The 57,504-nt window shown below is 62.7% G+C and carries 52 protein-coding genes, 1 tRNA gene and 2 pseudogenes (1 of these 55 only partly in view); 23 read left to right on the top strand and 32 right to left on the bottom strand.

From position 1 onward, the window contains the following. A protein-coding gene (gene ku / locus LG661_RS12495; protein WP_230532230.1) for a non-homologous end joining protein Ku crosses the window boundary here: on the bottom strand, positions 1-27 show its 5' end (the start). The gene continues 867 nt to the left of window position 1, outside the view; only the first 27 of its 894 coding nucleotides appear in the window; the start codon lies at positions 25-27; its stop codon lies beyond the left edge, outside the window. A gap of 209 nt (positions 28-236) precedes the next feature. After that, positions 237-542, bottom strand: a complete 306-nt coding sequence (locus LG661_RS12490) for a hypothetical protein (RefSeq protein WP_230532229.1) — start codon at positions 540-542, stop codon at positions 237-239. A gap of 120 nt (positions 543-662) precedes the next feature. Between LG661_RS12490 and galE the strand changes: the two genes are divergently transcribed. From galE to LG661_RS12475, 3 genes and pseudogenes are all read left to right on the top strand, one after another. Next, positions 663-1,655 (top strand): UDP-glucose 4-epimerase GalE, encoded by a 993-nt coding sequence (gene galE, locus LG661_RS12485; RefSeq protein ID WP_230532228.1) that lies wholly within the window; start codon positions 663-665, stop codon positions 1,653-1,655. Positions 1,656-1,917: 262 nt separating this feature from the next. Next, positions 1,918-2,655 (top strand): annotated as a pseudogene (locus tag LG661_RS12480) (cache domain-containing protein); the annotation flags it as partial. 322 nt (positions 2,656-2,977) lie between these two features. After that, positions 2,978-3,736, top strand: a pseudogene (locus LG661_RS12475) (methyl-accepting chemotaxis protein); the annotation flags it as partial. A gap of 89 nt (positions 3,737-3,825) precedes the next feature. Here LG661_RS12475 and LG661_RS12470 read toward each other — a convergent pair. From LG661_RS12470 to LG661_RS12420, 11 genes are all read right to left on the bottom strand, one after another. Then, complete coding sequence (locus LG661_RS12470; protein ID WP_230532227.1) at positions 3,826-4,941, bottom strand: hypothetical protein; 1,116 nt, start codon at positions 4,939-4,941, stop codon at positions 3,826-3,828. Next, the gene (ccoS, locus tag LG661_RS12465; RefSeq protein ID WP_230532226.1) at positions 4,938-5,087 is read right to left on the bottom strand and encodes a cbb3-type cytochrome oxidase assembly protein CcoS; all 150 of its coding nucleotides are present in this window, start codon (positions 5,085-5,087) and stop codon (positions 4,938-4,940) included. Before ccoS ends, LG661_RS12470 begins: the two co-directional genes overlap by 4 nt. A 4-nt stretch (positions 5,088-5,091) precedes the next feature. After that, positions 5,092-7,323: a heavy metal translocating P-type ATPase gene (locus LG661_RS12460; RefSeq protein ID WP_230532225.1), complete on the bottom strand. Its 2,232-nt coding sequence runs from the start codon at positions 7,321-7,323 to the stop codon at positions 5,092-5,094. 13 nt (positions 7,324-7,336) lie between these two features. Continuing rightward, a complete protein-coding gene (locus LG661_RS12455) occupies positions 7,337-7,834 on the bottom strand; it encodes a FixH family protein (protein ID WP_230532224.1) in 498 nt (165 codons plus the stop codon). A gap of 14 nt (positions 7,835-7,848) precedes the next feature. Continuing rightward, the gene (ccoG, locus tag LG661_RS12450; RefSeq protein ID WP_230532223.1) at positions 7,849-9,318 is read right to left on the bottom strand and encodes a cytochrome c oxidase accessory protein CcoG; all 1,470 of its coding nucleotides are present in this window, start codon (positions 9,316-9,318) and stop codon (positions 7,849-7,851) included. A gap of 142 nt (positions 9,319-9,460) precedes the next feature. Next, a complete protein-coding gene (ccoP, locus tag LG661_RS12445; RefSeq protein WP_230532222.1) occupies positions 9,461-10,345 on the bottom strand; it encodes a cytochrome-c oxidase, cbb3-type subunit III in 885 nt (294 codons plus the stop codon). Positions 10,346-10,349: 4 nt separating this feature from the next. After that, the gene (locus LG661_RS12440) at positions 10,350-10,505 is read right to left on the bottom strand and encodes a cbb3-type cytochrome c oxidase subunit 3 (protein WP_230532221.1); all 156 of its coding nucleotides are present in this window, start codon (positions 10,503-10,505) and stop codon (positions 10,350-10,352) included. 12 nt (positions 10,506-10,517) lie between these two features. Beyond that, positions 10,518-11,252, bottom strand: coding sequence for a cytochrome-c oxidase, cbb3-type subunit II (ccoO, locus tag LG661_RS12435; RefSeq protein ID WP_230532220.1), 735 nt, complete (start codon positions 11,250-11,252; stop codon positions 10,518-10,520). 11 nt (positions 11,253-11,263) lie between these two features. Then, positions 11,264-12,901, bottom strand: coding sequence for a cytochrome-c oxidase, cbb3-type subunit I (ccoN, locus tag LG661_RS12430; RefSeq protein ID WP_230532244.1), 1,638 nt, complete (start codon positions 12,899-12,901; stop codon positions 11,264-11,266). Between the two features lie 175 nt (positions 12,902-13,076). Beyond that, on the bottom strand, positions 13,077-13,661 hold the full coding sequence (locus LG661_RS12425) for a helix-turn-helix domain-containing protein (RefSeq protein WP_268995456.1): 585 nt from the start codon (positions 13,659-13,661) through the stop codon (positions 13,077-13,079). A 3-nt stretch (positions 13,662-13,664) separates the two neighbouring features. Further along, complete coding sequence (locus tag LG661_RS12420; RefSeq protein WP_230532219.1) at positions 13,665-13,841, bottom strand: hypothetical protein; 177 nt, start codon at positions 13,839-13,841, stop codon at positions 13,665-13,667. Positions 13,842-14,538: 697 nt separating this feature from the next. Between LG661_RS12420 and LG661_RS12415 the strand changes: the two genes are divergently transcribed. From LG661_RS12415 to LG661_RS12395, 5 genes are all read left to right on the top strand, one after another. Next, positions 14,539-15,087, top strand: a complete 549-nt coding sequence (locus tag LG661_RS12415) for a DoxX family protein (RefSeq protein ID WP_230532218.1) — start codon at positions 14,539-14,541, stop codon at positions 15,085-15,087. 156 nt (positions 15,088-15,243) lie between these two features. Then, a complete protein-coding gene (locus tag LG661_RS12410; protein WP_230532217.1) occupies positions 15,244-16,446 on the top strand; it encodes a LolA family protein in 1,203 nt (400 codons plus the stop codon). 88 nt (positions 16,447-16,534) lie between these two features. After that, positions 16,535-17,509: a phosphoribosylaminoimidazolesuccinocarboxamide synthase gene (locus LG661_RS12405; protein ID WP_230532216.1), complete on the top strand. Its 975-nt coding sequence runs from the start codon at positions 16,535-16,537 to the stop codon at positions 17,507-17,509. A 646-nt stretch (positions 17,510-18,155) separates the two neighbouring features. Next, complete coding sequence (gene tyrS, locus LG661_RS12400; RefSeq protein WP_230532215.1) at positions 18,156-19,406, top strand: tyrosine--tRNA ligase; 1,251 nt, start codon at positions 18,156-18,158, stop codon at positions 19,404-19,406. A 243-nt stretch (positions 19,407-19,649) separates the two neighbouring features. Beyond that, positions 19,650-20,588, top strand: a complete 939-nt coding sequence (locus LG661_RS12395; RefSeq protein WP_230532214.1) for a homocysteine S-methyltransferase family protein — start codon at positions 19,650-19,652, stop codon at positions 20,586-20,588. A 10-nt stretch (positions 20,589-20,598) separates the two neighbouring features. Here the strand turns inward: LG661_RS12395 and LG661_RS12390 are convergent, their stop codons facing one another. From LG661_RS12390 to LG661_RS12375, 4 genes are all read right to left on the bottom strand, one after another. Further along, positions 20,599-21,348: an EAL domain-containing protein gene (locus tag LG661_RS12390; protein ID WP_456085513.1), complete on the bottom strand. Its 750-nt coding sequence runs from the start codon at positions 21,346-21,348 to the stop codon at positions 20,599-20,601. A 98-nt stretch (positions 21,349-21,446) separates the two neighbouring features. After that, positions 21,447-21,833 (bottom strand): DUF1622 domain-containing protein, encoded by a 387-nt coding sequence (locus LG661_RS12385; protein ID WP_230532213.1) that lies wholly within the window; start codon positions 21,831-21,833, stop codon positions 21,447-21,449. Positions 21,834-21,984: 151 nt separating this feature from the next. Beyond that, on the bottom strand, positions 21,985-22,188 hold the full coding sequence (locus tag LG661_RS12380) for a YgaP family membrane protein (protein WP_230532212.1): 204 nt from the start codon (positions 22,186-22,188) through the stop codon (positions 21,985-21,987). A gap of 134 nt (positions 22,189-22,322) precedes the next feature. Beyond that, the gene (locus LG661_RS12375) at positions 22,323-23,060 is read right to left on the bottom strand and encodes a L,D-transpeptidase (protein WP_230532211.1); all 738 of its coding nucleotides are present in this window, start codon (positions 23,058-23,060) and stop codon (positions 22,323-22,325) included. A gap of 268 nt (positions 23,061-23,328) precedes the next feature. On the opposite strand from LG661_RS12375, the gene LG661_RS12370 reads away from it, so the two are divergent. Continuing rightward, positions 23,329-23,907 (top strand): tyrosine phosphatase family protein, encoded by a 579-nt coding sequence (locus LG661_RS12370; protein ID WP_230532210.1) that lies wholly within the window; start codon positions 23,329-23,331, stop codon positions 23,905-23,907. 23 nt (positions 23,908-23,930) lie between these two features. On the opposite strand, the gene cueR is transcribed toward LG661_RS12370, so the two are convergent. Next, positions 23,931-24,386 carry a Cu(I)-responsive transcriptional regulator gene (gene cueR, locus LG661_RS12365; protein WP_230532209.1) on the bottom strand — a complete coding sequence of 152 codons (456 nt, stop codon included), beginning with the start codon at positions 24,384-24,386 and terminating at the stop codon, positions 23,931-23,933. Continuing rightward, the gene (locus LG661_RS12360; RefSeq protein WP_230532208.1) at positions 24,383-26,914 is read right to left on the bottom strand and encodes a heavy metal translocating P-type ATPase; all 2,532 of its coding nucleotides are present in this window, start codon (positions 26,912-26,914) and stop codon (positions 24,383-24,385) included. The genes cueR and LG661_RS12360 overlap by 4 nt, the downstream gene beginning before the upstream one ends. Before the next feature lie 236 nt (positions 26,915-27,150). Between LG661_RS12360 and LG661_RS12355 the strand changes: the two genes are divergently transcribed. From LG661_RS12355 to LG661_RS12345, 3 genes are all read left to right on the top strand, one after another. Next, positions 27,151-27,966 (top strand): endonuclease/exonuclease/phosphatase family protein, encoded by an 816-nt coding sequence (locus LG661_RS12355; protein WP_230532207.1) that lies wholly within the window; start codon positions 27,151-27,153, stop codon positions 27,964-27,966. 126 nt (positions 27,967-28,092) lie between these two features. Continuing rightward, on the top strand, positions 28,093-28,713 hold the full coding sequence (locus tag LG661_RS12350; RefSeq protein ID WP_230532206.1) for a glutathione binding-like protein: 621 nt from the start codon (positions 28,093-28,095) through the stop codon (positions 28,711-28,713). 105 nt (positions 28,714-28,818) lie between these two features. Continuing rightward, positions 28,819-29,601, top strand: coding sequence for a glycosyltransferase family 2 protein (locus LG661_RS12345; protein ID WP_230532205.1), 783 nt, complete (start codon positions 28,819-28,821; stop codon positions 29,599-29,601). Between the two features lie 25 nt (positions 29,602-29,626). Here LG661_RS12345 and LG661_RS12340 read toward each other — a convergent pair whose 3' ends face one another. Together LG661_RS12340 and LG661_RS12335 are read right to left on the bottom strand one after the other, a co-directional pair. Then, on the bottom strand, positions 29,627-31,033 hold the full coding sequence (locus LG661_RS12340; protein ID WP_230532204.1) for a GGDEF domain-containing protein: 1,407 nt from the start codon (positions 31,031-31,033) through the stop codon (positions 29,627-29,629). Between the two features lie 12 nt (positions 31,034-31,045). After that, on the bottom strand, positions 31,046-31,399 hold the full coding sequence (locus tag LG661_RS12335; protein WP_230532203.1) for a RidA family protein: 354 nt from the start codon (positions 31,397-31,399) through the stop codon (positions 31,046-31,048). Between the two features lie 326 nt (positions 31,400-31,725). Between LG661_RS12335 and LG661_RS12330 the strand changes: the two genes are divergently transcribed. The 6 genes from LG661_RS12330 (at position 31,726) to LG661_RS12305 (ending at position 38,688) form a co-directional block, all read left to right on the top strand. Then, positions 31,726-31,816, top strand: a tRNA-Ser gene (locus LG661_RS12330). A gap of 249 nt (positions 31,817-32,065) precedes the next feature. Continuing rightward, on the top strand, positions 32,066-33,481 hold the full coding sequence (locus tag LG661_RS12325) for a site-specific integrase (protein ID WP_230532202.1): 1,416 nt from the start codon (positions 32,066-32,068) through the stop codon (positions 33,479-33,481). A 493-nt stretch (positions 33,482-33,974) separates the two neighbouring features. Further along, entirely contained in the window at positions 33,975-35,336 is a 1,362-nt protein-coding gene (locus LG661_RS12320) for a winged helix-turn-helix domain-containing protein (protein ID WP_230532201.1), read from the top strand. An 832-nt stretch (positions 35,337-36,168) separates the two neighbouring features. Further along, positions 36,169-36,483, top strand: a complete 315-nt coding sequence (locus tag LG661_RS12315; RefSeq protein ID WP_230532200.1) for a hypothetical protein — start codon at positions 36,169-36,171, stop codon at positions 36,481-36,483. Continuing rightward, positions 36,441-38,042, top strand: a complete 1,602-nt coding sequence (locus tag LG661_RS12310; protein WP_230532199.1) for a DNA cytosine methyltransferase — start codon at positions 36,441-36,443, stop codon at positions 38,040-38,042. The genes LG661_RS12315 and LG661_RS12310 overlap by 43 nt, the downstream gene beginning before the upstream one ends. A gap of 238 nt (positions 38,043-38,280) precedes the next feature. Then, positions 38,281-38,688 (top strand): very short patch repair endonuclease, encoded by a 408-nt coding sequence (locus LG661_RS12305; RefSeq protein WP_230532198.1) that lies wholly within the window; start codon positions 38,281-38,283, stop codon positions 38,686-38,688. A gap of 75 nt (positions 38,689-38,763) precedes the next feature. Here LG661_RS12305 and LG661_RS12300 read toward each other — a convergent pair whose 3' ends face one another. From LG661_RS12300 to LG661_RS12280, 5 genes are all read right to left on the bottom strand, one after another. Beyond that, positions 38,764-40,464 carry a response regulator receiver domain gene (locus LG661_RS12300; RefSeq protein ID WP_230532197.1) on the bottom strand — a complete coding sequence of 567 codons (1,701 nt, stop codon included), beginning with the start codon at positions 40,462-40,464 and terminating at the stop codon, positions 38,764-38,766. Then, entirely contained in the window at positions 40,461-41,720 is a 1,260-nt protein-coding gene (locus tag LG661_RS12295; protein ID WP_230532196.1) for an ATP-binding protein, read from the bottom strand. The genes LG661_RS12300 and LG661_RS12295 overlap by 4 nt, the downstream gene beginning before the upstream one ends. Further along, a complete protein-coding gene (locus LG661_RS12290) occupies positions 41,683-43,458 on the bottom strand; it encodes an ATP-binding protein (RefSeq protein WP_230532195.1) in 1,776 nt (591 codons plus the stop codon). The genes LG661_RS12295 and LG661_RS12290 overlap by 38 nt, the downstream gene beginning before the upstream one ends. Continuing rightward, the gene (locus LG661_RS12285; RefSeq protein ID WP_230532194.1) at positions 43,451-44,602 is read right to left on the bottom strand and encodes a DNA cytosine methyltransferase; all 1,152 of its coding nucleotides are present in this window, start codon (positions 44,600-44,602) and stop codon (positions 43,451-43,453) included. The genes LG661_RS12290 and LG661_RS12285 overlap by 8 nt, the downstream gene beginning before the upstream one ends. 284 nt (positions 44,603-44,886) lie before the next feature. After that, the gene (locus LG661_RS12280; protein WP_230532193.1) at positions 44,887-45,798 is read right to left on the bottom strand and encodes a LysR family transcriptional regulator ArgP; all 912 of its coding nucleotides are present in this window, start codon (positions 45,796-45,798) and stop codon (positions 44,887-44,889) included. A gap of 156 nt (positions 45,799-45,954) precedes the next feature. Here LG661_RS12280 and LG661_RS12275 point away from each other — a divergent pair, with 156 nt between their 5' ends. Together LG661_RS12275 and LG661_RS12270 are read left to right on the top strand one after the other, a co-directional pair. Continuing rightward, entirely contained in the window at positions 45,955-46,605 is a 651-nt protein-coding gene (locus LG661_RS12275; RefSeq protein ID WP_230532192.1) for a LysE family translocator, read from the top strand. Positions 46,606-46,648: 43 nt separating this feature from the next. Continuing rightward, positions 46,649-47,578 carry a dihydrodipicolinate synthase family protein gene (locus LG661_RS12270; RefSeq protein WP_230532191.1) on the top strand — a complete coding sequence of 310 codons (930 nt, stop codon included), beginning with the start codon at positions 46,649-46,651 and terminating at the stop codon, positions 47,576-47,578. Between the two features lie 205 nt (positions 47,579-47,783). Here the strand turns inward: LG661_RS12270 and LG661_RS12265 are convergent, their stop codons facing one another. From LG661_RS12265 to LG661_RS12250, 4 genes are all read right to left on the bottom strand, one after another. After that, the gene (locus tag LG661_RS12265) at positions 47,784-48,812 is read right to left on the bottom strand and encodes a MerR family transcriptional regulator (protein ID WP_230532190.1); all 1,029 of its coding nucleotides are present in this window, start codon (positions 48,810-48,812) and stop codon (positions 47,784-47,786) included. A gap of 131 nt (positions 48,813-48,943) precedes the next feature. Beyond that, positions 48,944-49,471, bottom strand: coding sequence for an AAA family ATPase (locus tag LG661_RS12260; protein ID WP_230532189.1), 528 nt, complete (start codon positions 49,469-49,471; stop codon positions 48,944-48,946). Positions 49,472-49,670: 199 nt separating this feature from the next. Beyond that, complete coding sequence (locus LG661_RS12255; protein ID WP_230532188.1) at positions 49,671-50,903, bottom strand: MFS transporter; 1,233 nt, start codon at positions 50,901-50,903, stop codon at positions 49,671-49,673. Between the two features lie 1,057 nt (positions 50,904-51,960). Then, entirely contained in the window at positions 51,961-52,257 is a 297-nt protein-coding gene (locus LG661_RS12250) for a hypothetical protein (protein WP_230532187.1), read from the bottom strand. 189 nt (positions 52,258-52,446) lie between these two features. Here LG661_RS12250 and LG661_RS12245 point away from each other — a divergent pair, with 189 nt between their 5' ends. Continuing rightward, positions 52,447-53,877, top strand: coding sequence for a MobA/MobL family protein (locus LG661_RS12245; protein ID WP_230532186.1), 1,431 nt, complete (start codon positions 52,447-52,449; stop codon positions 53,875-53,877). Positions 53,878-54,803: 926 nt separating this feature from the next. On the opposite strand, the gene LG661_RS12240 is transcribed toward LG661_RS12245, so the two are convergent. Further along, positions 54,804-55,100 (bottom strand): hypothetical protein, encoded by a 297-nt coding sequence (locus LG661_RS12240; RefSeq protein WP_230532185.1) that lies wholly within the window; start codon positions 55,098-55,100, stop codon positions 54,804-54,806. After that, positions 55,097-55,255 carry a hypothetical protein gene (locus LG661_RS12235; RefSeq protein WP_230532184.1) on the bottom strand — a complete coding sequence of 53 codons (159 nt, stop codon included), beginning with the start codon at positions 55,253-55,255 and terminating at the stop codon, positions 55,097-55,099. Before LG661_RS12235 ends, LG661_RS12240 begins: the two co-directional genes overlap by 4 nt. Positions 55,256-56,072: 817 nt before the next feature. Between LG661_RS12235 and LG661_RS12230 the strand changes: the two genes are divergently transcribed. Then, positions 56,073-56,411, top strand: a complete 339-nt coding sequence (locus tag LG661_RS12230) for a hypothetical protein (RefSeq protein WP_230532183.1) — start codon at positions 56,073-56,075, stop codon at positions 56,409-56,411. 8 nt (positions 56,412-56,419) lie between these two features. Then, positions 56,420-57,052 (top strand): LicD family protein, encoded by a 633-nt coding sequence (locus LG661_RS12225; RefSeq protein ID WP_230532182.1) that lies wholly within the window; start codon positions 56,420-56,422, stop codon positions 57,050-57,052. The last annotated feature ends 452 nt before the right edge of the window (positions 57,053-57,504 follow it).

The following is a 57,504-nucleotide window of genomic DNA, read 5'->3' as shown; positions in this document are numbered from 1 at the left end:
TCCCTTCCAATTTGCACGCGGCGCCATAGTAAACTCCTGCAAAACTACTCGACCAGCGGAGTCAATTCGATTCTTTTCTGAGTCGAACTGATTCGCGTTCGACTCAAACGCGACTCTGAGACGAGTCGTTCCGAATCAATTTCGGCTCTGGGAAGGGCTGGAATACTTGACGAAGGCTCGCGCGTGCGGCCCCTCGGTTCGGCGAGCGGCCTGAATCGGTCAGGGCCAGGCTTGCGTCACTTGATCGCGTCGAAGATCGGACCCGAGCATTGGACGACGAAGATCAGCAGCAGGATGCCGATAAACCACAGGAGGGAGCCGGAGCGCTGCGGCGGCGGAGCGACCGATTGCGGCTCGGCCGGCTTGAAGATCGGAGTCGGTGGGGCAGGCAGGCGCTCAAGGAGTTCGGCAGCCGCAGCGGGAATGCTGTCGGTGGCTCCGATCACCCAGATCCGCGAGGGAATGCCGCCGACGAAGCCCACCTCGGCCGGCCTGATCTCGGCATTGTAGAGGACCCACCAGAATTCAGTGCGCTGGCCCATCCTTGCTCCTTCTTCCGCCTCTTGGAAACTCTAGCTAGTACTGCCGGCTGGTCGTTGCGGTAATCTAGCGGCAGCCGGGCGATCTCTGATAATGGGATTGCGTCTTTCGAAAGGAATACCGTGAACGTTCTAGTTACCGGAGGGGCCGGCTATATCGGCGGCCATATGGTTCTGGCCCTGCTCGATGCAGGGTTCAAGCCGGTCGTGCTCGACAATCTGTCGACCGGGTTCCGCTGGTCGGTGCCGGATGGCGTTCCGGTCGTCGTGGGCGATGTGGGCGATTACGAACTCGTTCTCCAGACCCTCAGGAAACACGATATCGAGGCCATCGTCCATTTCGCTGCGAAGCTGATCGTGCCGGAATCGGTGACCGATCCTCTCGGTTACTACCTCAACAACACCGTCAAAAGCCGCTCCCTCATGGCCGCGGCGGTCGCGGCGGGCGTCCAGAAGTTCATCTTCTCCTCGACTGCGGCGGTGTACGGCAACGCGTCCGACAAGCCGCTCGCCGAGGACGCGCATTTGGATCCCCTGTCGCCTTATGGCACCTCGAAGCTACTGACCGAGATGATGCTGCGCGATGTCGCAGCGGCCCATGACATGCGCTACGTGGTGCTGCGCTATTTCAACGTTGCGGGCGCCGATCCGGCCATGCGCCACGGCCAGTCGACCGCCAATGCGACCCACCTCATCAAGGTGGCGGTCCAGACGGCGCTCGGCATGCGGCCCCACATGGAAATCTACGGATCGGATTATCAGACCCAGGACGGGACCTGCATCCGTGACTACATCCACGTGACGGACCTGATCTCCGCACACATGCAGGCGCTGAAATATCTGAACGAGGGCAACGAGAGCACGGTCGTGAACTGCGGCTACGGCCACGGCTATTCGGTTTCCGAGGTCATCGAGACCGTGCGCAAGGTCTCGGGACGCCCTGTCGATGCGCGGCAGGCTCCACGCCGGGCAGGCGATCCGGCGACCATCGTGGCGGATTCGAGCCGAATCCGCGCCCGGATGGGTTGGGAGCCGCGCTATGACGATCTCTCGACCATCGTCGATCACACGCTCCGCTGGGAAAGCCACCTGCGGGAGCGGAACCTCAAGCTCTGAAAGGCCAGACGGTCGCGCAATGACGGCCGGGCGAGGCAGCCCTGAGATCGGCATGCCTCGCCGGACACGGGGCGTTCGGAGCAGATCGGCATATTCTCTTGTCACGCGACTACCTGAGCAGACTGCGCTGCCCGAGCGATAGTATGAATATATGCTCAATGTAGCTATAGTCTAATGCCGTTGGTTGCAGCGACTTTAAAGCGGAATTTGCGAAATTCTTTAACTTTGAAGTGTTTAATTGCCCCGTCTATGGGGGAAAACAATGTTTCGACTTAAATTTCTGCGAAATATGCAACTCTGGAACGTAACCGGGCGTTTCTATACTGCTGTTCTGGCGGGAATCGTGGCTCTGGCCGCCCTTGCGATCTACGGCTCTTTCACGATCTCGAGCTTGCTGACCGAGCGCAAACAGGCGGAACTCAGGAGCCTGACGGAAGCTGCAATCAGCATCGTCGCAGATTTCGAAGCTCGAGCCAGAAAAGGCGAAATGACCGAAGAAGAAGCGAAGAAACAAGCCTCGAACGTAATCCGAGCCGTGCGATACAATGGGTCGGAGTACTTCTTCATCTTTGACTACAATGTCGTCAACTTGATGCACCCCTTCGACAGGTCGCTGGAAGGGAAGGATCTGTCGGCCCTCAAGGACCCGAACGGCACATTGTTCACCAGGGGCATGGTTGAGGCCGGAAAGCGCGGCGGCGGTTTCGTGGCTTATCTCTGGCCAAGACCGAACCAGAAGCAGCCGTCTCCCAAGCTGACCTATTCGGCTCCGTTCGAGAAGTGGGGCTGGGTCCTCTCGACCGGCGTCTACGTGGACGATCTGGCCGTCATCGCTGCCGAGGAACGCAACCTCTTCCTCATCATCGTCATGGCTTCCGCCGTGGTGCTCCTGTTCGTTGCCTTCTTCCTCGGGCGCAGCATCTCCAAGCCTATCGGCAAGCTGGCGGACAGCATGGGGGCGCTGGCGGATGGTCGCCTCGAAGTCGCTGTGGACGGAACGTCGCGCCGGGACGAGATCGGCGCCATGGCGCGAACCGTCCAGGTCTTCAAGGATGCGCTGATCGCAAAGAAGCAGGCGGATGAGGAAGCGGCTCTCGAGGCCGACGCCAAGATGCGCCGGGCGCAAAGGCTCGACGAGCTGACCAAGCGCTTCGAGATGAACGTCTCGGCTCTGACGCAAGGCCTCTCCAGCGCGGCCACCGAGATGGAAGCCACCGCCCAGTCGATGACGGGGATTGCCGACCAGACCAACCATCAGTCGGTGCAGGTGGCCTCCGCCGCCGAGCAGACCTCGGCCAACGTGCAGACGGTGGCCGCGGCANGAAGCCACCGCCCAGTCGATGACGGGGATTGCCGACCAGACCAACCATCAGTCGGTGCAGGTGGCCTCCGCCGCCGAGCAGACCTCGGCCAACGTGCAGACGGTGGCCGCGGCAACGGAAGAGATGTCGATCTCGATCCAGGAGATCGCTTCTCAGGTGACGCAGTCGTCCCAGATCGCCAACCAGGCGGTTGAGGGCGCCCAGCGCACCAATGCCACCGTTCAGGCGCTGGCCGAGACGGCCGAGCGGATCGGCAACGTGATTGCGCTCATCAACACCATCGCCGGCCAGACAAACCTGCTCGCGCTCAACGCCACCATCGAGGCGGCGCGTGCGGGCGAGGCCGGCAAGGGCTTCGCCGTTGTCGCGAGCGAGGTCAAGGAGCTGGCCAACCAGACCGCCAAGGCGACCGAGGAGATCGGAACCCAGATCGCCTCCGTGCAGCAGGCGACACAGGACGTGGTCGGAGCCATTCAGGAGATCGCGCAGACCATCGGCGCGATGGCGCAGATTTCGACCGGCATCGCGGCCGCCATCGAGGAGCAGGGCGCGGCGACGCGGGAGATCTCGCGCAATGTGCAGGAGGCGGCGCGCGGCACGGAAGCGGTGACCGGCAGCATCGGCGAGGTCCGCCGCGGCGCCGGCGAGACCGGATCCGCCGCAGCCCAGGTTCTGGGCGCGGCCCAGGAGCTGGCGCGCCACTCCGAGGATCTCGGCCGCGAGGTCGCGGACTTCCTCTCCGGCGTCAAGGCTGCCTGAGCCGTCGGCATGCGGGGTTGAAGAGCGGCCTCGGTTCCACCCGAGGCCGTTTTCATCAGAGAGCGATATGGGCTGGCATTTCCAGGGGCTTAAACGAAGGCGCTTGCCGCCAATGCTCCGAAGAGAGCCGCAAGGAGCAGAGCGGCGTCATGGAAACCGAGGAGCCATCGGGAGGGCGTACCGTCCCGGTGGACCCACAGGGTCGTACCGATGGTGGTGAGCGACCAGCCGATCCCAAGGAAAGCCGCCGCGGCCGAGAAGCCCTCGACCTGACTCGACAAGGCGAAGATCACGATGCCTGCAGCCAGGAGAAGGCTGCCGACGGAGACCATCGGGAAGGGACGGGCCGCGTTGGGCAGGAGCGCGAGGCCGAGCGAGGGGGCGTACATCGACACCACGTGCCAGGCGACAGTGCCGGCGACCGCGCCTGAGAGGCCGCAGCCGACCATGGCGACGGGGGTTGCGCCCATGAGGCCGGTCATGGCGAACCAGGCCAGTGCGCCGATAGCGGTGGGGAGGAGGACCTTTCGCCAGCCCTTCAAGCTCCTGGCCGCGTCCAGGTTCTCGCGGAAGCGGCGGGAGGGCAGGGCGGCGGTGGCGGCAAGGGACAGGACATAGGCGAGAGATGTCACAACCGCCATGCCGACGAAGGCATGCGGCGCGGCCAGGAGTTCAGCCTTGTCGGCCAGGGTCGGAGCGATGATGGCGGCGAGGGTGCCTGCGCCGAAGACGGCGAGAACGGCGCTCCTGGAGCCGCCGCCCATGGGCACGGCGGCATGACGATAGAACAGGCTGAAGCCGCTGGCGATGCCGAGCCAGAAGGCCCCGAGGGCAAGCGCTCCGAAATGCATCCGCATGAGCGCCCAGACGAGGACCATTCCGCCCGCGGTCCCGAGGCTTGCGCCGAGCGAGAAGGCAGCTCGGCGGCCGAAGGAATCGAGGAGGAGGGAGGCCGGAAGGCTTGCCAGCGCCGCGCCCGCATAGAAGGCGGCGAAGGGGAGCATCGCGAGGCTCTTGCTCGGGGCGAACGAGAGGCCCGCGAGCGGCAGGATGCTCAAGGTCAGCACCTGCGAGAGGATCGACAGGGCAAAGGCGATGGCGAGGAGCGCAACTCCGCCGCGGTCGGCCGCGCCTTCCCCGAGCGCGCCCGGCTCGCAGACGCAGTCGAGCCGCCCGGCCCGGGGCATGGCGGAGGAGGCGGTCATTTCCGCAGATCGTCGTCGGAGAGGACGCGTACCGCTGCCCCCTGCACATCGTCATACTGGCCGTTCTTGATCGACCACATGAAGGCGGCGAGCCCCGTGAGGCCCAGCATCAGGGCGATGGGAACGAGATAGATCAGCACTTCCATGGGATCAGGCTCCTTGCACGGCGGGCGCGCCTTGAGCGGCTTCCGCTTCCTTGGCGGGAGCCCGGCCCCGTGCGCGCAGGGCGTTGAGGGTGACGATGGTCGAGGAGCCCGACATGGCGAGCGCCGCAACGAGGGGCGTGACATAGCCGAAGAAGGCCAGCGGCACCGCGAACAGGTTATAGACCAGCGCGATCCCGAGGTTCTGCCGCATCAGCCTATGCGCGCGGCGGGCGATGGCGATGGTCTCGCGCACGGGCTCCAGCCTGTCGCCGAGGAACACCGCATCGGCCTGGGCCTGGGTGAGGTCGGCGGCGCTGATGGGCGAGAGGGAGACATGAGCCGCGGCGAGAGCGGGAGCGTCGTTGAGCCCGTCGCCGACCATGAGCACCTTGCGGCCTTCGGCCTTCAGGGCATCGAGCATCGCGATCTTGTGGGCTGGCTTGCAGCCGCCGCGCCACATCTCGATCCCGAGAGCCTGGGCGATGGGTGCCACGGCCTCCGCCCGGTCGCCGGAGAGAATGCGGCAGTCGAAGCCGCTCTCGCGCAGGTTCCTGACCACCGCGACCGCATCGGGGCGCAGGGCCTGCCGGACGAGAAGGACGGCGCGCCTCTCGCCCCAGGCGAAGGCGATGGCCGAGGAGGTCGGGTCGCCCTTCACCGCATCGCGGGCCATCTCCTCCGCGCCGCAGAAGGCTGGGCTGCCGAGGCGCATCTCGATGCCGTCCATGATGGTGCGCACGCCCTGGCCCGGCTCCTCGACTGCGCCGTCGTAGGGACGGCGGTCGCGGGCCTTGTCCGCCACGGCGGCCGCCAGGGGATGGTGGCTCGAAAGCGCGAGGCGGGCGGCCGCTTCCAGCAGGTCCGGCGCGATCTCGCCCGCATTGACCACGCTCATGGTGGGCAGGGTCAGGGTGCCGGTCTTGTCGAAGACGACCGTGTCCACTTCGGCCAGGCGCTCCAGCGCATCGCCGGAATTGAGGAAGACATTGGCGCGGAAGAGCGCGCCCGAGGCCACCACCTGCACGACGGGAACCGCCAGCGCCAGCGCGCAGGGGCAGGTGATGATGAGGACCGCAATCGCCGTGATGATCGCACCGTGCACGGAGGCGCCGGAGGCGATCCAGGCGATGGCGGTGAGCGCCGCTGCCGTGTGCACCACCGGCGCATAGCCCCTCGCCACCCGGTCCGCGAGCTGCACATAGCGGGATTTCGCAGTGGCGGCGCTTTCCAGCAGGCGCTCCACCTCGTCGAGCAGGGTGCCCTTGCCGGCGGCGGTGACGTTCAGGGTCAGGGTGCCGTTGTAGTTGAGGCTGCCCGCATAGACCTGGGCTCCGGCATCCACCGCCCGGTGAGTGGTTTCGCCCGTCACAAGGCTCTCGTCCACTTCCGATGCGCCGGAGAGCACCGTGCCGTCGATGGCGATGCGCTCGCCCGGACGCACGAGAATCCGGTCGCCCGCCTTGATCGCGGCGGTCGGCACGAGCGCGAGTTCCCCGTTCTCCTCGATCCGGTGCGCCACCTCGGCCTTGAGCGAGGCGAGGTTGCTCGCCACCGCCCGCGTCTTGCGGCGCATGGCCTGGTCGATAAAGCGGCCGCAGAGCAGGAAGAAGAGCAGCATCACGACGGAGTCGAAATAGGTGTGCTCGGCGGAGTTGATGGTCTCGACCACAGACATGGTGAGCGCCAGCAGGATGCCGATGACGATGGGCACGTCCATGTTGGTGCGCCCGTTGCGGAGCGCACCCATGGCGCTCTGGAAGAAAGGCTGGCCCGCATAGGCGACCGACGGCAGGGCGATGAGGGCGGCGAGCCAGTGGAAGAAGTCGCGGGTCTCCGGCGTGATGTCGGTCACGTTGCCGGACCAGACGGAGACCGCGAGCAGCATGATGTTCATGGAGGCGAAGCCCGCGACCGCAAGGCATTTCAGGAGCCATTGCGCGCGGCGGGCCTCCTCCTCCTCGACCAGGCGCGACTGGAAGGGATGCGCCCGGTAGCCGAGGCGCTGCAGCTCCTCGATCACTTTGGCGGGCGAGACCTGCCCGTCCCTCCATTCCACCGCGAGGCGATGATTGGTATAGTTGAGCCGCGCATCCACGACGCCCGGCAGGCGGCACAGGCCGCCCTCGATCTCGTCGATGCAGGCGGCGCAGTCGATCCCCTCGATGGCGAGGTCGAGATGCGCCGTGCCGTCGTCCTGGCGCTTCACGAAAACGGAGAGGTCGAGGGTCTCGGCCATTACAAGGAAATCCTTAGAGCAAAACACGGCTCTTGGAGCGGAAGACGGTCTCCGCCTCCCGCTTCAGGCCGATCACGAGGTCCCACCGGCCTTCCGGCAGGGGCGTAAGGCTCCGGTACTGGCCGGAGGTCAGTTCGACGAATTCGAGCGCGACACCGCGGCGCTTGTCGGTGGGGTGGGCGAGGCGCACCTCGGGCGTGAGGCCGGCCAGCGGGCGGGCTTGCGCGTCGCGGGCCGTAATGGTGACGCTGGCGTTGTCGCCGCGCTGGACGAGCGCCTCGACGGCCCAGTGGCGGGCATCCTGCGCCTGGGCTGCCGCTACGTCGTTCTTGAAGGACAGGCCTGCCTTGTAGGCGCTCTCCGTCTCGACGCCGCTGAAGCTCGAAAGGGCCATGCGGACCATGAAGAAGTTCATGGCGAAGACGGTGCCGAAGAAGGCGATGAAGCAGAACAGGACCGCACGTCCGGTGATCTGGCGGGGGGCGCGGCCCGAAGCGGTGGTGGTTTGCATCGACGTCATCCTTGTCAGGGTGCCTTGAAGTGGTCGTTCGCACCGGCGGTCTCGCCGCTTTCAAGGTCGGTGATGGTGAAATGGAGGTCCGTGGAGGCGGGCGGGGTCGTCTCGCCTCCGGTCACGAGGATGCGGGCCTCCAGGGTCTGGTCCGGTCCGACGGTGACGACCGCGCGGCCCTGCTGGTCGATCTCGCCGCCCACGATGTCGAGCTTCGCCTCGGGCAGACCTTCGACGGTGAGGGCGTAGCGGCGCTCGTCCAGGGTCTTGTTCGCCACACGGATGGTGAAGCCGTTGCGGATCGAGCCGTCCGACAGGCGCACGAAGAGCGGGTTGCGGTCGTGCATGACGCTGAGGCCGACATTGGTGCGCATGGCGAGCGCGGTGAGCATGATGGCGCCGGCGAGCACGATGAGACCGGCGTAGAGGACGGTGCGCGGGCGGACGACGCGGCGCACCTCCGGCTTGCCTTCCATGCGCACCTGGACGTTCATGTCCGTGTCGTAGGCGATGAGGCCTTCCGGGCGGCCGATCTTGGTCATCACCGTATTGCAGGCGTCGATGCACAGGCCGCACTGGATGCAGTCCAGCTGCAGGCCCTTGCGGATGTCGACGCCGGTGGGGCACACGGCCACGCACTGGTCGCAGTCGATGCAGTCGCCCGCCGGAAGCCCTTGCTTCTTAAGGACCTCGTTCTTCTTCATCGAGCCGCGCGGCTCGCCCCGGTCGTAGCGATAGGTGACGTTGAGGGCGTACTCGTCCGTAAGCGCCGCCTGGATGCGCGGCCAGGGGCACATATAGGTGCAGACCTGCTCGCGCATGAAGCCGGCGAGCACATAGGTCGTGAAGGTGAGAATGCCGATCCAGATATAGGCCAGGGGCGGACCCTGAAAGGTCGCCAGCTCGTAGACGAGGGTCGGAGCATCGGCGAAGTAGAGAACCCAGGCGCCGCCGGTCCACCAGGCGATCATCAGCCGGATGGAGTGCTTGAGCGTCCTCTGTGCGATAGTCTCAAGGCTCCATTTCTCCTTGGCCTTGCGCATCCGCTCGCGCCGGTCGCCCTCGATGAGGCGCTCGACGGCGTAGAAGAGATCGGTCCAGACGGTCTGCGGGCAGAGATAGCCGCACCAGACGCGGCCCGCGACCGCATTCATGAGGAAGAGAACGAGTGAGGCAAGCACCAGAAGGCCCGTGAGGTAGTAGACCTCCTGCGGCCAGATCTCGATGAAGAAGAAATAGAAACGGCCATTGGCGAGATCTAGCAGAATGGCCTGGTCCGGGGCGTTCGGACCGCGGTCCCAGCGCAGGAAGGGGAGGAAATAATAGAGCCCGAGGGTGACGGCGAGGACGATCCATTTGGTCGTGCGGAAACGTCCCTTCACTGCCTGCGGGTAGATCTTCTTGCGCGGGACGTACAGGGGAGTGTCGTCGGCTTGAGCCGGCGCAGGTGCCGAAGCAGGGTGGGAGAGGGGGGCGTCAGCCATCGAATCCGTCGCGATCATCTCGAACAGGGATGATGCCGGAATAGAGGAAGGGCTGAGCTTTTGCCTTGATTTGGGTCAACCTGCGGCCGGAGGGAGACTCCGGCCGCAGGTTGATCGGTGTATCGGGCGTTCGGTCGCAGTCCTACTGCTGCTGACCGCCGCCGAGGGAGTGCACGTAGAGGGTCAGTGCCTTGATCGTGGTGTCATCGAGGCGTCCATGCCAGGCCGGCATCACGCCGCCGCGGCCGTTCGTCAGGCCCTCCACGATGGCGGCTTTGTCGGAGCCGAAGAGCCAGATCTTATCCGACAGGTTCGGTGCGCCCGTCTCCATGTTGCCCAGGCCGGTATCGCCGTGGCAGGCGGCGCAGTTCTCGGCATAGACCTTGGCGCCCTCATCGAGCTTGGCGGCCTTGTCCACGGGCAGGCCCGAAAGGGAGCGCACGTAGTCCGCCACATGCGAGATCTGCTCGCGCTGGAGGAGGCCGTCGCGACCGAAAGCCGGCATCGAGCCCTGATGGCCCTCGTCGCTCGTCGAGCGGGCGCCATGACGGATCGTCTGCTCGACCTGGGCGAGCGAGCCGCCCCAGAGCCAGTCGTCGTCGTTCAGGTTGGGATAGCCCTTGGCTCCGCCGCCGCCAGCACCGTGGCAGGGGGCGCAGTTGTCGCCGAAGGCGGCCTTGCCCTGGGCCAGTGCGAAGGAGAACACCTCCGGGTTCTGCCGGATGTCCTCGAGCGAGGCCTCGGCGAGCTTCGCCGTCATGCCGGAGCGCTGGGTCTTCAGCGCCGCGAGATCGACCTCGACGGCCTCGCGTGACTGCCAGCCGAGAACGCCCTTGGTGTAGGACGAGACCAGCGGCCAGGCGGGATAGGCCACGAAATAGGCGACCGCCCAGATGATTGTGGCGTAGAAGGTCCGCAGCCACCAGCGCGGCAGCGGATTGTTGAGCTCCTGGATGTCGTCCCAGCTGTGCCCGGTCATGGTGACTCCGGTGACGGAGTCGACGGGGCCTTGTGTCTCGTGGGCCATGGGATCAATCCTCCTGGAGAGGCATGCGGGCTGCCGCGTCGAAGCGGTTCTTCCGCGAGGGAGCGAGGGCATAGATCAGCACCGCCAGGAAGACGGCGACGAAGTAGAGAAGCCCCCAGGTCTGGGCGAATTCGGCGAAGAACTTGTAGGTGGCTGGCATGGCTTGTCGTCCTCAGCGCACGTTGGCCTTGTTGTCGTAGAGCTTGAAGTCGACCTGAGTGCCGAGCATCTGCAGATAGGCGATCAGGGCGTCGGCTTCGGTCACCTTCCGCGGGTTGCCGCCGAAGGTGCGCGATTGAGCCTTCGGATAGCGCTTGGCGAGGTCGACGCTGTTCGGATCGTCCGCGCTCGCCTGGGTGAGCACGTCGCTTGCGGCCTTCTCGATCATGTCGGGGGTGTAGGGCACGCCGAGGGTGGCCTGCACCTTCATGTCCTGCGTGATCTTGGTAAGGTCGAGCTCGTTCTGCTCGAGCCAGGGGTAGCTCGGCATGATGGAGCCGGGCACCAGGGCGCGGGGATCCTTCAGGTGATCGCGATGCCAGTCGTCGGAATACTTGTTGCCGAGACGGGCGAGATCGGGACCGGTGCGCTTGGAGCCCCACTGGAAGGGCCGGTCGTACATGCTCTCGGCCGCCAGGGAGTAGTGGCCGTAGCGCTCGACCTCGTCGCGCAGCGGACGCACCATCTGGCTGTGGCAGTTGTAGCAGCCCTCGCGCACGTAGATGTTGCGGCCGGCGAGCTCGAGGGGGGTGTAGGGCCTGATGCCCTCCACCTTCTCAATGGTGCTCTTCAGGTAGAAGAGCGGAACGATCTCCACGAGACCGCCGATGGCGATGACGATCAGCACGCCGATGACGAGGACGATCGAGTTCGTCTCGAAGATCTTGTGACGGGACCAGAGTGACATGGTCGTTTCCTTTATTCCGCAGCCACGAGGACCGGCTGCGTGGCTTGCGGGAGCTGTTCCCGGACGTCCTCACCGGCGGTGATCGTCTTCCAGACGTTCCACGCCATGATCAGGCTGCCGGCCACGAAGAGGGCGCCGCCGAGCGCACGGATGACATAGAAGGGGTGCATCGCCTCGACCGTCTCGATGAACGAGTACTCAAGGAAGCCGAGGGCGGTGTAGGCGCGCCACATGAGGCCCTGCAGGATGCCCGCGACCCACATCGACGAGATGTACAGGACGATGCCGAGGGTCGAGATCCAGAAGTGCCAGGAGACGGCCTTCATCGAGTAGAGGCGCTCCTTGTTCCACAGCCACGGAACGAGGCAGTAGAGCGCGCCGAAGGAGATGTAGGCGACCCAGCCGAGCGCGCCGGAATGGACGTGTCCGATGGTCCAGTCGGTGTAGTGCGACAGGGAGTTCACGGCCTTCACGGACATGAGCGGGCCTTCGAAGGTCGACATGCCGTAGAAGGCGACCGACACGACCATCATGCGCAGCACCGGATCCGTGCGGAGCTTGTCCCAGGCGCCCGAGAGCGTCATCAGGCCGTTGATCATGCCGCCCCAGGAGGGCATCCACAGCATGATCGAGAAGGTCATGCCCAGCGTCTGCGCCCAGTCGGGCAGGGCGGTGTAGTGCAGGTGGTGGGGACCGGCCCAGATGTAGAGGAAGATCAGCGCCCAGAAGTGGATGATCGAGAGGCGGTAGGAATAGACCGGCCGCTCGGCCCGCTTCGGGATGAAGTAGTACATGATGGCGAGGAAGCCGGCGGTGAGGAAGAAGCCGACCGCGTTGTGGCCGTACCACCACTGCACCAGCGCATCCTGCACGCCCGACCACACGATGTAGCTCTTCGGCGAGAAGATCGAGACGGGGATCGTCGCGTTGTTGCCGAGGTGCAGGACCGCGATGGTCAGGATGAAGGCGATGTAGAACCAGTTGGCCACATAGATGTGCTGCTCCTTGCGGCGCATGATGGTGCCGAGGAACACGAGAAAGTAGGCGACCCAGACCACGGTCAGCCACAGGTCGGCGTACCACTCGGGCTCGGCGTATTCCTTGCCCTGGGTGATGCCGAGCAGATAGCCCGTGCCCGCGATCACGATGAAGAAGTTGTAGCCCAGCACCACGAACCATGGCGTGAGATCGCCCACGAGGCGGGCGCGGCAGGTGCGCTGCACGACATAGAACGAGGACGCGATCAGCACGTTGCCGCCGAAGGCGAAGATCACCGCGGAGGTGTGCAGCGGCCGCATGCGCCCGAAGGAGAGCCACGCCGTGTCGAAGTTCAGCGCCGGGAAGGCCAGCTGCAGAGCGATCAGAAGCCCGATGGTGAAGCCTGCAATGCCCCAGAACACGGAGGCGATGGTGCCGAACTTCACCGGCCCCATATTGTAGTTGGGCTTGCCGTCGATGGTCAGCGGCGGAAGCTCGGCGGGGCGCTCGTAATAGCGGTTCACGATCGCGAACACGGCCGCGACGCTGCCGGCGGCAAAGAGATAGGCGTGAAACGCATATTCCGGCGTGTAGGCTTTCGCCGCGATGATGATGCTCAGGAGAGCAAGGGCTGCAAAGGCGATGGCGGAGCCCGCCTCGCCGAGTGTCATAGATTTATGTGGGGCTGCTGCCGCGTAAGCCATGGGCCTTAACCTTCTCAAGAGGGGCAAGGCATTGAGCTTTGCCCTCGACAGACGGCTCTACGGCCCGGTCAAGGCAGGGGCATTGATGCAAATCAATCGGGAGCGGCGGAGCCCTTGCCCTTTAGGGGAAAGCAAAGGCAAATCACCCGGCCGCAAGCGCCTCCAGGCGCGCCCGGTCGACCAGGCGCACGCCGTCCGGCACCACGATGATGGTGCGATTCTTGGCAAGCTTCGTGAAGGTGCGGCTGACGGTCTCGATGGTCAGACCCAGGAAGTCGGCGATATCCTGGCGACTCATGGGAAGGGGCAGGGTAATCGAACCCTGGCCGAGCCGGGTGAAGCGCTTGAGCAGGCTCATGAGGAACACGGCGAGCCGCTCCTCCGCCGAGCGGCGTCCCAGCACCACCATCTGCTCCTGGGCGAGGCTCAGCTCGTGGCTGGTGAGCTCATGCAGGCGGCGCAGGAGATGCGGCCTTCCATCCATATAGCCGGTGAAGACCCGTCGGTCGAAGCGGCAGACCTTGGCGTCCGTCACCGTATCCGCCGAGACGCCGTAGCGGTCGAGGAGGGCAAGGCCCAGAAAGTCGCCCGCGAGCGCGAAGCCGACGATCTGCCGCCGTCCGTCGGGCAGGAGCTTATAGAGGCGTACCACGCCCTCGCCGATGTTGAAGACGGAACCGGCCGGCTCCTCCTGGGTGAAGAGCGTCGTCTTGGCCGGGACCTTGATGGACTATCTCAAGGAGGCGAGCTCGGTCAGCTCCTCCTGGTCGAGCACGGCGCAGATGCTGAACTGGCGCGCCTTGCATTCCACGCAGCTGTGGTTCGGGTCGAGAGCGTGAACGAAGCACAGATCCGGCAGGCTCTGGGCCGGCCGTGCCTGGGATTCTGAAGCTGTAACAGGCCCCACGGGATCGTCTCGCCTTTGGTTCCGCTGCCGCGCTTATAGCAGGAATCGGCGGGCGAGCCCCTCATGCGGATGCAAAGTTGACCTGCATCAATGTCGCAGCTCGAGGCCTCGTGGCAGGCTTTCGACGTCTGAACGAGCCTCCCATGCAGAGCCTGTTTCACGCCGCTCCCCTGTCGCCGAAGGAAGCGCCTCTCGCCTATCCCCTGGTGCGCATGATTCATCCCGAAATCAGCCTCCGGGAATGGCTTGCGATCGCCCGCCGCTGGGCGCGGCGCAAGCCGGAGCAGGGCGGGATCGTGGCCGTGCGGGACGCCCGCGGGGTCATGCACGCCCTGTTCTCCTACGCGGTCGACCGGGATTTCCGGATGGCGTCCTGCCTGAGGATCAGCGACCTCATCGTCGGACGCCTGCCCGGGGCGGTGGTGGACAGAGCCGTCCTGAACGCCGCCCAGGACCTGGCCCGGCGGCTCGGCTGCGATGGGCCTGGTGGAGATGCCGGTTCCCGCAAGCCGTGCGCCGGCCATCGCACGCCTCGGAGGTTTGGGCGATCCCGGCTTTTCCCCAGCCGCCGTGACCTTCCGGAGACGATCCCCAGGAATGAGCCGGACGCTAAGAACGGGTTAAGAACCTCCATCCCAAATGCTCCCCGGACGGCCGGGCGATTCCCCCGGCCGAGGCGACAGGAGGGGAGAGCGGCATGGACAGGAACACGAACGCGAGCAACGGAATCCTGCTGGCGAGCCGTCTCCTGCTGGCGGCCGCCTTCCTGCCGACCGGGATCGGGCGGCTCTCCAATATCTCCGGCTTTGCGGCGGCCATGACCATGAAGGGCATGCCCTATGCCGACGTGGTGGCGACCCTGGTGATCCTGGCCGAGATCTTCGGGCCGCTTGCGCTCGTCCTCGGGCTCGCACCCCGGCTCAGCGCCTCGGCCCTCATCGCGGCCCTCGTGATCACCACCGGCATCCTGCACCGCTTCTGGGATTATGGCGGGCTGACCCGCGCCACCGAGCAGGTGGTCTTCGTGTCCCAGCTCGGCGTGCTCGCGGGGCTGATGCTCTATTTCATCACCGGCCCCGGCGCCTGGAGCTGGCAGGCCTGGTGGCGCGGCTTCGGCGAGAAGTCCAAGCCCGCGGCCAAAAAGAAGAAGCCGTCCCGTCCCCGCGCTCCGCGGCCGAAGCCCGCGCCAAAATCCGCGCCGGTGCGTTCGGATATGGACGAGGACGATTTCGCGGACGCCGCCTGAGGAGACGGCTTGCGCGCCCGTGCAGACCGCTCTGGACACGACTCGTTTTCACAGCCAAGCTCCGCCTTCATTAAGCCCTTAATGATTTTCATAAGGCGCGGCCGCCGGGCCCTTTTGGGCCCTTGCTTGTTTGTGTTTTCATCCCCTCGTGGAGCCATGCTCAACACGTCCCTGCGTTGCATCCTGGGTCTTGCCGTCGTGCTCGCCTGCGCCGCGCCCGCGGCAGCCCAGCAGCCATCCGATCCGCTGACCCGTTTCCTCGACAGCATCTTCAAGCCGGGCGCCCAGGGCCGCGCGGGGCAGCCGCACCAGGTCGCCCCTGCGCAGCAGGTTGCGCCGGCTCCGGCCCGGCCTGCGCCGCAGACGCGCGCCAAAGCCCAGCCCCGGCGCAAGGTGGCGACGCCGCCACCGCGCCCGGTCCCGCCGCCGCAGGTGGCCGAACCCCAGCCGGACATCGAGACGGAACCGACCCAGGCCGTTGCGAGCCCGCAGCCGCAGGTCGCTCCGCCCGAGTCCGCCCAGCCCACAGAGACCACGGCGGCAAAACCCGCCGCACCCGAGCCGACCCTCGAGGAGCTGTCCCGGCAGGCCGCAGAGGAGGGAGCCTCCGCCACGGCCAAGGCTGAGGAGGCGCAGCCCGAACCGGCTCCGTCGGAAGAGAAGGCGGCCGCTGCACCCGAGTCGGTCGAGCCCGATGCGGCTGTGGCCGAGGAGGCAAAGCCCGAAGAGGCCGCGCCCCCGGTCAAGGTTGCCGAACCGCCCAAGCCCGCAAGCCCGCCTCCAGCCTCCGTGAAGGCGGCTGAGGCACCGGCACCGGCGCCGGCAAAGGTTGCTGCGAAGGCTCCGGCCGCGCCGGCCCTTCCGAGCTCGCCCGAGGCTGCGCTCGACCAGGTCAATGCCTATTTCAACGGCATCGACCAGCTCACCGCCACTTTCGTTCAGAAGAATCCCAGCGGCCAGCAGGCACAGGGAACGCTGGCGATCAAGCGCCCGGGCATCCTCCACTTCGCCTATGCGCCGCCAAGCGCCCTGGAGATCGTGTCCGACGGGCGCAACGTGGCGATCCGCGACAAGAGCCTCGGCACCAACGACGTCTATCCCGTCGGGCAGACGCCCCTGAAGTTCCTCCTGCAGGAGCATGTGGACCTCTCCCGCGACACCAAGGTGCGCGACGTGCAGGTCGCACGGGACGGCATGGTGACGGTGCGTTTCGACGACAGCGCGACGCTGGGCGGCACCTCGCGGATCACGCTTCGCTTCGATGCCAGGGCGAACGCCCTGAAGCAGTGGACCATCGTGGACGGCCAGGGCTACGAGACGACCGTGACCCTCTCGAACCTCAACGTGGTGCAGAAGTAAAAACCGGTTTCCACTTTCGCCGAAAAGGTCTTAGAAGGGGCCGCGCCCGGTGGGGCGCGGCAACTCAGGACTTCTCGGCAGGTTAAGCATGGTGGATCGGGCGGCTCTTGCGGCATATGCCGGTTACGTTCTCGAGGATGCGACGATCCCCGAACTGCCCAACCACTACCGGGGCAAGGTGCGGGACAATTACGACCTGCCCGACGGGCGGCGCATCATCATCGCCTCGGACCGCCTGAGCGCCTTCGACCGCAACCTCGCCGCCATCCCGCTCAAGGGACAGGTGCTGACGCAGGTGGCCCGGTTCTGGTTCGAGGCCACCGCCGGCATCTGCCCCAACCACGTGATCGAATATCCCGACCCGAACGTGGTGATCGCCAAGAAGCTCACGATCCTGCCCGTCGAGATCGTAGTGCGCGACTATCTCGCCGGCACCACGGGAACCTCGATCCTCTCGCTCTACAAGAAGGGCCAGCGGGAGATGTACGGCGTGCGCCTGCCCGACGGTCTGCGCGACAACGAGAAGCTCCCTGAGACCATCATCACGCCGACCAGCAAGGCCTTTCATGGCGGCCACGACGAACCTCTGACGCCCGCCGAGATCGTGGGGCAGGGGCTTTTGACGGACGAGCAGTGGAAGACCGTCTCCGGCTATGCCCTCGCGCTTTTCGCCAAGGGGCGCGAGATGGCGAGGGAGCGCGGCCTCATCCTCGTCGATACGAAATACGAATTCGGCATCGACGAGGCCGGCCGCATAATGATCGCCGACGAGATCCACACGCCGGACAGCAGCCGCTACTGGTTTGCGGGCAGCTACCGCGAGCGCTTCGAGGCGGGCGAGCGCCCCGAGAGCTTCGACAAGGATTTTGTGCGCAACTGGGTGGTCGCCCGCTGCGATCCTTACAAGGACGACGTCCCGGAAATCCCCGCCGACGTGGTTCTGGAAACCTCCCGCGTCTATATCGACGCCTTCGAGCGCATCACGGGCCAGCCCTTCACGCTGCCGGACCCGAACGTGCCGGTGCTGGAGCGGGTTCGAAAGAATCTCGCGGGATATTTCTAATCGGGCGGGTTTCGCCGATCCTAGCGCTGGAATGGATAGCACATTCGATCGCGCGGATTTTTTCTGCGCTCAAATCAGCCAAGAGATTTCTGGGATCGGAGGCACGCAGCTCGATCACGGCCTCTTTGATCTCTTTCAGATCGGGAAGGGAGAACGCCTCTCCCATTCGCTCCTCATAGGTATCATCCGAACTCACGCCTTGTCCTCCTTGCACTAACGGGCCTAAACAGGTCCGTGCGACAACAAAGGTCACCGTAGGCTTGGCAGGCTACCTTCCGCATTGCCGAGGAATTACGTGTCTGTAATGGAGCACAGCCGATCCGCTCAGGTAGGACTCGGTCTGTGGTTGGGGCGAGAGTTTCCGCTCCTCGTCGCGGACCAGATGCTGCTCCTCCTAGAGCGAAATGGATCTGAGGCAGATGCCAGCCTGCCTCCAACGAGCAAATTGACGATGCATCCGGTCTGCCGTAAGAACATGCCCATGATCACCGGTCGCACCTCTTCCGTGAATTATTTTACGCCGTCCCCATAGGGCGGCTCCGTTCGGTTGCGACCAGACGTTCGATGCCGCCGCTCTCCGGCGGCATCTTCATTTGGTGATCAGGTCTCCGGGCAGCGGCTCCCGCAAGCTCCCAGGAGACTTCTCATGACGACACTCCAATCCGCCTTCCTGAAGACGCTAACCGAGCGCGGCTTCATCCATCAATGCACCGATCTCGCCGCGTTGGACGAGAGGCTTTCGGCCGGGTGCATCCCAGCCTATGTCGGCTTCGATGCGACGGCAGACAGCCTCCATACGGGTCACCTCCTGCCGATCATGACCCTGCGCTGGCTCCAGAAGACCGGCCACAGGCCTGTTATCCTGATCGGCGGGGGCACCACGCAGATCGGCGATCCGAGCTTCCGCGACACGAGTCGTCCGCTGCTCGACGATGGGCAGATCGCAAAGAACATCGCAGGCCTGAAAACGGTCTTCTCCCGCTACATGACCTTCGGCGACGGGCCGACCGACGCCGTGATGGTGGACAATGCGGACTGGCTCGATCCCTTGCGCTACCTGCCTTTCCTGCGCGACTTCGGCACTCATTTCACCATCAACCGGATGCTGAGCTTCGACAGCGTGCGCCAGCGGCTCGAGCGCGAGCAGCCTCTGACGCTGCTCGAGTTCAACTACATGGTGCTCCAGGCCTTCGACTTTCTCGAGCTGTCGCGCCATCACGGCTGCCTGCTGCAGATGGGCGGGTCGGACCAGTGGGGCAACATCGTCAACGGCATCGAGCTCGCGCGCCGCATCGACCAGCGCCAGCTCTTCGGCCTGACGACGCCTCTGCTCACCACGTCCTCCGGCGCCAAGATGGGCAAGACCGCCTCCGGCGCGGTCTGGCTCAATGCGGAGCGCCTGGGCCCTTACGAGTTCTGGCAGTTCTGGCGCAACGTGGAAGACGATGACGTTCCCCGTTTCCTGCGTCTCTTCACGGAGCTGCCGCTCGACGAGGTCCAGCGCCTGTCGAGGCTGCAGGGATCAGAGATCAACGCCGCCAAGGAGGTCCTTGCAAACGAGGCGACCCGGCTCGCCCATGGCGAGGAGGCTTCGCGGAACGCAGCCGGGACGGCAAAGCAGGCTTTCGAGGGCGCGAACGCCGCCGGGCTTCCGACGATCACGCTTCCCGAGGCCGAAATCGCCGCCGGCGTGGAGGTGGCCCGGCTTCTCGTCCTGGCAGGCCTCACGGCCTCCAAGGGCGAGGCCCGCCGTCTGATCCTGAACGACGGTGCGCGCCTGAACGGAGCGACGGTAAAGGAGGTGGACGCCAGGGCGACATCCTCCGACCTCAGCGAGGGCGTCCTGATGCTGACCGCCGGGCGCAAGCGGCACGTCCTCATCCGCGCCGAAGGATGAGCCCGAAAGGGAGCGGCAGCACAACCGGCTGCCGCTCCCCCTCAGATGAATGTCGCGGCTGCCTTCGTCACATCACGGGCGCTCGGTCGGGAGCATTTCCGGTCCCGTCAATCCAGGTGCGGAGGCGCACGTTGCGCAGATCCTGGACCGGGGAGTTCCGTTGACAGGGCTGAGCATGAGGCCGATTCTTCCGGGCCAGGGAGCTGACGGCGTGGCGTTTTTCGCTCGATGCGGGAGGCTCTCATGACCAGCGGTTCATTTGCCCTGCCTTCGTCCGACGGAACGGTTTTTCTCTCCGACGATGGATTGGAGACGACGCTCGTGTTCCACGAGGGGGTCGATCTTCCGTGCTTCGCCGCCTTTCCCCTGATGCGCAGCGAGGAAGGACGGAGCCTGCTCGAACGCTACTTCGAGCCTTATCTCCACACCGCCCGCCAGCGCGGGGCGGGCTTCATTCTCGACACTCCCACCTGGCGCGCGAACAGGGATTGGGGCGCCAAGCTCGGGGTCTCGGCGCAGGACGTGGCGGAGATCAATCGGGAATCCGCCCGCTGGGCGCACAGCCTGCGGAAGCGAATGTCGGGGGACGGAGCGCAGATCCTCGTCAACGGCGTGGTCGGACCGCGCGGCGACGGCTACCGGCCCGATGCGCAGATGAGCGCCGCGGAGGCCCAGGCCTATCATGCTCCGGAGGTCGAAGCCTTCCGCGAAGCGGGAGCCGATCTCGTGAGCGCCATCACCATGAACTATGCGGAGGAAGCCATCGGCATCGCCCGCGCGGCGAAGGCGCAGGGACTACCGGTGGCGGTGTCCTTCACGGTCGAGACCGACGGCAGGCTCGCCACCGGCGAGACGCTCCGTTCCGCCATCGAGGGGACGGACCGGGAGACCGGCGACGCGCCTGTCTACTACATGATCAACTGCGCCCATCCGAGCCACTTCGATGGTGCTCTTGCCGATGGGGAGCCCTGGATGCAGCGCATCCGCGGCCTGCGGGCGAATGCCTCCGCCAAGAGCCATGCGGAACTGGACGAGGCGACGGAGCTCGATCCCGGCGATCCGCAGGACCTTGCCCGGCGATACAGGGATCTGCGCCAGAGGCTGAACCTGTCCGTCTTCGGAGGCTGCTGCGGCACCGATCACCGCCACATCGTAGCGATCTGCGACGCCTGCCTGACGTGAGGATCCTGCATCAGGCGGCGAGTGTAACCTCAGGCAAACGCGCGACGGCGGGCCTCGCGAAGAGATAGCCTTGGAAGAGTTCGATGCCGGCCTCGCGCAGGACGGAGAGCTCTTCGGGCGTCTCGATGCCTTCTGCGATCACCGTCACGTCGAGGGCGCGCGCCATCACCATGATCCCTGAGACGATGGCCCTGCGCGCCGCCGATCCGGCGATGCCGCGGATCAACTCCATGTCGATCTTGATGATGTCGGGCTGGAAACCGGCGAGCAGGTTGAGACCTGCATGGCCTGCGCCGAAATCGTCGATGGCGGTCACGAAGCCGAGCCGGCGGTACTCCGCCACGATCCGCGCCACGTGGCCCGTATCGGTCATGCGCTCGTTCTCGGCGAACTCGAACATGATGCGCCTGGTGTCGAAGCCGACACACCGGGCCGTCTCCAGCGAGGTCCGGATGCAGGCGGAGGGTTCATAGACGGCGTTGGGCATGAAGTTGATGGAGAGCCGCGTGTCGCCGTCCCGCGGAAAGAGGCGGCCCGCCATCTCGATCGCCTTGACCCGGCAGGCCTGGTCGAAGCGGTACTGCCTGTCATCGTCCACCTGGTCCAGGATGAAACCGGCCGACTGGCCTTCGAGCCCGCGCACGAGTGCCTCGTAGCCCCAGACGGCGCCGCGTCCGATATCGACGATGGGGTGGAAAGCCATGGTGAAGTCGAAGGGAAGGGGCCCGCCGGTCTGGCAGCCCCGGCATCTGTTTTTCACATCCGCCACGGGGCGATCCTGCGCTTGAAACTGTCGGTCCAAGGCATCATGGCGGCCAAACGTTACGCCCGACCTAATGCAACGGAAGTATGCGGGAGCTACTGGTCGGGCTGGGCTCTGCTTCCCCGCTGCTCGCCCTTGTGCCGCTCCCAAGGCCAGCGCCCCTCGATCTCGACTTCGAGGGAGAAGCTCAGGAAGGTTCGGATCAGGACCACGCCGCCGAGAATGATGACGCTCTGGAGCGTCGGCTCGATGGCGACCGTGTTGATGATGTCAGCGGCGACCAGGAATTCGAGGCCCAGGAGGATCGCCCGTCCCACATTCGACCGGTAGAGATGGAACGCATCCTCGCGCGACGTTCCCTGAAGGATCTGCCGCAGGACGAAGATGGTTGCGGCGATGGTGCCGAGGACGATCACGGCGGTGCCTGCGACCTCGATGGCGCGCGTCGTGAATTCCAGTGCCGGGGAGAGCCATCCGTCCATGAGCGATCCTGCCTGAGAGCCAAGGACCAGGAATCATAGGACGGAATGCCGAGCCTTCCAGGGCAGGCACAGGTCGTGGCGCTACCCCGTCCGTCCGCTGCCGGACAGACGGCCTCCCGGCCGATGCCGGAACGGGTCAGACTGAAAGCGCTCAGGCAAAGCCCGGCTTGCTCGGGAGCCCCATTCTTTTCAGCATTATCACCACCGGGCAGAGGCCCGTGAAGGAGGCCTGGATCAGGTGAGCGCCGAGGATGCCGGTCAGCCAGAGCCAGTTGAGATTGACGTAAACGGCGAGAAGGACGCTGACGATGATAAGCCCGCCGACAGTCAGAAGGATTGCGCGTTCAACGGTCATGGTGGTGCTCCTTGCAGACACCCGATCATAATCCAAGCCGGCAACGCGACAAATTGCGGTCCTGCATTACCCCGAAAGGAAAAGGACCGGCAGGGCCGGTCCTTCGCGATCCTCCATCGCTTCCGTGAAGCGCGTCACTCGGCGGATGAGATGCGCATCTCGTCAGCCGGCTCGGTCCGGCGCGGGCCGTTCATGACGACCACGGGCGAGCCGACGGGAACGCGGTTGTAGAGATCGATGACATCCTGGTTGAACATGCGGATGCAGCCGCTCGACACCGACTGGCCGATGGACCAGGGCTCGGTGGTGCCGTGGATGCGGTACATGGTGTCCCGGCCGTCGTCGTAGAGATAGAGCGCACGTGCGCCGAGGGGGTTCTCGAGTCCGCCCTCCATGCCGCTCGCCCATTGCGCATTGCGCTCGGGATCGCGCTTGATCATCGAGGCGGTAGGGGTCCAGCGCGGCCACTCGGCCTTGCGGCCGACCCGGGCGCGGCCGCTCCAGGCAAGGCCTTCCTTGCCGACGCCGATGCCGTAGCGGATCGCCCGGCCGTTCTCGCGCACGAGGTAGAGATAGCGGGCATTCGTATCGACGACGATGGTGCCCGGCTCCTCGCTGCCGCGATAGTTGACCTCGCGGCGCAGGAAGCGCGGATCGACCTCGGAGATGTCGGTGGCCGGGAGCGGGTGCTCCTCGTCGAGCTTGGGCCCGTACATCGCCATGTAGGTCGGGTCGATGTAGCGGGTGACCCGCTGCGGAGGAGGAGGCTCGGTGGCGACGCAGGCCGCCAGCGCCAGCGGCGCGAGCAGGAGCACACCGAAACGGATCGTTCTTCTCAACAGGGAAAGGGCCAGGACCGGAGCAGCAGACATCGGAAAATCGGGACTCGCAGGTTGCTGTTGTTCTAGAGCTTCCTTCGGCAACGCTTGAAAGAAGCAGCGGTTTCTTTGCTTCAGGCTTCAATAAGCCCGGTGGTGACCGCAAGGTGGTTTGCACATGGCGGAAATGTGGCCGAGCCCTCCTGTGCTTTGCATGACACACTTGCTTCAGGCTGTTGAACAATATCCCCGCAGGCGAGTAGAAGTGCTGTGTAATCCAGAATGAACGATTGATCCGATTTTTCCTAAACACGAGTGTTTGATGAAGCCCCTGTCCATCTCAATGCTAACGATCTGCGGCATTTCCGAACTGCCCGATCAGAGCACCCGCTCCGTAAGCCACGTGCTTTCCATCCTCGACCCGGATCACCCGGACCCGGACGCTTTCCAGGCCTACGATCCGCACCACAGGACGGTGCTGCGCTTCCATGACGTGATCGAGCCCGCGCCCGGCATGATCCTGCCGGAGCCCGAGCATGTCGAGGCGATCCTGCGATTCGGCGACGATCTGGCGCGAAGCGGGCAGGAGAGGGCGGACGGACACCTGCTCGTTCACTGCCATATGGGCGTGTCGCGCTCGACGGCGGCGATGCTGATCCTGCTGGTCCAGACCTATCCGGAGGAGAGCGACGAGGCCCTGATGCAGCGCCTCGCGGAGATCCGTCCGCAGGCCTGGCCGAACTCCCTCATGGTCCAGTTCGCAGACGACATGCTCTCGCGCAAGGGAGAGCTCACCGAGGCCCTCAGGCGGCATTACGGCCGTCAGATGCAGCGCTTCCCGAACTATGGCAGGGTGATGCGCGACCTCGGACGGGGCCGCGAAGTCGAAATGGCGGTCTAAAAGGACCGCCATTTCGCAAGCCTCTACCGGGCCGTTGCCTTTCCGAGAAGGCCGAACTTCGCGTCGGTCTTGAGAGGAGGCGCCTGGGCGGCCTCGCTCGCCAGCTCCTCGATGATCGGGCAGTCCGGACGCCCGTCGCCGTGGCAGGTGCGGGCGAGGTGCTTCAGGGTGCCTGCCATCTGCTGCAACTCTTCGATCTTGCGTTCGAGCACGCCGACATGCTCGAGCGCGATGCGCTTCACCTCCTTGCTTGCGCGTTCGCGGTCCCGCCAGAGGGACACGAGATCGGCGATCTGCTCCACAGAGAAGCCGAGGTCCCGCGCACGGCGGATGAAGCGCAAGGTATGCACGTCGCTGTCGGAATAGACCCGGTAGCCGGATTCCGTCCGCACGGTCTTCGGGATCAGCCCGATGGATTCGTAGTAGCGGATCATCTTGGCCGAAACGCCCGAGGCCGCTGCCGCTTGCCCGATATTCATGCTGTGCCTTCCGCTGGCTTGAGGGCGGGCGCGGCCTGCGCCGCCTGCCCGATGGGAGCCGTGAACCGGCGCAGCCTCAAGGCATTGCCGACCACGAAGACGCTGGAGAGAGCCATGGCGGCGGCGGCCACCACGGGCGAGAGCAGGGTGCCGTCGACCGGGTAGAGGATGCCGGCGGCAACCGGGATCAGCAGGACGTTGTAGGCGAAGGCCCAGAACAGGTTCTGCCCGATATTGCGGATCGTCGCCTTCGACAGGGCGATGGCATTGACCACGCCGCGCAGGTCGCCGGACATGAGCACCACGTCCGCGCTCTCGATGGCGATATCCGTGCCCGTACCGATAGCGATGCCGATATCGGCTTCGGCCAGCGCCGGCGCGTCGTTGATGCCGTCTCCCACGAAGGCGATGCGGCCATGGGCTGGGCGCAGGCGCTTCACCACCTCGACCTTTCCGTCCGGCAGGACCTCCGCCACGACCTCGTCGATGCCGATCTGCCTGGCAATCGCTTCCGCGGTCTTACGGTTGTCGCCGGTGATCATTGCAACCTTCAGGCCGAGAGCGTGCAGCGCCGCAATCGCTTCCGGAGTCGAGGGCTTGATCGGGTCGGCGACGGCGATGGTCGCCGCAAGCTTGCCGTCGATGGCCGCATAGAGCGGGCTCTTGCCCTCGGCGCCAAGACGGGCCGCCGTTTCGGCAAAGGTGCTCACATCAAGGCCGAGCTTCGCCATGAAGCGGTCCGCACCCACATCGATTTTGCGCCCTTCGACCGTAGCGGAGACGCCGAAACCCGGCACCGCATCGAAGCGCTCGGTCGAGGGAAGGGCGATGCCCTGCCGCTCCGCCGCCGCGACGATGGCCTCCGCAATCGGGTGCTCGGAGCGGCTCTCGACCGCCGCGACCAGCCTCAGGGCCTCCGCCCTGTCGAAGCCGGGGGCGGTGACGAAATCTGTCAGGTCCGGGCGGCCTTGGGTCAGGGTGCCGGTCTTGTCGAGAGCGACGACGCCGATCTCCTTCAGGCTCTGCAGGGCCTCGCCCTGGCGGAAGAGCACGCCGAGTTCGGCTGCCCGGCCCGTGCCCACCATGATGGAGGTGGGGGTCGCCAGTCCCATGGCGCAGGGGCAGGCGATGATGAGCACGGCGACCGCATTCGCCAGCGCGAAGGTGAGCGCCGGTTCGGGGCCGAAGATCAGCCAGACCAGGAAGGTGAGGGAGGCTGCGGCCATGACGGCGGGAACGAACCAGGCCGTGACCTTGTCCACGAGCGCCTGGATCGGCAGCTTCGAGCCTTGCGCCTGCTCGACCATGCGGATGATCTGCGCGAGGACGGTGTCCGCTCCGATGCGGGTGGCGCGGAAGGTGAAGCTTCCGGTCTTGTTGATCGTGCCACCGACGACTTCCGCGCCCGCAGCCTTCTGCACGGGAACCGGCTCGCCGGTGATCATGGACTCGTCCACGAAGGAGGAGCCTTCCACGACCTCGCCGTCGACGGGGATCTTCTCGCCGGGGCGGACCTGCACGATGTCGCCGGCCAGGACCTGATCGAGAGGAATTTCGAGAGCTTCGCCGTCGCGCACCACGCGGGCGGTCTTCGCCTGCAGGCCCATGAGCCGCTTGATCGCTTCCGAGGTGCGCCCCTTGGCCCTGGCTTCGAGAAAGCGTCCGAGCAGGATCAGCGTGACGATCACGGCCGCGGCCTCGTAATAGGCATTGGCCGTGCCCGCCGGCAGGACGCCGGGCGCGAAGGTGGCGACGACCGAATAGGCATAGGCCGCGCTCGTGCCAAGCGCCACGAGGGAGTTCATGTCCGGCGACCAGCGGAGGAGCGCCGGAACGCCTTTCTGGAAGAAGCGCAGGCCGGGCCCGAACAGGATGACGGTGGTCAGGGCGAATTGCAGGTACCAGCTGTTGCGGTGCCCGATATTGCCGGCCACCCAGTCATGGATGCCGGGGATGAAGTGGGAGCCCATCTCCGCGATGAAGATCGGCAGGGTCAGGACGGCCGCGATCAGCAGCGAACGCCGGAGGCTGGACAGCTCGGCTTCGCGCGCAGTCTGCTCCCGGTCCGCCTGGTTGCCGTCCTGGCGGATCGCCTCGGCCTCGTAGCCGGTGGCCGCGACCGCGCCGATCATGCGGTCGACGGTCTGGGCCCCGCCGAGATAACGGACGGAAGCCCGCTCCGTGGCGAGGTTCACGCTGGCGTCGAGGACACCCGGCACTTTCTTCAGGGCCTTCTCGACCCGGCCGACGCAGGAGGCGCAGGTCATGCCGGAGATCTTGAGGTCGATCAGTTCGCCCGAAGGCTCATAGCCGGCGGCGCGGATCGCCTCGGCCACGGCGCTCGGATCGGCCTTTGCCGGATTGAACGACACATGCGCGCGCTCGGTCGCCAGGTTCACATTGGCTGCGCTCACGCCTTCGACGGATCGGATCGCTTTCTCGACCCGCCCGACGCAGGAGGCGCAGGTCATCCCCTGGATGGGAATGTCGATGGTGTCCGTAGGGGCGGAAAGCTTGCTCGCAACCATGGCGAATCTCCTGACTCAACATATAGGCATCACGTGTAATCCTTCCAATGATGGGAAGGTCAAGCTTCTCTCCCGCTCTAGCCGAATGACGGGGTTTACCGCTCTGGAACCCTGGCCGATCCTGAGCCATTGATCCGACACGTTTTGACAATAGGCCGCCGCCCGACAACTCCTCGCCCGTGCCGATCGGATCGGCGCTGACATTCAAGAATGACTGCCTGAGCCGGTACAGACCTTTGAAGCATATCGACAAACAGGGCCCGACCCTTCGCATCCTGACCTATAACGTGCATCGCTGGCTCGGGACGGACAGAAAGATCTCTCCGGGTCGGATCGCGGATGTGATCGCAGCCTGCGAGCCCGATATCGTCGCTCTCCAGGAGGTGCGGGTCGGGCGGGTTCATGCCGGCGAGGCGGACCAGGGGGCGCAGGTGGCGTCCAGGCTCGGGATGGACATGCATTTCCAGCCCACGATCCGGATCCTGGGCGAACAGTACGGCATCGCGATTCTGACGCACCACCAGTCGAAGCTCGTCAAGGCCGAACGCCTGCCCACCCATTCTCCCGGCCCGTCCTTCGAGAAGCGCAGCGGGCTGTGGGTCTCGGTCGAGATGGACGGGCACAGGGTGCAGGTCATCAACGCCCATCTGTCCTTACGCTCGCGGGAAAGGCGAGCCCAGGCCGCGGCTCTCGTGGGCGGGGACTGGATGGGGCATCCCGATTGCGGCGATCCGGCGATCCTGCTCGGCGACTTCAACGCCCCGCCTTATTCGCGCTCCTACCGGCTGATCGCGAACCGCCTGCGCGATGCGCAGCTGTCGAATCCCGCCGGCGAGCCCCAGCCCACATTCCACACGCGCGCACCCGTCCTGCGGCTCGACCACGTCTTCGTCACCAAGTCGGTTGAGGTGGTCTCGGCCGCTCCGGTGCGAAGCCCCCTGACGCGCGTGGCGTCCGATCACTTCCCCCTGCAGGCGGAATTGCGGGTGCACAGCCGCTCGCAGGCGGTGAAGGCGGGGCAGGCTCCTGCTCCCGAGGACGAGCTTTTGTGAGTGCGCGCTTCATCCGAAAGAGCAGCGCCATTATCCTTTAGAGACTTGAAAGCGGCGCTTTTTGTCATATTATAACATGATTATGTCACGTAATAATTGAGGTTCCGCGGGGGCAGGGACCAAAGGTTGCGGCATGAGGCTGTATTACACCCCAGGCGCCAGTTCGCTTGCCCCCACATCGTCGCCTGCGAGGCCGGCCTGGCGATCGAGTGCGAGAAGGTCGATCCGAAGACACAGACGACGTCTTCTGGACATTCCTTCCTCGATATCAACCCCAAGGGATCCATCCCTGCCCTCGTTCTGACGGGCGGCGAGGTCCTGACGGAGGTTCCCACCATCCTGCTCTACCTGGCCGCGCAGGCCCCGGACGCCCGCCTGCTGCCGGAGCAGGGCTCGCTGGACCGCTACCGGGTGCAGGAATGGCTCGCCTTCATCGGAACCGAACTGCACAAGGGCTTCGATCCGCTCTGGAAGGCCGCCATGCCGACGCTTGCCCGTCAGCTCGCCGTGGAGGACCTGCACCGCTGCATTGCTCATCTGGAGATCTGCCTGCAAGGGCGCTTCTATCTGGTCGGCGAGCAGTTCACGGTCGCCGACGCCTATTGCTTCACCGTCCTGAGCTGGGCCCGTTTCCACCGGGTCAACCTTCTGCCCTACGGCAATCTCGGCACCTTCATGCGCAGGATTGCAGGCCGTCCCGGCGTGAAGAAGGCCCTGGCCGAGGAGGGACTTGTGACGGCCGCCTGAGACGGCGACGGGAGCGGGGCAGGGGTCTGCGGCCCCGCAGACTGCAAAACCCTTGCCATGGACCATGGGGACGGCTAGGCAGCCTCGCGACAGAACACCTTTGCCATGCTCCCCGTTTCCATCTTCATCATCGCCAAGAACGAAGCCGACCGCATCGGCGAGACGATCCGCGCCGTCAGGGACCTGACCGACGATCTGCTCGTCGTGGATTCGGGCTCGACCGACGGCACGCAGGCGATTGCGGAGGAGCTGGGCGCCCGCGTGATCTTCAACCCCTGGCCGGGCTACGGTCCGCAGAAGCGCTTCGCGGAGGAGCAGTGCCGGCACGACTGGCTGCTCAACATTGACGCCGACGAGATCCTGCCGCCGAACCTGGTCGCGGAGATCAGGGCGCTCTTCGCCCGCGGCGAGCCTCCCTGTCAGGCCTACAGGATCCGCATCGCCGAGATCTTTCCGGGCGAGCCTGCGCCGCATCCGCTCGCCTATGCGCTGTCACCCGTCAGGCTCTACCGCAAGGATTGGGGCCGCTATTCGCCCTCGCTCGTCCATGACCGGGTCGATCTGAAGCCGGGAACCAAGGTCGGCAGGCTCAAGGGAACCGTGCACCACCGCTCGGTGCGGTCGCTGGGCGACCAGATCGAGAAGCTCAACCGCTATTCCGACCAGCAGGCGGTCGATCTCGAAATCCGGGGTGTCTCGATCCCCACCTGGCGGGTCTTCGTGGAGTTCCCGGCGGCCTTCCTCAAGGCGTATTTCGGCCGCCGCCATGCCCTTCGCGGAACCTACGGCTTTCTCACGGCCATGAACTACGCCATCGCGCGCCATCTGCGCGTCGCCAAACACTACGAGAAGAAGCGCCTGAGCGCGTGGAAGAAGGACTCCCGATAGGACGGGCCCGAGCCGGAGGCAGGGTTCAGCCTGCCTGCCGGAATTGCGTCTGCTCCGCGATCACCGTGCGGTTGCGTCCGTTTCGCTTCGCCGTATAGAGCGCCCGGTCCGCCATCTCGATCAGGCGGGAGAAGTCCGGGTGCCCGTCGAAGGTCGCAACGCCGATGGAGACGGTGACGGGAAGCGGCGTGTTGTCCGGCGCCAGGAATTCCCGCGTTCCGACCTGCAGCCGGATTCCCTCAGCGGCCCGGAAGGCGGCTTCCAGGTCCTTTTCGACCAGAGCCACGAGGAATTCCTCGCCGCCATAGCGGAGGACGAAGTCGCTCAGACGGCAGGCGTCGAGAATGGCGTCGGCGATCTGGCGCAGCACCGCGTCGCCCGCCTGGTGACCCCAGGCATCGTTGATCTGCTTGAAGTGGTCGACGTCGATCATCAGAAGCGAGAAGGACGTCTTGTTCTTCGTCGCGAGGATGATCTCCCGGCTGAGGATCGAGGGCAGGAAGCGCCGGTTGAGAGCCTTCGTCAGGGGATCCCGTCCGCTCTCGATGGCGGCGACGCTCTGGAACATGTCCACCAGCAGGAACTTCATCTCGCCGACGATGGCCTGGAAGCCTTCGAGCAGTTCCGGCAGACTTGAGGGATCGGCCGAGCATGCCTCCTCGAGCTTCGGCAGCAGCTCCTCGTCGATGGTCTGCATGGATTTCTCGATGTGAGCGAGATTGGCGGAGCCCTCGAACATGACACCGGCGCGGTGGCGGAGCCACAGGCCGAAATCGGATCGGGAAAGGGGCGTCAGCCTGACCTGCTGCGCCTGCCCCTGAACGCTAAGGCTAAAGAGCACGCCGAGGCTCCATTCCATCAGGGCGGCGCGCTGGCTTTCCTTGTCGACCGTGATGTCCTGTCCGAGGGAGAACAGGCGATAGGCCTCGTCCGTCTGGGCGCGGCTGGCCGTGCTCCGCACAAAGCTCTGGCTCATGATCTCGATGGCGCAGTCCATGAGACCGGTCGCGTAAACGGTCGCCTCCCAGAGACGGTCGCGCTCGAGGCCCGTTTGCTGCAGGCGCTCGAAGATGCTGCTCTTGAGAAGGTCTGCGCCCTGCATCACCAGATGGATCGAGATTCGCATCCGGGCATGAGCTTCGCCGATGCCCTTCTGCCGTTCGGCCAGGGCCTGCACGCCGCCCGCTTCGGCATCGCCGGCGAAAAGATCGACCAGCCACTGGCGCAGGGAGCGGTGCAGCCGCTCGTCCACCAGCTTATGGGAGAGAAACCGAGCCGCCTCCTGATCCTGAGTCAGTGTCGAGTAGAAAGTCTCGACCAGCTCATCGGCGGAGGCTTCCACGAGCCGGGCAATGGTGTCTCGGATCTCCGGCCTGACGGAGAAAAGGATCCGTTCGATGCGGGCCGCAGCCTGCAAGGGCTTCCTGTGCACGTTGGATCTCCGTCACAGAGCCGCGATCACGCGGATTTCGAGCGCGTAGCCGGGATGGGCCAGTCCGGATTCGATGCAGATGCGCGCAGGCGCCTCACCGGCCACGACCCAGGCATCCCAGACCTCGTTCATGGTCTCGTAGGAGGCGATATCCGCAAGCCAGATCGTGGCCTGGAGGATCTTCGACCTGTCGCTGCCGATCTCCGCGAGCGACTGGTCGATCTGGCCCAGAATGTCCCGCGTCTGCTCCTGCACGGATTGTCCAAGGCTCGTCTCGGGCACGTAACCGGAGAAATAGGCCGTGTCCCCGAGGATCACGAGGTCGCTGTACCTCGCTGCAACCCCGATCCGCTTGATATCTGTCACGATGATTCTGCCCTGACCGCGTCAACCGCCGCGCCTCTACCATGAAGCTTGGCGTCACGTAACGGTATTGTTGCAAGGCCGAGCTGGCCTTTCAGCAGGCTTGGCAGGCACCCGCTCGCAGGCAGGTTCTGGAGAGTTCTTCAGGGCACAAACGACAGTCAAGGTAGGGTAGGCGGTGCAGCATTCTCGCCCTGCTTTCGGGTCGCGCGGAGTCGCGGCGCCAGATCCGCGGGTGATTTTTGCACCTTGACGAAAAGCGGCGCTTCGCGTCTATTGCGCCACCTGCGAGAGGCGGGATTCCAGGCAATCCCCGCTTCGTTGCTTTTGGAGACGTGGCCGAGCGGCTGAAGGCACTCGTTTGCTAAATGAGCATACCCCAAAAGGGTATCGAGGGTTCGAATCCCTCCGTCTCCGCCAAACCTAAATCACTGATATTACGAGATATTTTGCACCAGCCGGACCTGTCCTCGACACAGGATTCGACACATGGGGCATCTTTGGCGCAGGCCGTCCGGATTCGTCTTCCAGCTTCATATTCCGCAACGTTTTGTTGAGTCTCTTGGCCGTACACCAATCCGGATTCGGCTTGGTCCCCTCCCAAGGGCCGAGGCGAATTGGTTTGCCCGCATCCTGGCGGGTCGTGGAACGGTTATGTTGGAGAGGGGCATGGGGCGGGATGTCCTGAGCCGAAGCTTGGCAGCGCTTGCCGCCGAACTGGAGGCTCTTCGGAAGGAAGAATTCAGGGCAGGCGTCCGCGCTCTTCCAACTTGGTTCGAGGAGGGGGAGGATCCCGAACTCATTGTCCACCACCAGGCTCGGCGGAAGATCCATGAAGCTCAACGCGATACGCTCCGAGGCGTACGTCAGAGGCTTGATGGTCTCGGAGCTGCTTTGTCTCAGGATGGAGCAGCATGGGAAGCTGAGCGGGCGATGCATGATCGCCTTGTCGACCGGCTCGCATCGACGACCTCTGCGCTACCCGCGAGTGTCGAAGTTGCACAAGGACCATCTACGCCACTGCTTTCAACGACCATTGACGCCTATCTCTCGCGGAAGAGGGAAGATGAGGTCGGAAAGGCCCATGTCGACGGCTTGCCTCGGCGCTTCCGGGGGTTCATTGAGCACGTCGGGGATAAGCCGATAGACCAGTACACGGCAAGTGACCTTCAGTCCTTCACCTCGACGCTGGCACGCGTACCAGCGACTTGGAGCAAGGAAGCCGAGATCAAGGATCTTTCCGCGCGAGCGGCGTCCGAGTGGAATATTGCCCGGCGTCAGCCTTTGCCCCGTATGTCTGAGACGACGATCCGCCTCGGGTATGCTCGTCCCATCCGGACGTGGTTTGCATGGCTAGCGCTTGAACATAGGTTCCCCAATCCGTTTGCCGGCATGCGCCTCGCCGTCCCAAAATCGGCGAAAAATTCGGTTCGGCGTAAACCGCTCACGATGCCAGAACTCACGCGTTGGCTGGCCTACGCAGAGCGGCAAAGCCGTCCAGATGATCGTTTCCTTCCACTGCTCGGCTTCCTTACTGGCGCACGCATAGCCGAACTCGTCTTCACCCAGGCGCGAGACTTGCGCCAATTCGGAGACGCATGGGCATTAAGTTTGGCTGAGCCGCTGATTGTTGACGGGCGCGAAGTCCGGCGACCGCTCAAGAATGCGAACAGTGCCCGCCTTGTCGCGCTACACGACACGCTTGTCGAAGCCGGCTTCATCAAATGGGCGATGGATCGTCCTCCGAACGGTTGGCTGTTCCCGCATCTGCATCAAGCCGACATCGTCAGACCTTCAGATACTGCGAGCAAGCGAATGTCGCGATCGATGAAGGCAGCAGGCGTCCATGAGCCGCTGGTCAAGGTATTTCACTCCCTACGCCACAACTCGCGGGATTGGCTAGAACGTGTTGTGAAGCTGCCGGACAGCATCGTCCGACGCCAAATGGGCCACGCAGCCGAGGACACCGCAGAGACCTACGGCGAGGATCCGCTTCTTCCTGAGGAGGTTCAAAGGATTGCCCGAGCTCCGCTACCCGAAGATCTGGACATCACGCCGTACCTTCCACGGAAAGGACGCCGATAGGGCAGATCCCAGCGAACTGAGTGTCTCGCGTGGACGCCCGGCCCCCTCCCTACGGATTAACGATATCTCCTTAGCGGAAACCCTTTAATCACGGGCATACTTCGCTACACAACTTCCCTACTCGAAGGTGAAACCCGTAGGGAAGTTGTGCGCCTGGCTTAGGGGTCTTTAGGCTAAACTTGATGAGCCCGACCCGATCGGACCGTTGCCGCGGAAAGGGGCTTGTCGCCCGCTTCGCCGACAGCTCTCATTGAGGGAAAGCGCCGGATCATTGGGCTGTGGCGGCCCTCCCCGGCGCTTCCTGGAGCGCGATTAGAATGCTTGTCGGCAACGTTCTCGTCAAATTGCTGCGAGGGCAACTGCGGTGAACCGGAGGCCGGGACATACCCCCGGCCAGTCGACGCCCTCGTCTGCCCCTGAAGCCAAAAATGTTGACGCGCCAAGCAATGGAGCCACCCCTCGCTCTCGCAATACAGTCCCTGAATGCGTTCGAGTGTTCGAGACGCGCTGGGCCGAAGCTCAGTGGCTGCGCGAGGTCATGTCCGGGATCAGGGAAGGCCGCCGGTCCGCAGCGCCAAGAGACGGTGACGCCTTCTTCGCGGAGCGGGTGCTGTCGCGTCGCGATCTGGTCCATCGGCGCCTGACCGACGGCTTCCAGTGCTTCGGCGAAGAGATCGGCGGTCGGTACCGGACGCCCTTCACGGAGACCGGACTACGCTCCAACAACAGTCACGTCCTGCGGCGCATCGTTCAGCTCACGCCACGGACCCCGTCGCTGATGAGCGGCCGCACCAAGGAGATCATGACCAAGGGCGACTCGAAGCTGCTCAGCCTCGACAATCCTTGGATCGTGATGAACGGCAAGGTCAGGGGCGTCTTCCGGATCGACCTCGATGTCACGTTCCCGTCCTGGGACGCCCTCCGGTACGAGATCGAGCAACTCAGGCTGCCATGCCTACCGCACATCATCGTCGCCTTCGAGTTACCGGACGGCCGCATTGAGCGCCCCCATGTCATTTACCTGCTGCCTTACCAGTCCAGCGTGTGGTTCGACCCCAGTGACCCGCGCTGCCGCCGGGACATCATGAGCCTTTGGCGTGGCGTCCATGCGGGCATCACGAAGGAGTTCCTGTCACTCGGTGCCGATCCCGGCGCCCTGTCGAATGCGATGCGGATCAAGAATCCTCTTTCGCCGTTCTGGACCTATCGCACCTGGAATGAAACGATTTTCCCGGACCTGGCGGAATGGGCCGGCTGGGTCGATACGACAACGAGCCGGACCACCATGATCCGCGAGAGCGCCGCGGCTCTGTCCGGGATGGAGAGGAAAGCCTCAAACGTCCTCTTCACCACACTCCAAGATTGGTCATTTGCCCTGCTACGAGAGATGCACCGCCAGGACGATCCGATTTACGCTCAATCCATTGCGAGCAAGGACCGCGATTGCTTGGCAGAAGTCCTGTTCAAAGCCTTGGTCGGCCGTGCGAGCATGGTTGTCGACAATCCCAGGCAGGCTCAGGCCATCTTGTATCGCGTCACGACGTATGCCGCCGATCATTGGGACCCGAGCCGAGTTGCTCGCGATGTGTCCAGGGACCGAGGTGCCTGCGCCCCTGACGTCGAGGGAGTGGCTGGAACAGCCAGGCGGCAAGCCATTGGTGGCCGCTACGCCGCAGCCCTGCGTGCCTCACGCGCTGTTGAAACCATCCGCTCCGCGGTGCGAGCAGCGCTTGCCGAAGGAGCGCACATCACGAAAACTGAGATCGCCCGGCGCTCAGGCCTGTCCCGGCCAACCGTCCTCAAGCATTGGGATGCCGTCGAGCCTCTCATCACGGCTGGCACCGGTGAGGTGTAAAAGACGGTGTATAGATAAAAAGCAACCCGGCCTCCGGCCCGGGCGAGATCATACCTGCCCCGAGCCGGAGAACTGTGTCCCTTCCTGTGACGAGGTGGAACTGTGGTCGTTTAACGGAATGGTCCCATCACGGGAGAGGACCATTCCCAGACGCGGATTCTTCCCTCGACGGGCGCGGCGGAAGGAACGGCGGACGCTTGAAGCCCTTAGCCTTCCCGTCCTCTCTACCTGCCCCAATCGGAATGCCAGGGACCGACTCAATGGGCGGAATGGCCGACGTCGTCAGGTCAGTCGGGAGCACGATGGCATCGGTCTGCATGGCCGGACAGGCGCCCGTTTCAACCTGACAGGTGGAGGTCGCCAGCTCAGTGTTCGGCTCCGCAACTAGGGCGTCGGGTTGATCGTCGCCTTCTCCATTGGGGTTCCTGGCCTTGCTCACGCTGGTCCCGACGCCCAAACGATCCAACCCGCGGATGAGCTCAGGCGGGCGCGTTTGCTCGACCTCGATCATGGCCGGATTACATGCCGGCGCATCACATTACTGCGCATCTGTCGAGCCGAAGATCGGTGTTTTCCCGCTGTAGAAAAGACAAAGGTGGGATGTCGGATTGAATGACACAGACACCGTCGATCGCGCTTCCGAAAAATTATTTGCGAACTCAAAACAAGTTAAACTCCTACGAGAGATCAAGGGTTTAAGGTATTATCAGTTTGACAGGCGCATCGAAATGTTTATTATTTCTCAGATACTTAGCTTGATTTTCCTCTGAATGTGCATGACCTTTGTACATGCCGGGACAAACGAGACTCCGGCAACAACAAGGAGGGGCACATGAACAGGAAGCAGGAGTTTCAGGGGCTCTACAAGCAGCTTGGATTACCCGCGACGGATGTCGCATCGCTAATCGGACGGTCACTCAACACCACGCGTCAGTACGTCTCGAACCATTCTGGCAGTCGTGTCCCGCCTGAGGGCGTTCTCTTGGCTATGCGTGATGCGTGGAAGCGCAAGGCCCAATCGGACCTCGACGGCATCATCCGTGAGCTTCAGACAGCGGGAATCCAGATCGACTGGGCCTCACTCGAAGACGTCGGCACATCTGGATGCCGCTCGATCAGGCCGAAGTTCCTGGGAGCCGTGTCGTGAGGTTCGGCTCTCTCTTTTCCGGGATCGAGGCGGCGAGCGTTGCGTGGGAACCTCTCGGATGGGAGGCTGCTTTCGTGGCCGACGTCGATCCCTTCGCATGCGCCCATCTTGCACATCGCTTCCCGACCGTGCCGAACCTGGGAGACGTGTCGGCGCACGATTTCGTCGAACGGGCTCGATCATGCGGTCCTATCGATGTCCTTGTAGGCGGCAGCCCGTGTCAGGCGTTTAGCTTCGCTGGCAAGCGCCAATCCCTGTCCGATGACAGGGGCAACCTCATGCTCAGATTTACGGAGATTGCAGATGAACTCGACCCGGACTTCGTGTGCTGGGAAAACGTCCCGGGGGTCCTCAACACGAAGGACAACGCATTCGGATGTCTGCTGGCAGTACTTGCCGGAGAGTCGAGCGGTCCGCTGGTCAGCTCAAGGTCCCGGTGGCCGAACGCAGGTCACGTTGCTGGACCACGGCGAACAGTTGCGTGGCGCGTTCTCGACGCTCAACACTGCGGAGTGGCACAACGACGGAAGCGCGTGTTCGTTGTCGCATGTGCTCGAGGCCGAGACGCCGGCGATGTATTGTTTGAGTACGAAGGCGAAAGAAGGGATTCTCCGCCGCGCTCGAAGGAGAGGCAAGAGGTTGCCGGAACTCCTCGAACAAGCGCTTTCGGAATCACTGACCATGCCCAGTACGGCGAAGAATTGCCGACCCTAAGGGCATCTGGAGGAGACTGTGGAGGCGGATCGGAGGCCTTGATCGTTCACGCCGCCGCCTTCTCGGCCGGCAACTCCGAAAAGGCTAGGAGCATCGGCTTCGCTGACGAGGTGGCGCCGACCCTCCGGGCGGGCGCTTCCGGAACGAACATGACCCCATCCGTCGTGTACGGAATCCTCGATTCAGAAACCGCATCAGTGGGAATCGTGCCGACGCTGACGGCCCGGAACGAGGGCGGCGGCAACATGAACGCCGTCGCATATCCTGAGATCGTAGGCACTCTGTGCGCCAGCGGAGCTGGACTGTCGCGCACCGCAGGGCAGGCCAACGAAATCGACTTCGTTGTCGCACAACCCGTTTCCGATATCCGGTGGATTGTTCGTCGCCTGACGCCACTCGAATGCGAACGCCTTCAGGGATTCCCGGACGGATGGACCGCAGTCCCGTTCCGAAAGCGACCCATCGCAGCCGATACCCCGAGGTACAAGGCCTTAGGAAACTCCATGGCTGTTCCGGTTATGCGGTGGATCGGCCGACGCATCTCCGCTCTCGTCGCCTCCCGGAAGATGGCTTCCCCCGAGCTCTATCCGGATCTCCAGCTCGCCGTGTCGGAGCAGTTTGTCACCGAATCCAAGCATTCGCAGGATCACTCGGCCAGTTGGATTTTGGATAAGGCCGTCCCTGTGCGACCGGCACCCATCCTGCTCCTAGGCCGCCGCGCTCGAAGCCCACAATCCCCGGTAGGATGTTCGTCGTACGACCGGAGAAGCGTGGCACTCCTTGGAACCGTTGCCTCCGCCGACCGGATCACGGAACAGAGTGGAGGCAGGATCCTAACCTGCTGAATTCAGCGAGGAAACCGACCCTTCCGATTTAGCTAAGGCTATCGGTCCTGTTGGACGAGTCTGTTGCGCCGCTTGGCTAAGGCGTTGGGAACTTCGCCGGGACATATGTCCCAGTTCTTTCAAATCGTGGAGAATGATAGCTTGTGTGCCGAGGATGCGGGCACCATCCTCTGGAGATCGCTGACTGCGTCTGGATCCTCATAGTCCGAGCGCTGTCAGAGATTCTGGAGGGAAGTACTTGGTCGATAGGATCGACAAGGCGCGTCGAAGCGCCCTTATGGGCCGGATTCGGGCGAAGAATACGTCGCCTGAACTGGCGGTGCGCCGCGCCGCGCACGCTGCTGGGCTGCGCTTCAGATTGCATCGGAAGGATCTGCCCGGACGTCCGGATCTTGTATTTCCAAGGTATAGGCTCGTTGTCTTCGTCCACGGCTGCTTCTGGCACAGGCATCAGGGCTGCCCGAAATGCACTGATCCCAAAACAAACGCGGAGTTCTGGTCCGCCAAGTTGGCAGCGAACGTGGAACGTGATGCCCGAATCGAGCAGGAACTGCGTTCACTCGGCTGGCGTGTCGAGATCATCTGGGAGTGTGAGACAAGGACGCCAGGTTCTCTTGTGGAACGCCTCAAGGCAATGACCCGGTAAGTACAACCGTTGTAGTCGTGAGAGACAAGGACTTCCTCGTCGCAGAGCGCGATACAAGTTGTAGCGGTTCAGATCCTAGCCGGACCAGTTGTCGGCCAACATCCGGAGCCACTCGAATTCATCAAGACCAATCCTAGCGAGGTTTGAGGTAACGGAACCGACGACCCGCTGGGCCTGCATGGGTTTCATCTCGGCAACCCAACGCAGGTCCGGTTCGGCTGGCAGCCCTTTCTCGATCGGCGGGGCACGATCAATCACGAGATGGTTTCCCGACCACCGGGCCCGAATAGTCTGATCCTGAGAGGGCTTCAGCTCGAAAGTGCGAATGTGCACATCCTTGCGGTTGACCAGCAACCGCTTTCGGGTGCCGCCGTCCTCGATCACCAAGTTGAACTTCTTTTCCTCTGTAAGTCGAGCGAACAGGAAGTTGGCACGATCTCCGGCCCTTCGGACACTGTCGCACACCGGGGTAAGACACAGGTAATAATACGTGCCATCATGAACAACTGTACCTAGTTTAACCGAGGGGAGAGCATCTGGATCATCCTTGCTGACGTCTGTATAGGACCGTCTTATGCTAGATAGCACTGCAAATGCTTCGTGCCCGTCTAGGCCATCCTTAAGGCTCGAACCTGTCAGGCAGTAAAGTTTGTCGGCAATCTTATCCCTGCCAAGCTCCTTCTCCACACTCTTCGCTTCGATCTGGGCAGTCTCTGCGAACTTCGCGAAATGCGACTTGAGGGCTGGCGCTCCTTGTTCGACTACTGCCTGTGCCAGTTGAAGCTCTATAGAGACTGCCTTTGTACCGTCCTTATTGAGAAGAATTTGAGGCTTCGCACCTTCCTTGGCGACGCTGTGTTCGAGGTACGCCTTGACGCTGTCCAGTCCAGCGTAAGTCCTAGAAACCCTACCCAGTGGTATCTGAGCTTCGAGCTCCTGGATAATAAGGTCGGCTACGAACTGCTCGGCATCCTTCGGAGATCCGAGCAGCGCGTGGTGGGTGATCAAGGGCGCGTCCATACGCTTATTGAAGCGGGCCAGAAGTTTGTGTGTGTTGCTCCGTAAATGTGCCATCGACCCGAGCGTCGCGTTGGGCAGAAGGCCGCCTGCGAACTTCGCGAATTCCTCAATCAGGCGATCTGGTAGATTGGTCGCATCGACAACGGATCCGGCTTCCTGTGGAGCGTTCGGTGCTCCCCCTTTCCCGAGGACAACGACCTTGGTAGTCGCGGTTCTGTTCTGCAATGAGAGGGGTTCCCCACCAGCGCTAAGGCCCTGAACCTCGTTTGCAATCTGAGTTCCGACGGGTGCAAGCGGTGAGATCCCGGTGTAGATGACGACCAAGCGGAGACGGTCACCGCGTTCATGGTCCGACTTCAGCAGACCTCTGATGATTTCCATGGCCTTTTGGCCATGATCGTCCATCTCCCAATCGAGAACCAGGATATCGGCGCGTTCGGCGGCCTGAAGAGTTTCGGTTTCCAAGGAGGCGCCGGCTTCCGGTTTGAGGACCGCGCAAACAAGTCCCTTGGCCGCGAACCCGCGTGTGATTACGCCGGCGTCCAATCCTTCACCCTGCTTCTTGGGAAGCGGAGCGGCAGTCTTGCTCTCGACTGCCACCGTCGCCATTTCGTCAGGCTCAATCAGGGGGTCGGCTTCGTCTGTAGTAGCCTCCGCTGCATCGGTTTGGCTGCCGAATGTCGCCCGATCGTCAACAAGGACGACCGTTTGGAGGAACTCTGCGGCGGCCTCCCTGCACGCTTGTTGGAATGTCATTTCGTCTGCTCTTCGGGAATTGCCGATTCCGGAACGTGGATGCGGAAGGTAGCCCCGTGACCCGGTTGGTAGGAGTCCAGTGTGAACCTGTAGCCGCTGCGCTCCAGGAGATTTCTTGTGATGTAAAGGCCGAGGCCGCTGCCTTTCGGCTTTCTCGAGAAACCAACCTCGAAGATTGCGGCCTCGTCCGCCGGGAGAACACCCGGACCGGTATCCGCAATCGAGAATGTCCCATCGGTGAAATCAAGCGTAATCCGCTTCTCACGAGGCAAAGGCACATCCTTGTCGTGGTGAACGACTGCTTCACCATGGTTCACCCAAAAGAGGGCATTGTCGACGATGTTCACGAATGACGGATAGAGTGTCGAAACATACTCATTGACCTCAACACTGCGGAATGATTCCGTTGCGACCAGTTCTACCCCATGTCGCCTCAGACGATCCCCCAGCAGTTGGTTGAGGTAGTCGGCGATCTCCTTCCCCGGGATCAGCCGCTTCGTTTGGGAAAGCCGTCGGTTCAGAGGAGCGAAAAGAGACAGGTAGCTGTCGAGGTGCGCATAGCTCTCACTGATGTCCCGGTAAAGGTCAGCGAGTTTCTGGTTTCGCTCGGCCCAGGGTCTCAGGCGTCGCACATTGGTGCGAACCGAACGGATAACCGAATGGAACTCGTGATGCACGATGCCTATCGCCTGTCCCATCTGGGCAAGCTCCAGACTCTCCAGCTCACGCTCGCGGCGCTCCTCGAGTTCCGTCTCAAGCGCTTCCAAGGTCTCCTCGCTGTCACGAGCCTCTGGAGTTCCAGCCCGGGATAGCTGCTCGGAAAGCCGCTCGAGGGTGGAAGAGTGCATGGAGGTTATGGCTTCGATCGCGGCCTCAAGGCGGGATTGAACATTCAGTATCTCCTCGTTCGACAGACCGGCATCTGCCTCATGTTCGAACTCGATCAATTTCTCCTCGACGGCCGCTACGACGGCCCGGACACTTTCCCGAGCCGTCTCCAGCGCGCGTTCCTGTAAGGATTTCGCGCTTTCCGTAACGCCCGTCGCGAGGGTGCGCACCTGTTTGGTATTGCGGTCACCCAACTCGGCTAGGGTCTCGACAGCGTGGCGTCGCACCTCAAGGGCAAGACCGAGCCGATCAGCGGTCTCTTGGACTAGGCGCTGCACCTCGGTATGAGCGGGTTGAAAAACCTGGTCGATGAGGCGCTTCCTCTCGACCTCATAGCGCGCCCATAGCTGCGACTGCTCCTTCGTCAATCCTACCCCCCGAGGCTTGGTGATACGTGAGCGAGCATCGACCGCGGCAATCGAGGCGCGCATCCGATTCAAGCTGCCGAAGCTCCGTCAGGGTGATGGACGAGGGGGTCTCACGGCCGAGCCTTCGCCGCAGTTGATCCGTGATACCCGCAACGGCGGCATCCGCACCACGAGCGTTTGCCTGCCCAAAGAACTCATCAAGGTCAGACTTGAACTTCCGCCGTCGGACTGCGACCTGTCTCTGACGTTTTTCCAGAAGCTTGTGCGCTTGATTTAGGAGCTTCTTCTGTGCCTCGTACTCGTCGACGTTGATGCCGCCTTCCCGAAAGAACTCGGCAGCCAACTGGATAAAGAAATTCGTGAGGATGTTCTTGAACTGCTTATACGCGTAGTTCTCCTGAAAGCCTTCCCGACCTGCCTTCTCCACCAGGTTCGAGTTTTGCTTCCGGCTGATATCGATCACACCGAACATGCGCCGGTAGGAGAAGAAATAGTAGCTAGCCTTCTTAGTGCGGCGGTTCTCAATGTCGAGGAAGTCATAGTCGGAATCGCCGTACGGCAGGACGCGCATGCCATCACGGTAGATGTAGAGTCCGCCAATCCGGTTCAGCTTTTCGATCATCGGCCCCCAGAGATCGGGAGGCAGACGGGAGTCGGCTTGAGCGCCTTGGACGTACGCGAAGTCGATTTTGAAGGGACCGCAACGCGTGTCCCTGCCTTCCGCGTCCGGCCATCGGATCTGGATCTGTGTAGGCTCTTTTCCGTATACTCTCAGAAAGCCGGAGAACTGGCCGCGTTCGTCGAACTGGCCCACGATGCGATGGTCGGCGTTTTCGAACTCCACGGGAGTGAAGAACTGTTCATCTGCAATGAGATCGCGCCAGAGTCCATTCCTCCCATGGTCCCGGAACCGTGTGGCCATCGGAGGCGCCTTGTGCCCAGGAACCATGGTGTTGCTGAAGCCGAGAAGCGCCTTCTCCATAGGAGTGGCCTTCTCACGTTCGCTTCCGCTGTCGATATCCAACGCTAGAGCGTCGTGAGTAGGTGTGATGTAGAAATGAGTTCCGTGTCCATCGCCACGAAGATCAGGCCCTTCGATCATAGTGGGTGCGAGCGCTGCCGGATCGACATTGAACATCGCCAAATCTGCGAGGATCTCGTCTACTGCGTCGGGACTGGTCTTTGGACGCAGCTTGGAAAGGTTGGCTCTCGCCTCCTCAATCATATCCTTGATGCAGGCGGCGTCAGGCAGAGTGCCTCCAGGAAGCTCGCGAAGCGGGATGTCGAGATCACCGAGGCTGATGTTCGGTAGACTGAACACGCTCCAGTGAAGCAGTGACGCCACGAGGGGGGCCGAATTATCCAAGGTTTTGCGGCGGGTGAGAACCAGCACCTGCTTGCCGAGTACGGCGATCGATAGGCGGCCGATACCTTTCTCTCCCATAACCGGACGTGGTGGCTGATCAGGATCGGTAGCCGGTGGCTCGATGAATCCGGTTTCACGCTTACTGTCGGTAGCCGCAGTCAGCCATCGCGTTTCGAAATCCTCACGGGACATCCCAACACCGTCATCGCGCAGGATGAACAGATCTTGGGCACGATAGAAGTCGACTTCGACATTCCGGGCGTAGGCGTCGTGTGCGTTCTTGAAAAGCTCACTGATTGCAGTGGGCGTTCCAGCCACCTGCTGCCGGCCAAGTAAGTCAATGACGCGAGCGCCGATACCGAACTTAGCCATCGGTGTTGCTCCAGTACTTGTCGACGTGCTCGATCAAGGCCTTCCCTATGGAAGTAGCGAGATCCGGAGGCACGGCGTTGCCGATCTGCCGGGCCATACCGTTAACGGTCCCCACGAAAATGAAATCCTTAGGAAAGGTCTGGATGCAGGCCGCCTCGCGGATGCTGATTGCGCGATCCTGCTCGGGATGGCCGAATCGACCATTCGACAGGCTGATGCAGCGGGTCGTCAGTGCCGGCGAGGGCTTACCCCAACTCATGCGTCCGTATACGTCAGAGTAGCCCTTTACGGTCCTATGGCAGTCGAGTTGTAAGCGCTCATCCCACGCTAGACGTCCGCCACCCTCGCCAACGGCGCGAATTCTCTCCAAGTTCAATGGCGAAAGCTTGCACGCATAATGGTTGGGTACGGAAGTATCGCTTTCCCCGGCTTCGAGATGGGGGAGGTGACCGATTGCATCCCAGACCGTGCGGTAGGGCGCCCGACCTGGGCCATGTGTTTGTTCCGGCAGGTCGATTGGTCCAAAGGCGCTGGCGACCAGTACGAGACGGCGGCGGTTCTGGGGTACGCCATAATCCTGCGCCAGGATAACCCGTGCGGTGTGCCAATATCCAAGGCGGTCCAGGACGGTCACCAAATCATGGAGAGGCCCGTCCTCGTCTTCCGAGAATTCCTGCAAACCAGGGACATTCTCGACGAACAGCAGTTCTGGACGAAAGCGCTCAAGAAAGCGGGTGAGCTCGGTCAGGAGCGAAATGCGGGCATCGGCTTCTTTTTTCTGGCGGTTCTGCTTCGAGAACGGCTGGCACGGCGCACATGCACTGAAAAGTATAGGAACGGTCCGCTGCCGCTCGAAGTAGGGCTCCAGGTCGCGAGTTAAAACAGTCCGGATGTCCGACTTTATGGCGTGAGCATCAGGAAAGTTGAGCCGAAACGTTTCGAGAGCCTCTCCATCCATATCCAAGGCGACGATTGGGACCATCCCAGCGTTCTGAAGGCCAGCGCTTGTACCGCCGCATCCCGAGAAGAAGTCATATACGCGAATCGCATGCACTTGCGCTCTCGTGAGGCAAGGTATGCCTACCTTGGTGAGGCCTTCAGGGTACTCTGGATCGAAGGAGAATTCTTCCGAGGGCTGATACATTCAGGCTTGGGTTGTTCGGCTTTGGGCACAAGACGTGCGGGAGACCACGCTAAGCTGGGCAGATTTTCTCCTGTCTATGGCAAATCCTCGGGTTATGCTACCAAATCCACTCGATCGCTTTCACGAACCTGTCGGAAACCTTAACGCAGACCTTAACCGGATTGATGCCAATGGCTGCTACCCCGGGCCAATGCAGACGTGTGTGAAGGGCAGAGGATTTCCTGGTTTGACCCGTTTCAGACATTCAAAGCTGGTATCGTGGTGCGGCGCAAACGCTGTCCAAGTCACGGAGCCCTGGATCGCCGCTCGAATGACGTCTGCACCAGCATCGTCCTGGCCTCATGCACGACAGCACGAGCCACATTACCGAGCACAGGGCTCACAATGCGGCTCTGCTGCCAGAACAGCGGGACATCGAGAGGTTGGTCCGGCCTGAGCGCAACCAGCCTCCCGGCGCGAAGGTGGTCGATCACGAGCGGCTCCGGGTTCATGCCCCAGCCGATCCCGGCCAGGGCCGCATCCACAAAGGCCTGGGACGAGGGCAGCCAGTGCAGCGGGGGATGAACATCGGCTCCAAGCACCTGCCGTAGCCACTCCGCCTGGAGCCGATCCTTCTGGTTGAAGATCAGACATGGAGCCCGTACCGCCGCGGCCTCGTTGAATCCGTCCGTAAACCACCGGGCACAATACTCCGGGCTTGCTGTCGCAACATAGCGCTGGGCGCCCAGGGAATGGCAGTCACATCCTTGGATCGGCGTGCTGTGCCCCGTCACGGCCGCCACGACCTCACCCCGCCGCAGCCAGTCCGCGCTGTGTTCCTCATCGTCCAGCACCAGATCGAACAGGTATCCTTCGGTCCTCGCCATGGCTTTGATGAACCAAGTCGCGAGACTGTCGGCATTCACGGCAATCCGCAGGGTCGCAGGCTGGCTTTTGTCCTGGAGGCTTGGCAAGCTTTCCTGCAAGGAGTTCTCCAGCAGCGCAACCTGCTCGACATGTTGGCACAGGCGCTGGCCAACGTCGGTTGCCGTGCAGGGCTGACCCCGGACCACAAGTACGACCCCGAGGCGTTCCTCGAGCAGCTTCACCCTCTGCGAGATGGCAGAGGGCGTGACGTTGAGCTGTTGCGCAGCGCGCTCGAAGCTGCCGGTTCGGATGACGGCTGCGAGGGCCGAGAGTTGGGCGTAGTCAAACATGGATTAGAGGCTCTAATGCGGACTGAGGAAGTTTAACTATCCTAATCATGCTGTGCCGCCTAAGGAAGGGCGATCCCAACAGCGTTCGTCATGATCAGCCTTCATCTCGTGGGCCTCGTGTCGGGTGCTGAGCCTCAGACATGCTGGAAAGTGCCGATGCCGGACATCACCCAAGTCGCCTTGTTCTTCGCCGCAGCCTTCGTCCTTGCGATCACCCCGGGACCAGGCATTTTCTACGTTGCTGCCCGCACCCTCGCGGGCGGCCGCGCGGAGGGAATTGCCTCCAGCTTCGGCACGGGACTTGGCGGCATGGCTCATGTCCTTGCCGGGAGCCTGGGCGTATCGGCCATCGTTCTGGCCAGCGCGGAGTTCTTCACGATCCTGAAGCTGCTGGGAGCTGCCTATCTGGTCTGGATTGGCGTGCGAACCTTCCAGGCCGCACGTCGGGAGGCAATGGCGGTCCTGGCAGGCGGGACCGCGGCTCCGCCCGTCGGGGCGCGCCAGGCCTTCCGCGAAGGTGTGCTGGTGGAGGCCTTGAACCCCAAGACGGCAGCCTTCTTCCTGGCCTTCGTGCCCCAGTTCGTCGACCCAGCCGCTGGCAACGTGGCCCTGCAATTCGCCATCCTCGGCTTTATCTCCGTTGCCCTCAACACCCTCGCCGATGTCGTCGTGGCCTTCGCGGCGGGCGGCATCCGAGATGGGGCCGCGGCGCGTCCCGGCTTGATCCGCCGCCTGCGTGAAGGCTCGGGGGCCGCCATGATCATGCTCGGCCTGGGCCTTGCCCTGGCCGGACGTCCTTCAACGTGATGGCTTGGATCGTGCAGGACTGCGCCTGCCTTGAGGTTCGCACATGATGACCAAACAACCAGTATCGAAGCTGTTCAGCGGCCTGTCGGCCTTTCCCCTGACGCCGACCGATGCGGCGGGGCACCTGCAAGCCGACGTGCTGGGCCGCTTCCTTGAGCGCATCCAGGCGGCAGGGGCGGACTCCATCGGCTTGCTCGGCAGCACGGGCGGCTATGCCTACCTGACACGGGAGGCTCGCCAGCAGGCGGTCCGGGTGGCGGTGGAGTGCGTCGGTGGCAAGATCCCGATCATCGTGGGCGTGGGCGCGCTCCGGACCGACGAGGCCGAGACGCTCGCCCGCGATGCCAAGGTGGCAGGGGCTGATGGCCTGCTGCTGGCCCCGATGTCCTATACGCCCCTAACCGACGAGGAGGTCTTCCAGCACTTCGCGGCCGTGGCCGAGGCGGGCGGGCTGCCCCTGTGCATCTACAACAATCCGAGCACCACGAAATTCGCCTTCAGCGATGACCTGATCGCCCGTCTGGCGAAGCTCCCGAACGTGGCGGCAGTGAAGATGCCGCTGCCTGCGAATGGCGACTTCAGCGGCGAGATGGAGCGGCTGCGGGCGATCACCCCTGACGGGTTTGCCGTCGGCTACAGTGGTGACTGGGGAGCAGCAGATGCCCTGCTGGCCGGCTGTGACGCCTGGTACAGTGTGGTTGCGGGTCTGCTGCCCGCTCCGGCGCTGGCCCTCATACGCGCGGCGCAGGCGGGCGATCACCCAGAGGCTGCCCGCATCAACGATGCCTTTCAACCCCTCTGGGAACTGTTCAGGGCATTCGGCAGCTTCCGAGTGATGTACGTGATGGCAGACCTTCTGGGGCTGGCCAGGATCGAGCCGCCGCGCCCGATCCTGCCGCTATCCCAAGAAGCCCGCAGTCGCGTGGAAGGGGCTTTGCAAATCGTGAAGGGTAAAGGCAGCTTCATTCCATAGAAGGCTTCCGTTTGTGAGCGCAGAAGGTCGCCTTCTGGCACGCCTGACCAAAGCACGAAGGCAGCAATCCTCATCAAACCGGACGTTCCGAAAACGCACGGAATCTCGGTTCCTGACCCCAAGCTGACGTTGGCCGATCCGAATTATGGCTTGCCTACAGCACACTCCTAGAAGTGGGTATCATGCGGAGCGTCCAAGGACGGTATCAGGCAACCTCAGGCCGCCACGCGATGACACCTTGCGTCCGTGCGCGTATCTCAGGCGAAGCAAGGCAGGTCGCGACAGCTTCGTAGCCATGCGCGCCGGGGTAGGGAATGACACGAATCGGCGGGCTGTGGTTGGCAGGGCAGAAGAGGATAGCCTCGTCCGAGCCCACTGCCGACAGATCCAAGATTGCGCAGGACCGTGTGAGCAGGAACAGGGGCGGCTTGTTGGACCCACGCCTGCGCAGGTGGGCTGTCAGAGCCTCCTGAGTGGCCTGATCCAGCCCTTGCTCCACCATATCGACAACGAAGGCGGACGGACCATCAGCTTCCAACTCAACCAGGAGGGAGATCAAGGCATCCGAGATCGTGGCTTCGTCTCCGGAGAGCCAAGCGAGTGTTCGATCCACCCTGGCCCTGAGGTTCAGGTCGGTATCGAGCCGCGCCCGTGCCGCAGCGCCGTTCTCCAACCGCTCCAGCCCGAGGAAGACGGCACCAGGAAGCGTTTCGGCAATGCTCTGGGCAAGCCGTGTCTTGCCACTGCCCAAGGGGCCGGTGATGTAGGTCAGGGGCTGGATGTCGCCCAACTCGAACCGTTCGCCACCCCAGGGCCACGGCAGGTCGAACGCGATACAGACACCGGTGGAGATCCTCAGGCCTGCAAGCTCTTCGGCCGTCGGCAGGTGGCCCTGAGCAAGGTCGGCTCGAAGGCTGCGGACCTTCGTGATGACACCGGTAGTCTGACGAACCTGCTCCTCAAGCCTTGTCTGGTGTGCGGCCAGCGCAGGCTCCAGATCCTGAGGGTTGCCGCCCAGCACGCGCGCTACCTGGGCGAGGCTGAGGCCGAGCGCACGCAGGGCTGCGATCTCGGCGGCGCGGGCCATCTCGCCGGGACCATAGGCTCGCCATCCGGCTGCCGTGCGGCTCGGGACGATCAAACCGCGCTGCTCATAGAGCCGGAGAGCCTTGGCGGAGACTCCGAGCCGCTTGGCAGCTTCGGACGGACTGAAAAATCGGGCGGAAGAGCTCACGACGCACCTTTGTTTCGCTGACCGCTCCTCTTATCGAGGTGACCCCAAGGGCCAGGTCAATAGCGTGCGCGCACTTATTCAGTCCTCTCGCGCTAGCCGCGAGAGGAAGCGATAAGGCCCGTTCCGCGAAATCAGATTGCTGATCGATTTCTGATGGTCTCAGGTTTCAGGGCTTCCAAAAGTTCGCTCAGACTCTCGTCAACCGTCTTGAACGAAGTATCGATTACATGGGGCGATCGGTCCCACGCCTCATATTCACGCGTAACAACATCATCCCATGTTGGCGGGATCAGCCCTTCGATGTCGCTGGTGCGGGTCGTGACGATACGCTGATGGTCGTCGCGGTCTGACCGAACAATCTCAACCTCCACAACGACAGAGGAGGTGCGCTCGGCCACCGAGCGCCATGCATCCCGGGTCACCTTCAAAGGATTGACTGAATCAGCGACAACCATTTTCCCGCCACGCAGGTTGTCCTCTGCCACAGCATAGGCCACCATGTAGCCTGCGGGACCAACGTCTGCCTTCAGCATGCCAGAGGCTTTGATCGCCTGTTCGATCGTATCAACGCGGATATGGGTCGCATGGAGGTGCTGACTGAGGGCGCGAGCAAGAGTTGTTTTACCCACTCCAGGCAACCCGCCAAGGATAATCAGCACGCGCTCCCTCCATCTCTCCGCTCATTCTGTTCCATAAAGCGTCTTCTCGGAAATCGATGATACGGCAGCCCTAGCCTATTGGGGTGAATGAATATGCGGACGACGACAACTTTGTGAAAGGGGAGGCTTGGCCTACCGCAAAAGCTGTCTAGGCGCGCAAGCGGTAGCCGCGCCCGTCCCGTCCTACGTCTTGTCCTCCTCAGGTGGTCTGCGGCGTCGGACGCGGGATCGCGGCGAGCGCTCCGAAGGCCAGGAGAGCCAGACCCGCTAGGCTCGTGAAGGCGAAGGCAGGTCCAAGCGACGCGATCACGAGAGCGAAGGCGAACGGCGCTCCCGAGGTCACCACGAGCCGGATGGCGGTGATCGTGCCGAGCCTCGCCCCGTAGCCGGAGCGTCCGAAGAGGGCGAGTGGCACGACGCCGCGCACGATCGAGGTGAGTCCCTGCGAGAGGCCGAACAGCACCGCGAAGGCGGCGGCGCCTGCGTAGCTCGTACCCGCCGCGAGCACCACGGCTGTGGCGGCGAGGAGGAACACGATCGCCACGCTCGCCGTGACGAGCGGATCCATCCGTCGCCCGAACATCAGGTCGAGAAGGCGCACCCCGACCTGGGCTGGGCCCATCAGCGCTCCCGCCGCGACTGCAACCCCGGCGGACAAGCCGAGCTCGGACAACGCTGCCACCCAGTGCACGTTCAGCGCCGAGAACACGAATCCCGTGAGGCAGAACGTCATGACAACGAGGACCATCCCGCGCAGGCGCTGCTCCGGCGCGAGCGTGCCTGCCTCGTGCGCCGCCGGGCCGCCCGGCGCGCCGGGGACTTGCACGGGGCGGGCGCCCCCCAACCAGAGGAGGTGGATCGGCAGGCACAGGGCGAGATGCAGAGCGCCGAAGATCAGGTAGATCTCGCGCCAGGTCAGGCTCGCGGTAAGCCAATGGGTCAACGGCCAGAACACTGTCGAGGCGAAACCGCCGAAAATCGTGACCTGGGTGATCGCCGACCGCGCCTCCCGCGCGTCGCGGGTCTGCGCGATGGCGGCGAAGGCCGCGTCGTACTGCGTCAGCGTGGAGGCGATCTCGACTGCGACGAGGGCGAGCATGAAGCCGCACAGGCCTTGCGACTGGGACAGGGCCGCGAGGGAGGCGGCAGAGGCGACGGAGCCGACGGCCAGCGCCAGACGCGCACCGCGACGGTCGATGAAGCGGCCCGCGAGCGGCCCGGCCAAGCCGCCGACGAGCAGCGCCACCGAGAAGCAGCCGAAGGACCACGCCGACGACCAGCCGAACTCGGCGGAGATCGACGGCTCGAGGACGGCGAATGCGTAGTAGAGCGAGCCGTAGGAGACGATCTGCGTCACACCCAAGCCGGCGACGGGAACAAGGCTGTCGGGGCGCGACGCGGGCGCTATGGCAGGGATCTGGGCCTCGGTCATCGGTGATTCCTCTACGGGTGATGCAACTGGGCGAATGAACTTTACGGCTACGTTTGCGACATCCTCGTCACAGGCTTGGCCGCGCCTCGCGCCCGGATGTCGCTGAAGCCTTCTCGGGCGCTCACCGGATCGCCATCTCCGGCGTCCTCCAGCGACCACCACCAGAAGCCGACGCCATTTTGAGTGACGCACAGGCGTCGTCCACACACGGCTTATTGGAAATTCCACCCGCAGACCGGGAATGTCGCATATTGGCACATACCGGTCCTCAATCGGATGTCCGCTGTTCCCACAACTGCGGGCATCCATGTGAGATTCACACTGCTAGGTTTTGAAGCTAGGCGCCGTGAAGTGTTCCTGGTCCCCTGATGGATCCAGCACCAGTTTCGGCGAGCTTGGATCAGTCTCGGCCATCTCCAGCTCGGCGAGTAGGCTCCGGCCTCGCTCAACCCAGGTATCGGCCAGTGTCGCCACCTTCACCAGATACTCCCGATTGAGGTCTCTCTCGGATGGATCTGGAGTACGCACGCAGGACACCTGGGTGCGTCGGATCTCATTGCGAAGCTCGCCCCAGCGGGAGCAATCATCAATTTCCCGAAGGTAGACTGCCAGGGGTAGAGAAATGCGTTGAACGATTTTCCACCGTCGGTCTGCCATTGGCCCCTGGCTGCCTCTATTCCGGATCAGGAAGTCGAGTGTCCGGGCAAGCTCCAAGTTACCGATGGACAACGGCGGCAGATAGTCTCGCGGAGTTTGCCCGTGAATAATCCCTGCTGTCTCATCCGCTCCGCGAGAGCCATTGAATCCTACGGGTCGGGGAGACCGCTTGTCGCCTTCGAACACTGTCCAAGATGGCGACGGCCGCGTGCTCAGGGCAAGAATGGCCGTTCTGACGAGCAAGCCTGCAAGGACAGTGAGGAAAATGACCTCTGGCAAGCACGGGAGCCGTGGCGCCCGCTCCTTCGCCCTACGAGCGCGACGCATGATCACCGGAATGCACGCACCAACCTGTCGTCGAGAGGACCGCGACCCATGACGATTCTTTTGCCGCTTTGAGTTACGCCGCGTCATTGACCGACCTCCGATGGTTCGGTTCGAAGAGCGTACCGACAAGGATCGCTCGATCCTGATCACGGGACAGGTACACATCGAGCCAGCGTCGGAAGGCATCGACCATCGCGTCACCGCGACCGGATTCTGCAAGAGCGAGCATCGCGGCGCCGAGCGTGAATTTCACTTGGTTCGCAGTCCGGCGATTGGAGCGATCGAGAGACCGGCGCAGGCGTGCAACACGCGCTCGGGCATTCCTTTCTCTCACACGTGCCAGCTCCAGCCTTCGTTCGAGATCGTCCATCCTCCTGTCCCCCTTCATCGTGGTCGACAGGAATAGAGTAACCGGCGCTTTGACTAGCACGAGAGTGGGCTCAAGCTTGCCAGCACGGGGAGAGGAAACCGAGTAGGCAGGCTCGCCTATACATTGCTGCCGCAACGTGGCTCGAAAAGAATTTCACGGCGGTCCCCGTTCCCGCCGGCGGGGACGATCATGACGGGGTTCTTTCGTGTTCAGCTTGGTGTTGTCAGCCGATCGGAGGGCCACTCCGCTGTGAAACGGTCCGCCTACCAATCCTGCGGTCGCCTCGTCGACCATGAGGGCCACCGGTTCGACTTCTCCCGGAAGCGAGCGGAGCACGCCATGACTGTCATGCTGTGCCCAGACGGTGCACCGGAATGGATGCGCGATCCTGGCGACGTCTGGAGGCGGGCTGCCACAATGGAAAAGCGGGTCGACGCCCAGGAGGCGCGGATCATTGATCTTTCGATGCCGCGCCAAGTCCCCCGTTCCCTATGGGAGTCTTGCATTCGGCATGTTTACGAACCCTTCCGTGAGAGAGGGATGATCCTCCAGATCGACGTGCATGACAGCCTGGCCAGCGACGGTGGACGCAACGTTAATGTCCATGGGCTTGCGACACTCCGAAGGATCGACGGCGACGGCTTCGCGAAACGGAAGGAGCGTACTTGGAATGACTGGCTCCGGGAACGGGATGGACGCACCGTCCGGGAAATGGTGGCTGAGCGCCTCACGGCCTTCTGCCGGGACCACGGCATCGACTATGCTGCGGACGCCCGCGCAAATGCCGAACGAGACCGGCCTTCCCCGGAGCCGGAGTTGCCCCGATGGAACTGGGAGGCCGCGAAGCGCACCGGAACTCCGACCGAAGCCTTGGCTGCCCTCCAGCACCATCGCCGCTTGCGTAAGGAGTGGGAGGCTGCCAAGGCGGAGCTGGACGCCACCAACACCGAAATTATAGTGATCGAGCGTGCCCGGCGGAGCCGCCGAGGCTCATGCGTTAGTCCGGCCCGGGCGGCAGAGAAGGCTGCGGCCCGCCGAGACCGTCGCGCAGCGGTCCTCCGAGCTTGGCATGATGGGGCATGGATTGACGCAGCGGCGGTCGCAGAGATCGTGCGGGCTCGTTATGACGACCGCCGTGACTGTCTCTGGTTGGACCTCCGGGATGGCAGCTCACTGATCGACACCGGCGACGCCATTCATTTCCGAGGACGCATTACCGCAGCCGCCGCGATGGAGACGGCAGCAGCGGCAGAACGCCATGGTTGGCGGGAGGTTAAGGTCTGGGGCGATCGCGCCTATCGGGATGAGGTGACGATCGCATGCCAGCTTTGCGGGATCACCGTGACGAACCACCGCTTGTCACCACAGGCCCAAGCCCGGCTGGATAGGCTGGTTGCGGAAAAGGAAGCAACCTTGTCCGAGAGGCCTCTGGGACAGGGCGCTCCATGGACACCACCGGTCTCAAGTTTGGACGTATACCGACGCCTGCGGGACAATCGGCGAGAACAACCTGAAGCCAATCAGCCAGAGCCTACTGGAAATGACTTGGCGGAGTCGTCGCCGGCATACCGTCCCCGGTCTGCCCGTGCGCGGGAACGAGGGAGTCCAAACCAGAAATAATTTCCGGTTTGGAATATCCGGTGTCGGCCTCCTTAAAATGTTGACATACTCCCCTCGATACCCGACACAATTGTGGACACTGGGTCCGTGTTGGGTTTCAAAAAAATCTTTGTATATCAATAGTTTGCCGGAATAGTGGGTTATAGTCCCTCCGTCTCCGCCATTATCTGGCGATAAGTGATTGAAATCTTTGGTGGAACTGTTGGGTGATAAATCTCTTCCCCGCCTCATTCCCCACCCTTGTCGCTGGCTTGGCTATAGGACTGCTCTGCCCTCCTAACCCATAGATGCGCTTCGTTCGCCGCTCGTTTTGGGTAGTGCTTTCTGGACACGCCTTATTCATGCCAGCCAACAAAAGCAGTGGACGAAAGGCGCCCTCACCTCGGCACCGGCTTCTTGGGAATTAGGCTAAAGGTCTTGATGGGGGACAATAACGCTAAAGGCACTAACCGCATGCACACTCGCGCTCATGCTCGCCGGCTGCGTATCGCCTCAACAGCAGGCCGTAAGGCAGGAGGTTAGTGACGACGGAAATTGCCGCCGGATGGGCACACGGCCTGGAACAGACATTTACGTTCAATGCCGGATGTTCAAGCAGCAGCAGAGAACCCAGAAGGAACAGGCAGACGCCGCGTCCTCTGATGCTCTCCTCGCATATGGTTCTCAGATGATGGCTGGTCCTCAGATGACCACCCTTCGGGCCAATTGCACCTCAACCCGAATGGGCTTCCAGACGGTCACGAACTGCTATTGAGCAGCAAGGCTAAGGGCAGTTGATCCCGCAAAGAAAGAGCGCCCATTCGGCTGGCGCTCTAGGTGGGTCGCTAGTGCAACCATCCAGGGAGAACGACCGTGCCAACAAGGCACAGGATGAGGCTGCACCTGAAAGGTAAGCGCATCCTTAACAGCGCCTACCACAGGGAGACTTACCCGCCAGTGCTACCTGCGCCATGAGCCCTGGCGTACAGTTCCGTTACATTGACCATCATTCTGATGCGTCGACCCCCACACTGCGAGCATCGCAGCTTCGAGGTCACGTCAGGCACCGGCAGATGAGGAGGCCGGTCCTTCAGCGGCACCTCGGCGCCGTGTCCGCAGTTGTGAGCTTCGCAGTAGACCATCAGGGTCCTGTACCCATCGGCAAGGCCCTGCCCGACCGTGACCGGTGGGGTCTCGCTGCCGTCCGCATCATAGGCACGGCGCGGATTGCGAGGATGGCTCATCGGCGCCTCTTGGGCGGCATGGGCAGGTGCTTGAAGGTCAGCCCCTCGGCTGCACTGCGGATGGCCTCACGGCTGACCCCAAACTCACGGGCCAGTTTGCTGTATTCCCGCTCGCCAGAGGCATAGCGCAGCCGCGCCTCCAGCACCTGCTCCACTGTCAGCTTGGTTCTGCCGATCCCCGTGCCACGCCTATATAGGACATAGAGAGAACATCTATTCGGATAGGCAGGCCTGTCGAGAGGTTCCTTCGTCGCAGGTAAGGCTGTGAATTGGTGGATTTCCCAAATCGAAATCTCTTAGCTAAAGCCACCAACTTCACGCTGCTACGGCTACTCACCCATTTGACACCTCAGATGCTGTTAGCCGGGAAGGTGGCGGGAATCTACCTGCTAGGCCGCCATCTTTTCCTTGGGAGCCGCAGTCTCCGTTCTGAGGCGGCAGCCATTCCAATGTCTACATGCCTGACCAGGCCATGGGCGTTTTGTAATGGGATGTGCCAATGCAGGTGCCCCACCCACCAGCTTTCTGCTGAGGATTGCGAAAGCCATCCGAACTTGGGATCGCAAATCGCTTGTACTTCGGACCTTAAGTTCGTCTGCCGGCAAATTAAATGTCTCGCCTTCCGTTCGGGTAGGCCAACATCTGGGATAGTGGTTCATTGAATATCCGTGCTGCCTCTGCCAATAATTCACATTATTGGAACTCTTATTATAACGCCCAGAATAGAACGCTGATTCCGTCCCAATTTGCGGCGTTCGTAGCGGGTGAGCTTCAGGATCGGAGCGCCATTGTTGATATTGGTTGCGGATCCGGGCGCGATACTTTTTCTTTGCCAGTTGTGGCCATCGCGCAATTGGGATCGATGAGAGCCATGTTGCGATTGAAAGTTGCAGGGCTCGTCTTCAACAGAATGACGAGAATTGCTCGTTTATAGCTTCAAGTATCGATAACCAAGCTCTTCTGGATAAGATAATGAAAGAACTAGATGGCGTTCAGATTAATCGTGTTATCTATTCTAGATTTTTCCTGCATGCAATAAATGCGCTGGATGAGCATAATTTTTTCAATCTGTGCAACGGATTGTTGCCTGATACCGGAATTATCGCGGTCGAGTTCAGAACGACACGCGATGAGCAGCTTTTGAAAGCAACGCCAGATCATTATCGTCGATATATTAATCCGTTGGAGCTTGCGGCCCGTGCGCAGCTCCACGGATTTGGTGTCGACTACTTCGTCGAGGGCTTTGGCTACGCCAAATTTCGCGCTGATGATGCCTATGTTGCGAGGATGATTTTTTCCCGGAGGGACTAGTTTCTCACATGAGCTCCTATGTCGAGAACAATTCACAAGGAGTCATCTCAGGGGTACTCAGTTATGACTCCCCTGATGACTGCTTCGTTGATATATTTTCCGCCGATCTGTTTCTGAGGCGTATCCCTGCTCAGCATTCACTACACGACATCTCAGACGATCCGAAGGTAAAAGGCTTCTGGTTCGGGTTGCACAGTTCAGTTGTGGGGATGTTGCCGCAGGGCACAATACTTGAAGCGCGTTCTACGGATGGCGAGACAATCCCATGTTCACCGGCCGCTAGAGTTGAGACGATTGGGGTCGCAACAGACGGCGGCGCGGCTCTTCGCGCGGCGTTAGAGGCAGGTTGCTTCATCGACAAATGGGGGGCGCTGAAGGCCCCATTTATAGCAGAGCCCGAGAAACGAAAGCGATATGCACAACATATGGGGGGTATTGCCAATTATTTCTATGAGAGGCATAGCGTTGTCGCTTTTCCTCATTACGGGACGCTGCTCGGTTGCATTCGGGAAGGCAAGTTCATCGACCACGACGATGACGTAGATCTGTCGATTGCAATTTATGACAAGGATCTTGATATAGTAGTCGACAAATTCTTCAAGTTAATGTATGACGCATGCGCCGATGGACTTAACGTATAAATCGTAAACGTTGGGCAGTTTACTATTTATTCAAATGATCTCCTCTCCACACCTGTCGACATATTTTTAACTTGGGGCGGAGACAACTATACGTTTAATACCTATTTTGGAGTTTGTGGGGGACTTACCTATGGACTTGAGTTCATATCTACTATGCTCGAAGGGCAGAAGCTAAAAATTCCCGTTCAAAGTGAAGAAATACTTCAGCTCACTTACGGACCCAAATGGCAGCATCCAGATCCTACATTTGTCTGGCAACCTTCCAGCAAGGTAAAGGATACTATGCAGGAACTGGTTGAAAGGGGCTCCGAGAAACTTGAGGTCCTGAGAAAGCAACTCCGGGCTTTTAGGCCAGATTAATCCCGTGTGAGAATTATTGTTCGATAGAAGCGGTTTCGACAGCGGTGTGGCCTGCCCCATGAGGGTGATCCGGGTGTGATGTTAATTCAGGG

It is taken from the genome of Microvirga roseola (assembly GCF_020866965.1).
Taxonomy (GTDB): domain Bacteria; phylum Pseudomonadota; class Alphaproteobacteria; order Rhizobiales; family Beijerinckiaceae; genus Microvirga; species Microvirga roseola.
This window is presented reverse-complemented; position numbering and strand designations above follow the sequence as displayed.

What these genes read in the sequence shown, in the direction of transcription:
- LG661_RS12490 (WP_230532229.1), bottom strand. Translation starts at nt 542, where the DNA reads ATGGGCCAGCGCACTGAATTCTGGTGGGTCCTCTACAATGCCGAGATC.
- LG661_RS12470 (WP_230532227.1), bottom strand. Translation starts at nt 4,941, where the DNA reads ATGACCGCCTCCTCCGCCATGCCCCGGGCCGGGCGGCTCGACTGCGTC.
- ccoS (WP_230532226.1), bottom strand. Translation starts at nt 5,087, where the DNA reads ATGGAAGTGCTGATCTATCTCGTTCCCATCGCCCTGATGCTGGGCCTC.
- LG661_RS12460 (WP_230532225.1), bottom strand. Translation starts at nt 7,323, where the DNA reads ATGGCCGAGACCCTCGACCTCTCCGTTTTCGTGAAGCGCCAGGACGAC.
- LG661_RS12455 (WP_230532224.1), bottom strand. Translation starts at nt 7,834, where the DNA reads ATGCAAACCACCACCGCTTCGGGCCGCGCCCCCCGCCAGATCACCGGA.
- ccoG (WP_230532223.1), bottom strand. Translation starts at nt 9,318, where the DNA reads ATGGCTGACGCCCCCCTCTCCCACCCTGCTTCGGCACCTGCGCCGGCT.
- ccoP (WP_230532222.1), bottom strand. Translation starts at nt 10,345, where the DNA reads ATGGCCCACGAGACACAAGGCCCCGTCGACTCCGTCACCGGAGTCACC.
- LG661_RS12440 (WP_230532221.1), bottom strand. Translation starts at nt 10,505, where the DNA reads ATGCCAGCCACCTACAAGTTCTTCGCCGAATTCGCCCAGACCTGGGGG.
- ccoO (WP_230532220.1), bottom strand. Translation starts at nt 11,252, where the DNA reads ATGTCACTCTGGTCCCGTCACAAGATCTTCGAGACGAACTCGATCGTC.
- ccoN (WP_230532244.1), bottom strand. Translation starts at nt 12,901, where the DNA reads ATGACACTCGGCGAGGCGGGCTCCGCCATCGCCTTTGCAGCCCTTGCT.
- LG661_RS12415 (WP_230532218.1), top strand. Translation starts at nt 14,539, where the DNA reads ATGGACAGGAACACGAACGCGAGCAACGGAATCCTGCTGGCGAGCCGT.
- LG661_RS12410 (WP_230532217.1), top strand. Translation starts at nt 15,244, where the DNA reads ATGCTCAACACGTCCCTGCGTTGCATCCTGGGTCTTGCCGTCGTGCTC.
- LG661_RS12405 (WP_230532216.1), top strand. Translation starts at nt 16,535, where the DNA reads ATGGTGGATCGGGCGGCTCTTGCGGCATATGCCGGTTACGTTCTCGAG.
- tyrS (WP_230532215.1), top strand. Translation starts at nt 18,156, where the DNA reads ATGACGACACTCCAATCCGCCTTCCTGAAGACGCTAACCGAGCGCGGC.
- LG661_RS12395 (WP_230532214.1), top strand. Translation starts at nt 19,650, where the DNA reads ATGACCAGCGGTTCATTTGCCCTGCCTTCGTCCGACGGAACGGTTTTT.
- LG661_RS12385 (WP_230532213.1), bottom strand. Translation starts at nt 21,833, where the DNA reads ATGGACGGATGGCTCTCCCCGGCACTGGAATTCACGACGCGCGCCATC.
- LG661_RS12380 (WP_230532212.1), bottom strand. Translation starts at nt 22,188, where the DNA reads ATGACCGTTGAACGCGCAATCCTTCTGACTGTCGGCGGGCTTATCATC.
- LG661_RS12375 (WP_230532211.1), bottom strand. Translation starts at nt 23,060, where the DNA reads ATGTCTGCTGCTCCGGTCCTGGCCCTTTCCCTGTTGAGAAGAACGATC.
- LG661_RS12370 (WP_230532210.1), top strand. Translation starts at nt 23,329, where the DNA reads ATGAAGCCCCTGTCCATCTCAATGCTAACGATCTGCGGCATTTCCGAA.
- cueR (WP_230532209.1), bottom strand. Translation starts at nt 24,386, where the DNA reads ATGAATATCGGGCAAGCGGCAGCGGCCTCGGGCGTTTCGGCCAAGATG.
- LG661_RS12360 (WP_230532208.1), bottom strand. Translation starts at nt 26,914, where the DNA reads ATGGTTGCGAGCAAGCTTTCCGCCCCTACGGACACCATCGACATTCCC.
- LG661_RS12345 (WP_230532205.1), top strand. Translation starts at nt 28,819, where the DNA reads ATGCTCCCCGTTTCCATCTTCATCATCGCCAAGAACGAAGCCGACCGC.
- LG661_RS12325 (WP_230532202.1), top strand. Translation starts at nt 32,066, where the DNA reads ATGGGGCGGGATGTCCTGAGCCGAAGCTTGGCAGCGCTTGCCGCCGAA.
- LG661_RS12315 (WP_230532200.1), top strand. Translation starts at nt 36,169, where the DNA reads ATGAACAGGAAGCAGGAGTTTCAGGGGCTCTACAAGCAGCTTGGATTA.
- LG661_RS12310 (WP_230532199.1), top strand. Translation starts at nt 36,441, where the DNA reads ATGCCGCTCGATCAGGCCGAAGTTCCTGGGAGCCGTGTCGTGAGGTTC.
- LG661_RS12300 (WP_230532197.1), bottom strand. Translation starts at nt 40,464, where the DNA reads ATGACATTCCAACAAGCGTGCAGGGAGGCCGCCGCAGAGTTCCTCCAA.
- LG661_RS12290 (WP_230532195.1), bottom strand. Translation starts at nt 43,458, where the DNA reads ATGGCTAAGTTCGGTATCGGCGCTCGCGTCATTGACTTACTTGGCCGG.
- LG661_RS12285 (WP_230532194.1), bottom strand. Translation starts at nt 44,602, where the DNA reads ATGTATCAGCCCTCGGAAGAATTCTCCTTCGATCCAGAGTACCCTGAA.
- LG661_RS12280 (WP_230532193.1), bottom strand. Translation starts at nt 45,798, where the DNA reads ATGTTTGACTACGCCCAACTCTCGGCCCTCGCAGCCGTCATCCGAACC.
- LG661_RS12275 (WP_230532192.1), top strand. Translation starts at nt 45,955, where the DNA reads ATGCCGGACATCACCCAAGTCGCCTTGTTCTTCGCCGCAGCCTTCGTC.
- LG661_RS12270 (WP_230532191.1), top strand. Translation starts at nt 46,649, where the DNA reads ATGATGACCAAACAACCAGTATCGAAGCTGTTCAGCGGCCTGTCGGCC.
- LG661_RS12255 (WP_230532188.1), bottom strand. Translation starts at nt 50,903, where the DNA reads ATGACCGAGGCCCAGATCCCTGCCATAGCGCCCGCGTCGCGCCCCGAC.
- LG661_RS12250 (WP_230532187.1), bottom strand. Translation starts at nt 52,257, where the DNA reads ATGGACGATCTCGAACGAAGGCTGGAGCTGGCACGTGTGAGAGAAAGG.
- LG661_RS12245 (WP_230532186.1), top strand. Translation starts at nt 52,447, where the DNA reads ATGACGGGGTTCTTTCGTGTTCAGCTTGGTGTTGTCAGCCGATCGGAG.
- LG661_RS12240 (WP_230532185.1), bottom strand. Translation starts at nt 55,100, where the DNA reads ATGAGCCATCCTCGCAATCCGCGCCGTGCCTATGATGCGGACGGCAGC.
- LG661_RS12230 (WP_230532183.1), top strand. Translation starts at nt 56,073, where the DNA reads ATGAAAGAACTAGATGGCGTTCAGATTAATCGTGTTATCTATTCTAGA.
- LG661_RS12225 (WP_230532182.1), top strand. Translation starts at nt 56,420, where the DNA reads ATGAGCTCCTATGTCGAGAACAATTCACAAGGAGTCATCTCAGGGGTA.